Annotated in this window: 47 protein-coding genes, 9 tRNA genes, 1 other RNA gene and 1 pseudogene; 22 read left to right on the forward strand and 36 right to left on the reverse strand. The window is 73.4% G+C overall.

Annotated features, from left to right (window positions below; all coding sequences use genetic code 11):
- Positions 1–177 precede the first annotated feature (177 nt).
- From ACF09K_RS10790 to ACF09K_RS10805, 4 genes are all read right to left on the reverse strand, one after another.
- Positions 178–648, reverse strand: a complete 471-nt coding sequence (locus tag ACF09K_RS10790; RefSeq protein ID WP_392242311.1) for a PPOX class F420-dependent oxidoreductase — start codon at positions 646–648, stop codon at positions 178–180.
- A gap of 121 nt (positions 649–769) precedes the next feature.
- The gene (locus tag ACF09K_RS10795; protein ID WP_392242312.1) at positions 770–1,591 is read right to left on the reverse strand and encodes a YceI family protein; all 822 of its coding nucleotides are present in this window, start codon (positions 1,589–1,591) and stop codon (positions 770–772) included.
- Positions 1,592–1,661: 70 nt separating this feature from the next.
- Positions 1,662–4,199, reverse strand: a complete 2,538-nt coding sequence (locus tag ACF09K_RS10800) for an MFS transporter (protein ID WP_392242313.1) — start codon at positions 4,197–4,199, stop codon at positions 1,662–1,664.
- A 13-nt stretch (positions 4,200–4,212) separates the two neighbouring features.
- Positions 4,213–4,746 carry a MarR family winged helix-turn-helix transcriptional regulator gene (locus ACF09K_RS10805; RefSeq protein ID WP_392242314.1) on the reverse strand — a complete coding sequence of 178 codons (534 nt, stop codon included), beginning with the start codon at positions 4,744–4,746 and terminating at the stop codon, positions 4,213–4,215.
- 215 nt (positions 4,747–4,961) lie between these two features.
- Between ACF09K_RS10805 and ACF09K_RS10810 the strand changes: the two genes are divergently transcribed.
- Entirely contained in the window at positions 4,962–5,165 is a 204-nt protein-coding gene (locus tag ACF09K_RS10810) for a hypothetical protein (protein ID WP_392242316.1), read from the forward strand.
- 754 nt (positions 5,166–5,919) lie between these two features.
- Here ACF09K_RS10810 and ACF09K_RS10815 read toward each other — a convergent pair.
- The 8 genes from ACF09K_RS10815 to ACF09K_RS10850 all read right to left on the reverse strand — a co-directional run bounded on the left by ACF09K_RS10815 (position 5,920) and on the right by ACF09K_RS10850 (position 10,604).
- On the reverse strand, positions 5,920–6,831 hold the full coding sequence (locus ACF09K_RS10815) for an RNA polymerase sigma factor SigF (protein WP_363090864.1): 912 nt from the start codon (positions 6,829–6,831) through the stop codon (positions 5,920–5,922).
- Positions 6,832–7,217: 386 nt separating this feature from the next.
- Complete coding sequence (locus ACF09K_RS10820; protein ID WP_392242318.1) at positions 7,218–8,051, reverse strand: RNA polymerase sigma factor SigF; 834 nt, start codon at positions 8,049–8,051, stop codon at positions 7,218–7,220.
- A 182-nt stretch (positions 8,052–8,233) separates the two neighbouring features.
- Positions 8,234–8,527 carry a Dabb family protein gene (locus ACF09K_RS10825; RefSeq protein ID WP_392242320.1) on the reverse strand — a complete coding sequence of 98 codons (294 nt, stop codon included), beginning with the start codon at positions 8,525–8,527 and terminating at the stop codon, positions 8,234–8,236.
- Between the two features lie 31 nt (positions 8,528–8,558).
- Positions 8,559–8,735: a hypothetical protein gene (locus ACF09K_RS10830; RefSeq protein ID WP_392242321.1), complete on the reverse strand. Its 177-nt coding sequence runs from the start codon at positions 8,733–8,735 to the stop codon at positions 8,559–8,561.
- Positions 8,736–8,914: 179 nt separating this feature from the next.
- Positions 8,915–8,999: transfer RNA gene (locus ACF09K_RS10835), tRNA-Ser, on the reverse strand.
- Between the two features lie 44 nt (positions 9,000–9,043).
- Positions 9,044–9,475, reverse strand: a complete 432-nt coding sequence (gene tadA / locus ACF09K_RS10840) for a tRNA adenosine(34) deaminase TadA (protein ID WP_392242322.1) — start codon at positions 9,473–9,475, stop codon at positions 9,044–9,046.
- 59 nt (positions 9,476–9,534) lie between these two features.
- Positions 9,535–10,074: a hypothetical protein gene (locus tag ACF09K_RS10845; protein ID WP_392242324.1), complete on the reverse strand. Its 540-nt coding sequence runs from the start codon at positions 10,072–10,074 to the stop codon at positions 9,535–9,537.
- 311 nt (positions 10,075–10,385) lie between these two features.
- Positions 10,386–10,604, reverse strand: coding sequence for a hypothetical protein (locus ACF09K_RS10850; RefSeq protein ID WP_392242325.1), 219 nt, complete (start codon positions 10,602–10,604; stop codon positions 10,386–10,388).
- A 139-nt stretch (positions 10,605–10,743) separates the two neighbouring features.
- Here ACF09K_RS10850 and upp point away from each other — a divergent pair, with 139 nt between their 5' ends.
- On the forward strand, positions 10,744–11,379 hold the full coding sequence (gene upp / locus ACF09K_RS10855) for a uracil phosphoribosyltransferase (protein WP_392242326.1): 636 nt from the start codon (positions 10,744–10,746) through the stop codon (positions 11,377–11,379).
- A gap of 30 nt (positions 11,380–11,409) precedes the next feature.
- Here upp and ACF09K_RS10860 read toward each other — a convergent pair whose 3' ends face one another.
- From ACF09K_RS10860 to ACF09K_RS10870, 3 genes are all read right to left on the reverse strand, one after another.
- Entirely contained in the window at positions 11,410–12,027 is a 618-nt protein-coding gene (locus tag ACF09K_RS10860; RefSeq protein WP_392242461.1) for a LytR C-terminal domain-containing protein, read from the reverse strand.
- Positions 12,028–12,239: 212 nt separating this feature from the next.
- Positions 12,240–12,536 carry a type II toxin-antitoxin system VapB family antitoxin gene (locus tag ACF09K_RS10865; RefSeq protein WP_004943146.1) on the reverse strand — a complete coding sequence of 99 codons (297 nt, stop codon included), beginning with the start codon at positions 12,534–12,536 and terminating at the stop codon, positions 12,240–12,242.
- A 154-nt stretch (positions 12,537–12,690) separates the two neighbouring features.
- Positions 12,691–13,401 (reverse strand): siderophore-interacting protein, encoded by a 711-nt coding sequence (locus ACF09K_RS10870; RefSeq protein WP_392242328.1) that lies wholly within the window; start codon positions 13,399–13,401, stop codon positions 12,691–12,693.
- 142 nt (positions 13,402–13,543) lie between these two features.
- Here ACF09K_RS10870 and ACF09K_RS10875 point away from each other — a divergent pair, with 142 nt between their 5' ends.
- From ACF09K_RS10875 to ACF09K_RS10890, 4 genes are read left to right on the forward strand one after another with little or no spacing between them, the layout of a single operon-like run.
- Positions 13,544–15,715: a penicillin acylase family protein gene (locus tag ACF09K_RS10875; protein WP_392242330.1), complete on the forward strand. Its 2,172-nt coding sequence runs from the start codon at positions 13,544–13,546 to the stop codon at positions 15,713–15,715.
- Positions 15,708–16,310, forward strand: a complete 603-nt coding sequence (locus tag ACF09K_RS10880) for a GNAT family N-acetyltransferase (RefSeq protein ID WP_392242332.1) — start codon at positions 15,708–15,710, stop codon at positions 16,308–16,310. The genes ACF09K_RS10875 and ACF09K_RS10880 overlap by 8 nt, the downstream gene beginning before the upstream one ends.
- Entirely contained in the window at positions 16,307–16,780 is a 474-nt protein-coding gene (locus ACF09K_RS10885; protein WP_392242333.1) for a cupin domain-containing protein, read from the forward strand. The genes ACF09K_RS10880 and ACF09K_RS10885 overlap by 4 nt, the downstream gene beginning before the upstream one ends.
- Positions 16,777–17,562, forward strand: coding sequence for an SDR family NAD(P)-dependent oxidoreductase (locus tag ACF09K_RS10890; RefSeq protein WP_392242334.1), 786 nt, complete (start codon positions 16,777–16,779; stop codon positions 17,560–17,562). The genes ACF09K_RS10885 and ACF09K_RS10890 overlap by 4 nt, the downstream gene beginning before the upstream one ends.
- A gap of 24 nt (positions 17,563–17,586) precedes the next feature.
- Here ACF09K_RS10890 and ACF09K_RS10895 read toward each other — a convergent pair whose 3' ends face one another.
- Positions 17,587–17,868, reverse strand: a complete 282-nt coding sequence (locus ACF09K_RS10895) for a hypothetical protein (protein ID WP_392242336.1) — start codon at positions 17,866–17,868, stop codon at positions 17,587–17,589.
- Between ACF09K_RS10895 and ACF09K_RS10900 the strand changes: the two genes are divergently transcribed.
- Positions 17,806–19,827 (forward strand): copper resistance CopC/CopD family protein, encoded by a 2,022-nt coding sequence (locus ACF09K_RS10900; RefSeq protein WP_392242338.1) that lies wholly within the window; start codon positions 17,806–17,808, stop codon positions 19,825–19,827. The genes ACF09K_RS10895 and ACF09K_RS10900 overlap by 63 nt on opposite strands.
- Before the next feature lie 73 nt (positions 19,828–19,900).
- On the opposite strand, the pseudogene ACF09K_RS10905 reads toward ACF09K_RS10900, so the two are convergent.
- From ACF09K_RS10905 to ACF09K_RS10915, 3 genes and pseudogenes are all read right to left on the reverse strand, one after another.
- Positions 19,901–20,159, reverse strand: a pseudogene (locus ACF09K_RS10905) (heme-binding protein); the annotation flags it as partial.
- 39 nt (positions 20,160–20,198) lie between these two features.
- Complete coding sequence (locus ACF09K_RS10910; RefSeq protein WP_392242340.1) at positions 20,199–22,634, reverse strand: helicase-associated domain-containing protein; 2,436 nt, start codon at positions 22,632–22,634, stop codon at positions 20,199–20,201.
- Positions 22,635–22,934: 300 nt separating this feature from the next.
- Positions 22,935–23,022 (reverse strand) — tRNA-Ser (locus tag ACF09K_RS10915).
- Positions 23,023–23,094: 72 nt separating this feature from the next.
- On the opposite strand from ACF09K_RS10915, the gene ffs reads away from it, so the two are divergent.
- The 6 genes from ffs to ACF09K_RS10945 all read left to right on the forward strand — a co-directional run bounded on the left by ffs (position 23,095) and on the right by ACF09K_RS10945 (position 32,211).
- An RNA gene (gene ffs, locus ACF09K_RS10920) (signal recognition particle sRNA small type) lies at positions 23,095–23,193 on the forward strand.
- Between the two features lie 45 nt (positions 23,194–23,238).
- Entirely contained in the window at positions 23,239–25,563 is a 2,325-nt protein-coding gene (locus tag ACF09K_RS10925; RefSeq protein WP_392242342.1) for a DNA polymerase III subunit gamma and tau, read from the forward strand.
- Between the two features lie 263 nt (positions 25,564–25,826).
- Entirely contained in the window at positions 25,827–27,083 is a 1,257-nt protein-coding gene (gene purD, locus ACF09K_RS10930) for a phosphoribosylamine--glycine ligase (protein ID WP_392242343.1), read from the forward strand.
- Positions 27,084–27,387: 304 nt separating this feature from the next.
- Entirely contained in the window at positions 27,388–29,142 is a 1,755-nt protein-coding gene (locus ACF09K_RS10935) for a hypothetical protein (RefSeq protein ID WP_392242345.1), read from the forward strand.
- Between the two features lie 384 nt (positions 29,143–29,526).
- The gene (locus tag ACF09K_RS10940) at positions 29,527–31,020 is read left to right on the forward strand and encodes a N,N-dimethylformamidase beta subunit family domain-containing protein (RefSeq protein WP_392242347.1); all 1,494 of its coding nucleotides are present in this window, start codon (positions 29,527–29,529) and stop codon (positions 31,018–31,020) included.
- A gap of 291 nt (positions 31,021–31,311) precedes the next feature.
- Positions 31,312–32,211, forward strand: a complete 900-nt coding sequence (locus tag ACF09K_RS10945; RefSeq protein WP_392242349.1) for a phosphoribosylaminoimidazolesuccinocarboxamide synthase — start codon at positions 31,312–31,314, stop codon at positions 32,209–32,211.
- Between the two features lie 52 nt (positions 32,212–32,263).
- Here ACF09K_RS10945 and ACF09K_RS10950 read toward each other — a convergent pair.
- The 8 genes from ACF09K_RS10950 to ACF09K_RS10985 form a co-directional block, all read right to left on the reverse strand.
- Positions 32,264–32,336, reverse strand: a tRNA-Gly gene (locus ACF09K_RS10950).
- 23 nt (positions 32,337–32,359) lie between these two features.
- A complete protein-coding gene (locus ACF09K_RS10955; RefSeq protein WP_392242351.1) occupies positions 32,360–32,974 on the reverse strand; it encodes a response regulator in 615 nt (204 codons plus the stop codon).
- Positions 32,971–34,359 carry a sensor histidine kinase gene (locus tag ACF09K_RS10960; RefSeq protein ID WP_392242353.1) on the reverse strand — a complete coding sequence of 463 codons (1,389 nt, stop codon included), beginning with the start codon at positions 34,357–34,359 and terminating at the stop codon, positions 32,971–32,973. The genes ACF09K_RS10955 and ACF09K_RS10960 overlap by 4 nt, the downstream gene beginning before the upstream one ends.
- Positions 34,360–34,388: 29 nt before the next feature.
- Positions 34,389–35,132 carry an ABC transporter permease gene (locus ACF09K_RS10965; RefSeq protein ID WP_392242463.1) on the reverse strand — a complete coding sequence of 248 codons (744 nt, stop codon included), beginning with the start codon at positions 35,130–35,132 and terminating at the stop codon, positions 34,389–34,391.
- Positions 35,133–35,224: 92 nt separating this feature from the next.
- Positions 35,225–36,199, reverse strand: coding sequence for an ABC transporter ATP-binding protein (locus ACF09K_RS10970; RefSeq protein ID WP_392242355.1), 975 nt, complete (start codon positions 36,197–36,199; stop codon positions 35,225–35,227).
- Positions 36,200–36,387: 188 nt separating this feature from the next.
- Positions 36,388–36,463, reverse strand: a tRNA-Gly gene (locus tag ACF09K_RS10975).
- A gap of 80 nt (positions 36,464–36,543) precedes the next feature.
- Positions 36,544–36,615 (reverse strand) — tRNA-Gly (locus ACF09K_RS10980).
- A gap of 173 nt (positions 36,616–36,788) precedes the next feature.
- Positions 36,789–37,106, reverse strand: coding sequence for an Lsr2 family protein (locus ACF09K_RS10985; RefSeq protein WP_392242357.1), 318 nt, complete (start codon positions 37,104–37,106; stop codon positions 36,789–36,791).
- 362 nt (positions 37,107–37,468) lie between these two features.
- On the opposite strand from ACF09K_RS10985, the gene purS reads away from it, so the two are divergent.
- The 6 genes from purS to purM all read left to right on the forward strand — a co-directional run bounded on the left by purS (position 37,469) and on the right by purM (position 44,831).
- Positions 37,469–37,732, forward strand: a complete 264-nt coding sequence (gene purS, locus ACF09K_RS10990; RefSeq protein WP_015659417.1) for a phosphoribosylformylglycinamidine synthase subunit PurS — start codon at positions 37,469–37,471, stop codon at positions 37,730–37,732.
- Positions 37,729–38,409 carry a phosphoribosylformylglycinamidine synthase subunit PurQ gene (gene purQ / locus ACF09K_RS10995; RefSeq protein ID WP_392242359.1) on the forward strand — a complete coding sequence of 227 codons (681 nt, stop codon included), beginning with the start codon at positions 37,729–37,731 and terminating at the stop codon, positions 38,407–38,409. The genes purS and purQ overlap by 4 nt, the downstream gene beginning before the upstream one ends.
- Positions 38,406–40,664 (forward strand): phosphoribosylformylglycinamidine synthase subunit PurL, encoded by a 2,259-nt coding sequence (gene purL, locus ACF09K_RS11000; protein WP_392242360.1) that lies wholly within the window; start codon positions 38,406–38,408, stop codon positions 40,662–40,664. The genes purQ and purL overlap by 4 nt, the downstream gene beginning before the upstream one ends.
- A gap of 496 nt (positions 40,665–41,160) precedes the next feature.
- Positions 41,161–41,958 carry a sterol carrier family protein gene (locus ACF09K_RS11005; RefSeq protein ID WP_392242361.1) on the forward strand — a complete coding sequence of 266 codons (798 nt, stop codon included), beginning with the start codon at positions 41,161–41,163 and terminating at the stop codon, positions 41,956–41,958.
- A 233-nt stretch (positions 41,959–42,191) separates the two neighbouring features.
- Positions 42,192–43,718 (forward strand): amidophosphoribosyltransferase, encoded by a 1,527-nt coding sequence (purF, locus tag ACF09K_RS11010; protein ID WP_392242363.1) that lies wholly within the window; start codon positions 42,192–42,194, stop codon positions 43,716–43,718.
- A gap of 45 nt (positions 43,719–43,763) precedes the next feature.
- Positions 43,764–44,831 (forward strand): phosphoribosylformylglycinamidine cyclo-ligase, encoded by a 1,068-nt coding sequence (purM, locus tag ACF09K_RS11015; protein WP_392242365.1) that lies wholly within the window; start codon positions 43,764–43,766, stop codon positions 44,829–44,831.
- Positions 44,832–44,922: 91 nt separating this feature from the next.
- Here the strand turns inward: purM and ACF09K_RS11020 are convergent, their stop codons facing one another.
- Entirely contained in the window at positions 44,923–45,180 is a 258-nt protein-coding gene (locus tag ACF09K_RS11020; protein ID WP_392242366.1) for a DUF3073 domain-containing protein, read from the reverse strand.
- Positions 45,181–45,461: 281 nt separating this feature from the next.
- A complete protein-coding gene (locus tag ACF09K_RS11025; protein ID WP_392242367.1) occupies positions 45,462–46,565 on the reverse strand; it encodes a Leu/Phe/Val dehydrogenase in 1,104 nt (367 codons plus the stop codon).
- A gap of 221 nt (positions 46,566–46,786) precedes the next feature.
- Between ACF09K_RS11025 and ACF09K_RS11030 the strand changes: the two genes are divergently transcribed.
- Both ACF09K_RS11030 and bldC read left to right on the forward strand, forming a co-directional pair.
- Entirely contained in the window at positions 46,787–47,629 is an 843-nt protein-coding gene (locus tag ACF09K_RS11030) for a hypothetical protein (RefSeq protein WP_392242369.1), read from the forward strand.
- 547 nt (positions 47,630–48,176) lie between these two features.
- Complete coding sequence (bldC, locus tag ACF09K_RS11035) at positions 48,177–48,383, forward strand: developmental transcriptional regulator BldC (RefSeq protein ID WP_003949541.1); 207 nt, start codon at positions 48,177–48,179, stop codon at positions 48,381–48,383.
- Positions 48,384–48,821: 438 nt separating this feature from the next.
- Here the strand turns inward: bldC and ACF09K_RS11040 are convergent, their stop codons facing one another.
- The 7 genes from ACF09K_RS11040 to ACF09K_RS11070 all read right to left on the reverse strand — a co-directional run bounded on the left by ACF09K_RS11040 (position 48,822) and on the right by ACF09K_RS11070 (position 55,491).
- Entirely contained in the window at positions 48,822–49,049 is a 228-nt protein-coding gene (locus tag ACF09K_RS11040; protein WP_392242371.1) for a DUF6274 family protein, read from the reverse strand.
- A gap of 197 nt (positions 49,050–49,246) precedes the next feature.
- A tRNA-Asp gene (locus ACF09K_RS11045) sits at positions 49,247–49,321 on the reverse strand.
- Between the two features lie 95 nt (positions 49,322–49,416).
- Entirely contained in the window at positions 49,417–53,361 is a 3,945-nt protein-coding gene (hrpA, locus tag ACF09K_RS11050) for an ATP-dependent RNA helicase HrpA (protein WP_392242373.1), read from the reverse strand.
- A gap of 142 nt (positions 53,362–53,503) precedes the next feature.
- Positions 53,504–53,580: transfer RNA gene (locus ACF09K_RS11055), tRNA-Phe, on the reverse strand.
- A gap of 23 nt (positions 53,581–53,603) precedes the next feature.
- Positions 53,604–53,678: transfer RNA gene (locus tag ACF09K_RS11060), tRNA-Asp, on the reverse strand.
- 37 nt (positions 53,679–53,715) lie between these two features.
- A tRNA-Glu gene (locus tag ACF09K_RS11065) sits at positions 53,716–53,788 on the reverse strand.
- Between the two features lie 80 nt (positions 53,789–53,868).
- The gene (locus ACF09K_RS11070) at positions 53,869–55,491 is read right to left on the reverse strand and encodes a metallophosphoesterase (RefSeq protein WP_392242374.1); all 1,623 of its coding nucleotides are present in this window, start codon (positions 55,489–55,491) and stop codon (positions 53,869–53,871) included.
- A gap of 79 nt (positions 55,492–55,570) precedes the next feature.
- Between ACF09K_RS11070 and ACF09K_RS11075 the strand changes: the two genes are divergently transcribed.
- Positions 55,571–55,921 carry a metallopeptidase family protein gene (locus ACF09K_RS11075; protein ID WP_363090824.1) on the forward strand — a complete coding sequence of 117 codons (351 nt, stop codon included), beginning with the start codon at positions 55,571–55,573 and terminating at the stop codon, positions 55,919–55,921.
- The last annotated feature ends 617 nt before the right edge of the window (positions 55,922–56,538 follow it).

Genomic DNA, 56,538 nt, shown 5'->3' on the forward strand with positions numbered 1-56,538 from the left:
CGAGTCGTGCGGGGAAGCCGCCGGTGGCGACGGGGCCCCAGCGTTCGGGCGTGACCCGGATGATCGACTTGCCCTGCCTGACCATCGCCTCCCGGGCCGTTCCCTTCGGCGTCTCTCGCGCTGCTCCGCAGGCTTCGAAACGCCGCGCCGGACTCCGTCCGTCGGCCGGGGTGGTGGTCAGTCCCGGGGGGCGAGTCGTGCGGGGAAGCCGCCGGTGGCGACGGGGCCCCAGCGTTCGGGCGTGACCCGGATGATCGACTTGCCCTGCCTGACCATCGCCTCCCGGTATTCGTCCCAGTCGGGGTGCTCACCGGCGATGTTGCGGTAGTACTCGACGAGCGCCTCGACGGAGTCGGGCGAGTCGATGACCTCGGCGGTGCCGTCGACCTGGACCCAGGGCCCGTTCCAGTCGTCGCTCAGCACGAGCACGCTGACCCGCTGGTCCCGCTTGGCGTTGCGCGTCTTGGCCCGTTCCGGGTAGGTGGACACGACGATCCGGCCCGAGTCGTCGACCCCGCAGGTCAGGGGGGAGGCCTGGGGGCTGCCGTCGGCGCGCCGGGTGAGGAGGATCGCGCGGTGCCGGGGACGTACGAAGTCCAGCAGCTCGTCGAGGGAGACGGACGTGTTGGTCGCGATGTTCGGTGCCATGGGGCCAGCGTAGGCGCCGGGCCGGCGCGGAGGCGGGCGCCGAGGGTGGCCCTGCCGTACCTACGCCCACCCGCACGCCCCGCCCGCGTACCCCCGCGCCCCCGCACGCCCCCGCCCGCGGTCACGCCTGCGGCAGCGACTCCCCCTGCACGGCCTGGACGTCCAGTTCGACCTTGAGCGTCGTGCCGATGGCGGCGATGCCCGCCTGGACGACCTGGTTGTAGGTGAGGGCGAAGTCCTCGCGGTGCAGGTCGGCCGTCGCGCGGAAGGCCGCCCGGGTGCCGCCCCAGGGGTCGGCGCCGGTGCCGAGGTAGGCGAGGTCGAGGTCGACGGGGCGGACGACGCCGCGCAGGGACAGGTCGCCGTGGACCGTCCAGCGGTCGGGGCCCGCGGCCGTCAGGCCGGTCGAGCGGTAGGTGATCTCCGGGTGGGCGTCGGCGTCCAGGAAGTCCGCCGAACGCAGGTGGGTGTCGCGCACGGTGTTGCCGGTGTCGATGGAGGCGGCGCGGATCACCGCCTCCACCCGCGACTTCCCGACGTCGTCGGGGGCGATCTCGACGGACGCGGTGAAGTCGGTGAACCGGCCGCGCACGCTGGAGATGCCGAGGTGCCGGGCGACCGCGCCGACCGTGGAGTGCGCCGGGTCGACGGTCCACGGGCCGGGCGGCGGCAGTGCGGTGCCGCCCCGCCGGGCCAGCGTGACCGTGCCGATCTCGGCCCGGCCGCTCGCGGTGACCAGCGCGCTCGCGGCGGCCGGCGCGTAGCCGACGGCGGTGACGATCACGGTGTACGCCCCCGGCGCCAGCGCGGTCGTGTCGCGTACGGCGCCCTCCGGGTCGGCCTCGGCGCGCAGCACCTGCGTGCCCGTCGCGTCCGCCACCGTGACGACCGCGTGCGACACGGCCCATCCGTCCCGGGTGCGGATCCTCGCGGTCAGTCCCATCTCACGCAACTCCTCGAAGAGACCGGCCCGTGGCGGGACGCTCCCCGCCACGGGCCGGTGCCGTGTCCTGCTACTCGCCGGGGTGGGCGAGTTCGATGTCGTGGCCGTCCACCCCGGTGCCGGCGACGGTCAGGGCGGTGGCCACCGGCGGGTAGCCGGTCGCGATGACCGTGTAGTCGCCGCCGTCGAGGTCGGTGAAGGCGTACGCCCCGTCCACGCCGGTGGTGGCGGTGCCGACCACGTTGCCCGCCGCGTCGACGAGCGTCACGCGCGCGTCGGCCAGCGGACCGTGCGGCGCCCGGACGACGCCCTGGACCTGCGCCCCCGCGTCGAGGACCAGCTCCACGCGGGTCACCCCGGTCGCGCCGACCTCGACGGGCAGGGCGCGCGGCCGGAACCCGGCGGCGTTGACCGCGACGGTCACGGCACCCGGTACCAGCTCGGCGAAGGAGAACTCGCCCTGCTCACCGGTGGTCCCGGTGGCCAGCAGGTCGCCCCGCACGTCGGTGACGACGACCATGGCGTGCCCGACGGGCTCACCCGTCCCGGCGGCCCGCACGACACCGCCGAGCCCGCTGGTCCCGCTGAGCAGGATGTCGTACGCGACCGGCTCGCCGTCGACGACGACCGTGGACGCCTGCGGCTGGAACCCGTCGGCGGAGGCGATCAGGACGTACGAGCCCGCGCCCGGCGCGTCCAGCCCGTAGGAGCCGTCGGCCTGCGTGACCGAACGGCCCAGCTGTCGGCCCGTGAGGGAGATCAGCGTGACGGCGGCCTGCGGCACGGGCGCGCTCTCGGCGCCGCGGACCAGACCGCGGACCGGGATGCCGCCGGAGGAGGCCGCGGGGACGTCGGCGGCGTCGGTGGTGGTGGCGGCCGTGGCGGTGGTGACGGCCGTGGCGGCGAGCCGCTGCGTGGCCTCGGGAGCGGTCTCGGCGGCGGCACCGGCGAGGGGCCGCGCCCCGGCGGACGCCGGAGCCTCCGCGGACGGAGCCGGAGCCTCCGCGGGAGCGCCCTCGGAGGCCGCCTGCGCCTGCGCGCCCATGGTCCGCAGCGGGACCTCCTTGATGAACAGGGTGATGAGGAAGGCCACCAGGGCCAGCGCGGCGGCGATCAGGAAGACGTCCGCGATGCCGTGGCCGTACGCGCTCTCCATGACCGTGCGCAGCGGCAGCGGCAGCTTGTCCATGTCGGGGATGGCGCCCCCGGAGCCGGACCCGGCGAGGGAGGCGTAGTCGGGGCCGAGGTCCGTGATGCCGTCCCGGGCGTAGTCGCCGATGCGGTGGGCCATGACGGCGCCCAGCGCCGAGACGCCGATCGCACCGCCGAGGGAGCGGAAGAAGGTGACCGTGGAGCTGGCCGCGCCGAGGTCGCCCGGGGCGACCTGGTTCTGCGTGGACAGCACCAGGTTCTGCATCATCATGCCGATGCCGAGGCCGAGCAGGGCCATGAAGACGGCGGTCTTCCAGTACGGGGTGTCGTAGCGGATGGTGCCCAGCAGACCGAGGCCCGCCGTGACGAGCACACCGCCGCCGACCAGCCAGGCCTTCCACTTGCCGGTGCGGGTGATGAGCTGTCCCGACACGGTGGAGGAGACGAACAGTCCGCCGATCATCGGGATCGTCAGGACACCGGACATGGTCGGCGACTCGTCGCGGGCCAGCTGGAAGTACTGGGCGAAGAAGACCGTGCCGGAGAACATCGCGACGCCGACGAACAGCGAGGCAGCGGAGGACAGCGTGATGGTGCGGTTGCGGAAGAGGCGCAGCGGGATGATCGGTTCGGCGGCCCGCGACTCGACCAGCACGAAGGCCAGCCCGAGCAGGATCGAGCCCGCCACCATCGTGTACGTCTGCCAGGACAGCCAGTCGTACTTGTCACCGGCGAAGGTGACCCAGACCAGCAGCAGCGAGACCGCGGCCGAGATGAAGAGCGCGCCGGCCCAGTCGACCTTGACGTCCCGCTTCACGACGGGCAGGTGCAGGGTCTTCTGGAGCACGACCAGCGCGATCACGGCGAAGGGCACGCCGACGTAGAAGCACCAGCGCCAGCCCAGCCAGCTCGTGTCGGTGATGACACCGCCGAGCAGCGGACCGCCGACGGTGGCGACGGCGAAGGTCGCGCCGAGGTAGCCGGAGTACCGTCCGCGCTCCCGCGGGGAGATCATCGCCGCCATGACGATCTGGGCGAGGGCGGAGAGGCCGCCCACGCCGACGCCCTGCACCACGCGGCAGGCGATCAGCATGCCGGGGTTCTGCGACAGACCGGCGGCGGCCGATCCGAGCACGTAGACGACGAGGGCTATCTGGACGAGCGCCTTCTTGTCGTACAGGTCGGCGAGCTTGCCCCACAGGGGGGTGGTCGCGGTCATCGCCAGCAGGGTGGCGGTGACCACCCAGGTGTAGGCGGACTGGCCGCCGCCGAGGTCGCCGATGATCTCCGGGAGGGCGTTCGAGACGATCGTGGACGACAGGATCGCCACGAACATGCCGAGGAGCAGTCCGGAGAGGGCCTCCATGATCTGCCGGTGGGTCATCGGAGCGTCGCCGGCGGACCCTCCGCCGTGCTTCGCGTGAGCCCGCACACCGGCTGGTGTGGTCGTTGCCATGGACTTCCTTCTCTTACGTCGCTTGTGCGGGTGTACGGGTGGTCCGGTCACGTGACGGTCCACGGGGGTCTTCGCTCCCGGGAACGGGAGGGGGGCGGTGGGGTCGGTGCGAGGTGGACCGGCAGTCGCCGAAACTGGCGCGCAGCCGGGTCATCAGTCCGATGAGCTGGCCGACCTCGTCGTCGGTCCAGTCGCTCAGCCGCTCCGCCAGCAGGTCGGTGCTGCGCCGGGTCAGCTCGGCGAGCACCGCGTGGCCCTCCGGGGTGAGGCGCAGGATCCGCGAGCGCTTGTCCGTGGGGTCCGGGGACCGCTCGATCCAGCCCCGTTCGGCGAGGTGCGCGGCGTGCCGGCTGGTCACCGACATGTCGACGGAGAGCAGTTCGGATAGGGCGCTCATGCGGAGGTCGCCGTGCCGGTCGAGCAGCGTCAGCACTCCCGCCGAGCCGGGCGAGCAGTCGGCCGGCAGGATCCGTCCGAGGTCCCGCTTCACGGCTCCGACGGCGCTGAGCTGACGCGCCAGCTCCTCGAACTGTGCCTGCCCTGCCATCACACCTCCCGCTTTTGTTGCTTAGGGCAACCATAGGAGAGCTTGGTTGCTACAGGCAAACAAATGGGGGGCGGGTGCCGCAAAAAGTTGGCAAAGGCACGTATTACGGAAGTAAACGCCCAGGTGGGAGATCCGGCCGGGTGCGCCGGGCCGGCCCGGCCGGGGGACGCCCCCCGCTTGGGTCGCACCGGCCGCTTTCGCTAGTGTCTCGGGGCATGGCTAACACGCAGGGCCCCCAGGGCAATCACGACCCCGCCGGCAGCACCCAGATGTTCCGGGCGTTCGTCGACGAGGGCACTCCCCAGGCATCCCGCCGTACTCCGGCCCCGGCCCCGGCCGGCCCCCGCCTCGGCCTGATCCTGGGCGTCGTCGCGGCGGTGGCGATCGTCGCGGCGGTGGCCTGGCTGGCACTGAAGTAACCGCCGGACCGGCACGCCCCGGCGGCACGGCCCCTCCGGCCACGTCCGCTCGGGGCGCGACCGCCCGTCCCGGACGCGCCTGACCGTCCCGGACGGCTTGCTCGCCCCGGACGGTCTGCTCGGACCGGACCGGGCGCGCCACGCGCCCGCAACCGGTCCCCGGACCTTCCCTCCGGCCGGTCCCCTCACCCGTCCTCCGGCCGGCCGGTGCGGCCGATCCCCCCTCGCACCCTCGCACCGTCACACCCGTGTCCCCCCAGGCGTGCCCGGAGGATCCGCCGGGCGTCCGCGCAGGCCCGCCAGGTGCCGCGCTCGCGGGCTTTCGGGGCGGGTGGTGCCGGGGGAGTGCTCCGTCGAATCGATCGCCGCCCGGACGACGCCCGGGGCGCCGGTGAGGTGCGTCCCGGTGTGGCCCGTCCCGAACAGGCCTGTGCACCCGCCGAGTTGCGGAACGCGCGCGTCGCCTGCCCGCTCTGCCGGTGGTCCGCGCCGACGCGTCCGGGCTCGTCGCGCTCAGGACGGCCGGACCGCCGTCCCCGATGACCGGCAGGACTCCCGCACCTGCGGCTCCGCACCCACGGTCCCGCACCCCCGACGACGACGGCGGCCGCCGACGCGCCCGAGTGCGGCGCGGCGGCGGCCCGTGTCCACGCCGGTCGGACGCGTCGCGCCGGTGCCGTCGGCGGTCCGTCGGAGAAGGAGCCCGCGAACCGCGCACGGTGGTGCGGACCCGGCGACGGGCCCGCACCGCGGCTCAGTCCGAGATCAGACCCTCGCGGAGCTGGGACAGGGTGCGCGTGAGGAGTCGCGAGACGTGCATCTGGGAGATGCCGACCTCCTCGCCGATCTGCGACTGCGTCATGTTGGCGAAGAAGCGCAGCATGATGATCTGCCGCTCACGCGGCGGCAGCTTGGCCAGCAGGGGCTTCAGGGACTCGCGGTACTCCACGCCCTCCAGCGCCGTGTCCTCGTAGCCGAGGCGGTCGGCGAGGGAGCCCTCGCCGCCGTCGTCCTCGGGGGCCGGCGAGTCGAGGGAGGAGGCGGTGTACGCGTTGCCGACGGCCAGCCCGTCGACCACGTCCTCCTCGGAGACGCCGAGGACCAGGGCCAGTTCGGCCACCGTCGGCGAGCGGTCCAGCTTCTGGGAGAGTTCGTCGCTGGCCTTGGTGAGGGCCAGCCGCAGCTCCTGGAGGCGGCGCGGGACGCGCACCGACCACGAGGTGTCGCGGAAGAAGCGCTTGATCTCGCCCACGACCGTCGGCATCGCGAAGGTCGGGAACTCGACGCCCCGTTCGCAGTCGAAGCGGTCGATCGCCTTGATCAGGCCGATGGTGCCGACCTGGACGATGTCCTCCATCGGCTCGTTGCGCGAGCGGAAGCGTGCCGCCGCGTACCGCACGAGCGGGAGGTTCAGCTCGATGAGCGTGTCCCGGACGTACGCGCGCTCGGGGCTCTCCTCGTCGAGCGCGGCCAGCCGCAGGAACAGGGAGCGGGACAGGGTGCGGGTGTCGATGGCTCCCGTGGCCGGGAGCGCCGGGACGGGAGCGGCCTCGAGGGCCGTGACGTCGTCGAGCACGTCGGGCTCGACGGGCGTGACGGGCTCGGTGGGCGCGGACTCGCTCTTCGTGAGCATGAGCACCTTCGAGCTGCCCTGGTCTGCGGACATGCCACCCCCTTTGGGTCGCGGGACGGTCGTGGCGAACGCTCCGGATCGAGGAACGCCAGCCTTCACCTGAATACCGGAGCCGAAGCCCCGGCAAACGCGCTTCCGGCAGAATGTCACATGTCGGCAACACGCTGTAGTGACATGTCGACATGTGAGTGACGAATAGGCCCTGGAAAAAGGGGTTGTGACGGACTTTCAGCACGGTTCTGTCGGGAAGCGCCCTGGTGAGCGGTTCGCCCGTGCAGGTGAGGGATCGCTTCCGCGTTCGGTTGCGGATCTTCACCCCGACGGACCACGCGCCGCCGTCCGCCCGGGAGTCCCGCCGAGGAGCCGCCGTCCTCCGACGGGCCGCTGCCGCCGCTCGCGGCAGGGCCTGGCGAGGGCTGTCAGGCGTCGATGCGGTTCGCCGACCGCAGCCGCTGGAAGCTGCGCGCCAGGAGGCGTGAGACGTGCATCTGGGAGACCCCGAGTTCCGCACTGATCTGGGACTGGGTCAGGTTGCTGTAGTAGCGCAGCAGCAGGATCCGCTGCTCGCGTTCGGGGAGCTGGACCAGGAGGTGGCGGACCAGGTCGCGGTGCTCCACCCCGTCCAGCGCCGGATCCTCGTAACCGAGCCGGTCCAGCAGGCCGGGCAGTCCGTCGCCCTCCTGGGCGGCCTCCAGGGAGGTCGCGTGGTACGAGCGGCCGGCCTCGATGCAGGACAGCACCTCCTGCTCGGCGATGCGCAGCCGCTCGGCGATCTCGGCGGTGGTCGGCGTCCGGCCGAAGGCGGTCGTCAGGTCCTCGGTGGCGCTGTTGACCTGCACCCACAACTCGTGCAGCCGGCGCGGAACGTGGACGGTGCGCACGTTGTCGCGGAAGTACCGCTTGATCTCGCCCACGACCGTCGGCATCGCGAAGGTCGGGAACTGCACGCCCCGGTCGGGATCGAAGCGGTCGATGGCGTTGATCAGGCCGATGGTGCCGACCTGGACGACGTCCTCCATCGGCTCGTTGCGGGAGCGGAAGCGGCCGGCGGCGTAGCGTACGAGCGGGAGGTTGGCCTCGATGAGCGCCCCGCGCACGCGGTCGTGCTCCGGCGTGCCCGGTCGCAGGTTCTTCAGCTGGGTGAAGAGCACCTGGGTCAGCGCCCGGGTGTCCGCGCCGCGGCTCCGCTCGGGCGTCGGGACGGGTGCCTCCTCCTGAGGCGGCGCAGTACTGGCCGACACGGTCAACGCCACCTCTTCGTCAGATCACCATCGGTCAACTCATGCGTCAAAAGCGGTCATAGCATCACAACACATGTGCAGTGTGTGCAAGCACCCCATAACACCGTGTTGAGGGAGAAGTTGGGCGCAGGACGCGCGCAAGCCCCCCGCCGTTCCGGCGGAGGGCTCAGTGCGGCGCGGTCCGGGCCGCGGCGTCAGAACGGGTAGTCGGCGACCACCCAGGTGGCGAACTCGCGCCACAGGGCCACGCCCGCCTGGTGCGCCGGGTGCTCGAGGTACCGCTTCAGGGCTTCCGCGTCCTCGACCGCCGAGTTGATCGCGAAGTCGTAGGCGATGGGCCGGTCGCTGACGTTCCAGCCCAGCTCCCAGAAGCGCAGTTCCTCGATCTGTCCGCCCAGGGCGCGGAAGGCCGCTTCGCCCTCCACCACCCGGGGATCGTCGCGGGTGACGCCCTCGTTGAGCTTGAAGAGGACCAGATGGCGGATCAAGGGCACTCCCGGTGGGTACGGCTGCCGGCTGTCACTTCGCTCCGTCGGCGAGCCAGGTGAAGAAGTCGCCGATGGCGCCGGCCGCGTCCGATATGCCCTCGAAGGCTATCTGGACGTAGTCCGCCGCCTTCTCCGGGTCCGTGATGATCACGTAGAGCACGAAGACCACGATCACGTAGACGGCGATCCTCTTGGCGTTCACCGCCACCGCGGCCTCCCTCTGAGTGCTGCCCCTGGGGCCCCCTGCTGCCGGCCGCGAGTGTAACCCTCACGTCGTTTCTTCCGATCAACGCCACGGCGGGCAGGGTTTTTTGCGGGAACGCCGCCCCCCCCGCACAGCAGGACACCCCCTGGTCCGTGTCGCCACGGTCCAGGGGGTGTCATCAGCGGTAGCGGAGGGATTTGAACCCTCGGTGACTTGCGCCACACTCGCTTTCGAGGCGAGCTCCTTCGGCCGCTCGGACACGCTACCGAGAGAGACCTTACAACAAGGTGAGCCCCGCTTCGAAATCGGATTCACCGGGAGCGGAAGAACTCGGTGAGCAGCCGGGCGCAGTCCGTGGCGAGGACGCCCTCGATCACCTCGGGGCGGTGGTTGAGGCGGCGGTCGCGGACGACGTCCCAGAGGGATCCGGCCGCGCCCGCCTTGTCGTCGCGGGCGCCGTAGACGACCCGGTCCACGCGGGACTGGACGAGGGCGCCCGCGCACATCGTGCACGGTTCCAGCGTGACGACGAGCGTGCAGCCCGTCAGCCGCCACCGGCCGGTCCGCGCGGCGGCCCGCCGCAGGGCCAGCACCTCCGCGTGGGCCGTGGGGTCGCCGCCCGCCTCGCGTTCGTTGTGGCCGGCCCCGAGGACGGTGGTGCCGTCGGCGGCCAGGACGACGGCGCCCACGGGGACGTCGCCGCCGCGCACGGCCAGCGCGGCCTCGTCCAGGGCGAGCCGCATCGCGGCCCGCCAGCGGTCGCGTACGGGGTCGGCGGGCCGGCCCTCTTCGGTCGGTGCGGTCAGCGGACGGTCTCCAGGACCTCCGAGGCCCCGAGGGACTCGGCGATCTCGGTGAGCGCGTCCGAGGACAGCGACCTCAGTTCCTTCTCGCCGACGCCGAGGTCGTCGAGGATGCCGGCGTCGCCGACCGGGCCGTGCGGCACCGCTTCGGCCGGACCGGCGCTTTCCGCGCCGTCCCCGTCGTCGTCCTCGGCGTCGCCGTCCTCGGTGCCGTCGAGGTCGAGGTCGAGGGCGTCCAGGTCGTCGGCGTCACCCGGATCCCGTCCGAGCAGTTCGTCGGTGAGCAGGATCTCCCCGTACGAACTGCGGGCGGCGGCGCTCGCGTCGGAGACGAAGATGCGCGGGTCCTCCTCGCCGTCGATGCGGACGACCCCGAACCAGGAGTCCTCCTGTTCGATCAGCACGAGGACGGTGTCCTCGTCCGGAGAGGCTTCCCGGGCCAGGTCGGCGAGATCCGACAGGGTCTCCACATCGTCGAGCTCCGTGTCGCTCGCTTCCCACCCGTCTTCGGTGCGCGCGAGCAGTGCGGCGAAGTACACCGTGACTCTCCCACTGGTCTTAGGCGTGCCGGTTGGGGGTCCCCCCGGCGGAGGCTGCGGGCGGGGAGAGCTCGGGCTCCGAGCCCCACCCACTCGGAATCGTGGCAGAAACAAGACGTCCAGGGGACGTCTTCGGCTCCCTGTGTCCGGACGTTTTGACCGCGGGTCCACGAGGACGTCCGCGAGCAACTCACCAGCGCACTCGGTGCCACCACCGCGGATCGTACGCGGCTTTGCCGTACGGCCACGCACGCCCACCCCCGTGACGTGCGGGACGCCACCGGTCCTGCCCGCGCGCGCCGAGGGAACCGCTACCAGCGGAAGGTGCGCATGCGCATCGCGTGTCGGAGCCGGGCCGTCTTGGCGCGGCGCGGCTGCACGCGGTCGCGCAGCGCGCGGGCCTCGGCCAGCTCGCGCAGGAACTGCGCGCGTCGTCTGCGGCGCTGCGCCTCGGTCTCCGACGGGTCCTCCGACGGGTTCTCCGGCGGCTCCTCCGCTTGCGGCGCCGCACGCTCTGGCAGGTCACGCATTGGTCCACCACCCTGGTCCGTTTCCCCCACCTTCCCTCGGAAGGGCGGTTTGATGCCGACGAACGGTTCGGGTGAGGGGGGAGGGGCTCACTGTGCGCGGGGGACGCCGGGCCGGTCGGGCCCGGTTACTGTTGTGGACATGCGTCTCCACGTCGTCGACCACCCCCTGGTCGCCCACAAGCTCACCACGCTGCGCGACCGCCGCACGGACTCCGCGACCTTCCGTCGCCTCGCCGACGAGCTGGTCACCCTGCTCGCCTACGAGGCCACCCGGGACGTGCGCACCGAGCAGGTCGACATCATGACGCCGGTCGCCGGCACCACCGGCGTCAAGCTCGCCCGCCCGCGTCCGCTGGTGGTGCCGATCCTGCGGGCCGGCCTCGGCATGCTGGACGGCATGGTCCGGCTGCTGCCGACCGCCGAGGTGGGCTTCATGGGCATGATCCGTGACGAGCAGACCCTCCAGGCCTCCACGTACGCCACGCGCATGCCGGAGGACCTGTCCGGCCGTCAGGTGTACGTCCTGGACCCGATGCTGGCCACCGGTGGCACGCTGGTCGCCGCGATCCGCGAGCTGATCAGGCGGGGCGCCGACGACGTCACCGCGGTGGTGCTGCTGGCCGCGCCCGAGGGCGTGGAGATCGTGGAGCGCGAGCTGGCGGGCGCGCCGGTCACCGTCGTCACGGCGGCCGTCGACGACCACCTCAACGAGCACGGCTACATCGTCCCGGGCCTGGGCGACGCGGGCGACCGCCTGTACGGCGCGGCCGAGTAGAAACCCCCGCCCCGCCGGTGGGTACGGCGCTCAGCAGCCCTTCTTCGTGGTCGCCGTCGGCTTCGGTGCGGCCAGGGCCGTCAGTTCCCTGGTCGCTTCCGGCAGGCCGGTCAGCGCCGTGAAGCCGTTGCCGATGATCAGGTCGATCGCGGGTCCCTTGCGGGCGGCGTCGGTGCGGCGCTCGGCGGCGGTGAGCTGGGTGGCCAGTACCGGCAGCGAGGTGTTCAGCGAGGCCGCCGGGCCGAGCAGCACGCCGGTGCCGGTGACCTTCTTGTCGTACTGCGGGGCGGCGTTGCCCACCTCGCCGATGCGGAAGCCGCGCTTCTTGAGTTCGTCGGCGGTGGTCTTGGCGAGGCCGCTGCGCGTGGTGGCGTTGAAGACGTTCACGGTGATCTGCGCGGGCTTGGGCAGGAGCGCCGGGGACGCGGTGGCCGCGGGGCTCGCCTTGGTCGCGCAGCCGGCCTTCACTCCGGTCGCCGAGGCGGTGCCCCCGCCGCCGGTGAAGACGTCGATCAGCTGAAGGGTGCCCCAGCCGGCCACGCCGAGCACGGCTCCGCAGGCGACGACGACGCCGACCAGCCTGCCGCGTCGCCGGGACGGACGCATCCGGGGGTATTTGTCCCCCGTGATCCGGTATTGGCCGCCCATGCCGGGAGGAGTCAGCATGCTCATGAGCGCAGCGTAGTGCGCCGGGGCGGCCGTGCCTACCAGATGATCATTTGATAGGGCGCAGAGCACCCGAAAGGGCCAACCGGCCCGGGGCGGGAGGCGGCCGGCCAGCTGGTCGGTCGAGGCTGTCCGGGAGCGGGCGGCCCGGGGGTGGTCCGCCCGGAGCGGCTCGGTGCGGCCGGGGGAGCGGCTCAGTCCAGTTCGAGCACGCGCGCGTGGAGCACCTGGCGCTGCTGGAGGGCGGCTCGGACCGCGCGGTGGAGTCCGTCCTCGAGGTACAGGTCGCCCTGCCACTTCACGACGTGCGCGAAGAGGTCGCCGTAGAACGTGGAGTCCTCGGCGAGCAGGGTTTCCAGGTCGAGCTGCTGCTTGGTGGTCACCAGCTGATCGAGGCGGACCGGGCGCGGCGCGACGTCCGCCCACTGCCGGGTGCTTTCCCGGCCGTGGTCGGGGTACGGCCGGCCGTTTCCGATGCGCTTGAAGATCACACGGAAAGCCTACCGGTCCCGACGTTCCGGGCGCAGCCATGGCGGCGGAGTGTGGGGCCGGAAAAGAGGTGGCGAACCGGGGCACAAGGGAAGGGTCGGCCGTCGGAGAGGCCGCCGGCGGCGCCTTCACCGGCCCCGCGGTCCGGCCCGCGCGTCAGCCCGCCTGCCAGTACCCCAGGGCGTGGACCCTCTCCTTCGGGACCGCCAGGTCCTTGCGGACGTACGCCGACAGGGTCCGGGTCGTCCGGGTGTCGCAGGCGATCCAGACGTACGGGTCCGGGGTGGCCGTCAGCAGGGCGGGCAGCTCGGTCCTCACGCGGTCGACCAGTTCCGTGCGGGGGGTGCGGCGGAGGTCGTGCCGGGCGGGGTCGGTGCGGAAGGGGAGGCCGTCCCCGCCGCCCTCGAACCAGATCGTGGCCGGTGCGGGGGCGAGGGCGGCGAGGAGGGAGTTGATCGCGGGGAGGGAGGCCGGGTCGCCGATCACGAGGGCGCGGGAGGGGGGCGGGGTGGGCCGGGTGAAGCCCGTGCCCCGGACGGTGGCCTCGATGGTGTCGCCGGGCCCGGCGGCCCGCGCCCAGTCGCCGGCGGCGCCCTCGTGCAGGGCGAACTCCAGGGAGAAGGTGCCGGCCGCCGGGTCGGGGTCGACCAGGGTGTAGGCCCGCTGGTGCGGCCTGCCCGCGTTGGTGAACCACAGCCGTACCCACATCGTCGGGTGGACGCCGGCCGCGGCGAGCAGTCCGCCGTCGGTGACGTGGAGCCGCCGGTAGTGCGGGGTGACGTCCTGCGCCCCCGTGACGGTGAGGGTGAAGTCCTTCGCCCGCATCAACCTCAGGACCGCGCCCTCCCAGCCCCTCCCCTGCGTCATGTCCCCGCACCCCTCGCGTACGATTCCTGCACTGATTAATTAGGTGAGCCTAACCTAAATCTAAGGAGGATTCCGGGTGACGAGCGGGACGGACGGAGGCGCCCGGCAGACGGACGGCGGGACGGAGGGAGGAGCCCGGGCCGTGACCGATACCGGTGCCGATACCGGTACCGGTGCCGGTACTGGCGCCCGTGCCGGTGCCGCGACCGAGCCCGGAGCCGCGCCGGAGCCCGCGCCCGGTGAGGTCTACCGGGACGCCTGGGGCATCCCGCACCTGCGGGCCGGCAGCGCGCACGCCCTCGCCCGCCTCCAGGGCCGGGTCACCGCCCGCGACCGCGCCTGGCAGCTGGAGGTCGAGCGGCACCGCGCGCGGGGCACCTCGGCGTCCTTCCTCGGCCCGGAGGCCCTTTCCTGGGACCGCTTCGTCCGCCGCGCCCGCCTCGACGACACCGCCCGCCGCTGCTTCACGGCCCTCCAGGAGAGCGACCCGGAGACCGCCGCCTGGGTGCGGGCGTACGTCGACGGGGTCAACGAGGGCCTGCGCCCGGCCCCCGAGTTCGCCCGCGTCGGCCTCCCCCCCGGCCGCTGGGAGCCCTGGACGCCGCTCGCCGTCTGGCTCTCCACCCACATCCTGTTCGCCGGCTTCCCCGCCAAACTGTGGCGCGAGGAGGCCGCCCGCCACCTCGGCGAGGACGCCGTCGCCCTCTTCGCCACCGACGGGCCCGGCACCTCCGGCAGCAACGGCTGGCTGGTCGCCGGCGACCGCACGGTCACCGGCCGGGCCGTCCTCGCCGGCGACCCGCACCGCTTCGTCGAGGACCCCGGCGTCTACCAGCAGATCCGGCTGGCCTGCGACGAGTTCGACGTCGTCGGACTCGCCGTCCCCGGCGTCCCCGGCATCGCCCACTTCGGGCACACCGGCACGGTCGCCTGGGCCATCACCAACGCCATGGCCGACTACCAGGACCTCTACCGCGAACGCCTGCGCCGCACCGGCGCGGGCGTCGAGGCGCTCGGCCCGGACGGCACCTGGCAACGGGTCGCCCGGCACACCGAACTCGTCCGGGTGGCGGGGGAGGAGAGCGTCGAGGTCGAGGTGCTGGAGACCGGACGCGGCCCGGTGATCGCGGGCGGCCCCGAGGGCCTCGACGGCGGGAGTCCCGGCGGCACCGACGACGGCGCCCCCCTCGCGCTCGCCCTGCGCCACCCGCCCCGCGTCACCGGCGACCTCGGCTTCTCCGCCCTGCTCCCCCTGCTGCGGGCCCGCCGGGTCGCCGACGTCGACCGCGCCCTCGACCTGTGGGCCGAGCCGGTCAACGTCGTCCAGGCCGCCGACACCGAGGGCGGCCTGCTGCACCGGGTCGCGGGCCGCGTGCCCGTGCGCGCGCGGGCCAACCGCACCCGCACGGTGCCCGCCTGGGAGCCCGGCCACGAGTGGACCGGCTGGCACGAGATGCCCCGCGCCGGACTCACCGACGGCGTCGCCGTCATGGCCAACCAGCGCGGGCCGGCCGCCGTCCTGGGCGTCGAGTTCGCCCCGCCGCACCGCGCCGACCGCATCCGCGCCCTGCTCGGCCGGCGCCGCCGGTGGTCGTCGTCCGACATGCGGGCCATCCACACCGACACCCACCTCGCCTCCGCCGCGCCCCTGCTGGACCACCTGGCCGCCCTCGACGGCCTGACCCCCGCGGCGGCCGGCCTGCGGGCGCGGCTCCTGCGCTGGGACCGCCACATGGACGCGGACAGCCGGGAAGCGGCCGGGTTCGCCGCCGTGCGCGGCGCGCTCGTGCGCCGCCTCGCCGCCGAGCCCGCCTTCGCCGCGCTCACCACCCCGCCCGCCTACCCCGAGGTCCTCCTGCCCTGGCTGGCCCTCGTCCCCCGCGTCGGCTACGCCCTCGAACACCTCCTGCGCGCCGAGGAGCTGTACGGCATCGACCGGCCGAAGCTGGTGCGGGAGGCACTCGAGGAGGTCGCCGGGCAGCCGGACGCCCGCTGGGGCGACACCCACCGCCTCGCCCCGTGGCGGGCCCTGCCCGACCCCTCCCGGGAGGAGCCCGCCCTCTCCGGCGACCACGACTGCGTGCTGTGCACCTCCGCCGTGCCCGGCTGGACCGACCTCGCCGCCCGCGGCCCGGCCGCCCGCTACGTCTGGGACCTGGCCCGCCGCGAGGACAGCCGCTGGATCGTGCCCCACGGCGCCTCCGGCCGACCCGACAGCCCTCACCACGACGATCAGCTTCCCCTCTGGCTCACGGGCGAGCTGGCCCCGGTCGTCACCGACTGGGCGCACCTGACGAAGGAGAACGATGACTGACGCGAACGCCCCCTACGTCCACGTGCAGGAGGCCGAGGGCTTCGGCACCGTCCGCATCCGGCCCCTCGACGCCGAGGCCGACGCGGCGGTCGTGCACGGCTGGGTGAGCGAGGAACGGGCCGTGTTCTGGGGCATGAACGGCCTGACCGAGGACCAGGTCGCCGACGTCTACGCCCACATGGCCGGCCTCGACACCCACCACGCCTTCCTCGCCGAGCTGGACGGCGAGCCCGTCGCCGTGCTCCAGACGTACGAGCCGTCGCAGGACCGGGTCGGCGAGTGCTACGAGGTCGAGCCCGGGGACATCGGCGTGCACGTGCTGCTCGCGCCCGCCGGAGAGGGGGGCGCGCGGCCGGGCTGGTCGTCGGCGCTGATGGGCGTGTTCGCGTCGTACGTGCTGGTGGGGAGGGACCGGCGGCGGGTGGTGGTCGACCCGGACGTGCGCAACGAGAAGGCCCTCGCCCGCTTCCTCCGCCAGGGCTTCGAGGCCGGACCGGTGGTCACCCTCCCGGAGATCGACCTGCCGGACGTGTACCTGCCGGAGAAGACGGCCCGGCTCGCCTTCCTCCGGCGGGAGGTAGCCTTCCCCGGGTGACCCCGGAGGACCTCGTCGCCCACTACGGTCTGGAGCCGATCCCCCGCGAGGGCGGCCTGTTCCGCCGTACCTGGACCGGACCCGCGCTGCCGGACGGCACCCCCGCCGGAACCGCGATCGTCGCCCTGCTCACCGCGGACGACTTCTCCGCCCTGCACCGCCTCCCCGGCGACGAGGTCTGGCACTTCTACCTCGGCGACCCGCTGGACATGCTGCTCCTCGCCCCCGACGGCACCTCCCGCACGGCCGTGCTCGGCCCGGACGTCCTCGGCGGCCAGCACCCGCAGCTCACCGTCCCCGCGCGCACCTGGATGGGCGCGCGGGTGGCGCCCGGCGGCGCCTGGGCCCTCTTCGGCTGCACCATGGCCCCCGGCTTCACCCACGCGGCCTACGAGCACGGCGACGCCGCCGTCCTGACGGCGCGTCACCCGGACCGGGCCGGCCACATCGCGCGACTGTGCCGCCCATGACCTTGCTGGCGGGCCGGACGGCCCTGATCACGGGTGCGGGCGGCGTCCTCGGCCGCGGCATCGCGCTGCGCTTCGCCCAGGAGGGCGCGGCGGTGGCCCTGCACTGCCGTACGGCGGTGCGGGCGGCGCGGGCCGTCGCCGCCGAGATCACGGGGGCGGGGGGCCGGGCCGTCGTCCTCCGGGCCGATCTGCGGAACGAGGAGGAGTGCCGGCGGCTCGTCCGGGAGGCCGCCGAATGGGCCGGGGAACGGGTCGCGGGACGGACCGGGGGACGACTGACCAGTCTCGTCAACAACGCCGGCGTGCAGCCCGTGCACCCCCTGCCCGGCATGACGGCGGCCGACTGGCGCGAGGTCGTCGACACCAACCTGACCAGCGTCTTCGCCTGCACCCAGGCCGCCGCCGAGGTCATGCGGGCCCATGACGGCGGCACGGTCACCCACATCGCCTCGGTGGAGGCGGCGGCGCCCCCCGAGGGCCACGCCCACTACGCCGCCTCCAAGGCCGCGGTCGTCCTGCACGCCCGAGCAGCGGCGCGCGAGTACGGCCCCCACGGCATCCGCGTCAACTCCGTCTCGCCCGGCCTGATCGACCGGGAGGGCCTGGCCGACGCCTGGCCCGAGGGCGTACGCCGCTGGCGCGAGGCGGTCGCCGTCGGCCGGCTCGGCCGCCCCGAGGACGTGGGCGACGCCTGTGTCTTCCTCGCCTCCCCGCTCGCCTCCTGGATCACCGGACACGACCTGGTGGTGGACGGCGGGGTGTCGGCCCGCCCGGCGTGGTGAGCAGGACGGCCCCGCGGTCCGTACCTACCTCCGGGCACGGGAGCCCAGTCCGAGGTACGGAGCGGTGACGTGGACGAGGGGCGTGGTGGCGTGAGCCGGCGCGGTGACGCGGGCGGACCCGACGGCGGGCGAGGGCGCGGTGACGTGGCCGTCGGGCAGGACGGCGGGCGACGGCGCGGTGCACGCGACGGCCGGTACGGCGGCGTCCGGGGCGGAGGCGGCGTCCGGGGGTGGCGGGGGCTGGTGCTGCTCGGCACCGCCCTGGTCCTGCTCCTCCTCGGCGGCGCCGGCCAGGCGTCGGCCCACGCCGCCCTCCGCGACGCCGACCCCGCCGACGGGTCCGTCCTCGCGACCGCCCCCCGCGGCATCACCCTGACCTTCACCGAGTCCGTCGGCCTGATCGACGACGGCTTCCGCGTCTTCGACCCCCGCAACGGGCGCGTCCGGACGGGCGAGCCGCAGCACGCCGACGGCAGGTCCGACACCGTCCGCGTCACCCTCCCGGCCCGGCTCGGGACCGGCACCTTCACCGTGGCCTGGCGGGTCGTGTCGGCGGACAGCCACCCCATCGCCGGCGCCTTCACGTTCTCGATCGGCGCGCCCTCCCCGACCCCGGCCGCCCTCCCCGGCGGCCCCGGCGGCGCCATCGACGATGCGGCCACCGCGGGCCTGCACAAGCTCGGCCGCTGGCTGGCGTACGGCGCCGCCGCCCTGCTCATCGGCACGGCCGCCTTCGTCGCGCTGTGCCGCCCGCCGGACGTCCGCCCGCTGCGCGGACTCCTCGTGGCCGGCTGGTGGACGTTCACCGCGTCGACGGTCCTGCTGCTCCTGCTGCGCTCCCCCTACGAGACCGGCGCCGGCCCCGCCGAGGCCCTCGACCCCTCCGGCCTCGCCCGGACCCTCTCCGGCCGGCCCGGCATCGCCCTGGCCGCCCGGCTGCTCCTGCTGGCCGGGGCCGCCGTCCTGCTGCTGCGGCAACGCGGCCGCGAACGGCCCACCCGGGCGACCCGCGCCACCGGCCTCGTCCTGGCCGTGGGCCTCGGCCTGACCTGGGCCGCGGCCGAACACGCCTCGGCCGGCGTCCAGGTCCCGGCCGCGATGGCCTCCTCGGTACTGCACCTGCTGGCCATGGCGGTGTGGTTCGGCGGCCTCACCGCCCTGCTCACCCTGCTCCGCCACGGCACCCTCCCGGCCGCCACGGCCGCCCGCTTCTCCCGGCTCGCCGCCACCTCGGTCGCCGTCCTCGCGGTGACCGGCGCCTACCAGGCCTGGCGCGGCCTCGGCACCCTCGACGCCCTGACGGACACGGCGTACGGCCGGACCCTCCTGGCCAAGCTGGGGGCGGTGGGCCTGCTGCTCCTGGCGGGCGCCTGGTCGAGGCGGTGGACGGGACGGCTGGTGAGAGCGGAGGCACCGCGCACGGGCGTGTGGGGGGCGGAGACGCCGGATGCGGGGGAGAGCGGGGCGAGGGTCGAGCCGAAGGACGACGAGGACGACGAGAAGGGGACGGTGAAGGAGAGGGAGACACCGATGGAGAAGGAGAACGAGAAGGAGACGGGGACGGGGACAGAGACGATGGCGGAGGCGGAGACGAAGGCGGAGGCCGGGGTGAGGACCACGGCGGAGGTGAGGGTGGCGGCGACGGTCGGCGCTCCGGCGAAGGAGGAGGTGTCCGTGCGGACGCCCGCGCGGGCCCCGGCCCCGCCGGAAGGACCCCCGCCCCACGACGGCGCCCCTCTCCCCCCGCCCCCCACCCCAGCCGAGGACGCCCACCGCCGTGCCCTGCGCCGGTCCGTCCTCGCGGAGGTCGCCGTCTCCGTCGTCGTCCTCGGGCTCACGACCGTGCTGACGGGCACCCTCCCCGGCCGTGCGGAGGCGGAGGCGGCGGCCTCCGAGCAGTCGATCGGGCTGTCCGCCGCCTCCGTGACCACGGTCCCCTTCGACATGAGCGCCCCGGGTGCCCCCGGCGCGCGCGGCAGTGTGCAGATCACCCTCGATCCGGGCCGGGTCGGCGAGAACGCGGTGCAGGCCGTGGTCTACGGCCCCGACGGCGGCTTCGCCGGCGTCCCCGAACTGCGCATGTCCTTCAGCCTCCCCGGCCAGGACATCGGCCCGCTCGACGCGAAACTCACCGACCGGGGCGGCTACTGGGCCGCCGACGCCGTCAACCTGCCCCTCCCCGGCACCTGGGAGATGAGCGTGACCGTGCGCGCCTCGGAGATCGACCAGGTGACGGAGACGAAGCCGGTGCGCATCAGCCGCTGAGCGGGGCGCCGGGCACGGGGACGACGCCGGTGTCCGCGCGGACCGGTGCGGGGACGGGTACCGGTGCGGGGCAGCGGCCGAGCGCCGCGCTCCCGGTCCGCGCGAACCTCTCGTCCGGACCGCTCGCCGGAGGAGGCACCGGCGACACCGGTGCCCGCGACCGGGGCGCCCTGCGCGGTGACGGGGGCGCCGCCGCCGAGGGACGGCGTGCCCAGAACGTCCTTCAGGTTCGGCGCCTGCTCCGGCCGCCCGTACGGCTCGGGCGTGGGCGCGTCCCAGGAGACCGCGGTGAAGGCCATGCGGTCGTTCGCTCGTTCAGCCATCCCGTCACCCGTCACCCGTCACTCGTTATTCGTCATCCCGGTATCCCGTCATTCGGGCACGAGACCCATGACGCCGTGGACGCGGGAGAGGGTGAAGACGCGCCCGTCGTCCCGCAGATGGCACCAGGCTTCGAGGTAGGGCGGGTCGAGATCGAGGTGGCTGAGGGTGCGCACCGTCCGGTTCCCCGAGGCGGCGACGTACTCGACGGTGATGGGCCCGCCGGTGTCGATGGCGTGGGCGAGCTGGCGGACGTCGCTGTACGGCAGGTGCTTCGCCCATCCTGAGACGATCTCCTCGGTGTCCGTGGCGAAGGGCCTTCCGCCGGCGAGCGGCGCGGGATCGGGAAGCGTCGGCGGGGCCTTCAACAACTGGAGAGCCAAGGCGCCCGGGTCTACGGGGGCGGACGTGTTCACCCCGCCTGCGGCGGCGATCCGGCCACCGGACGGCGTGCCGGTGCCGCGCGGAGCCGGCACCGGAGCGGCGGCCTGCGGGGACCAGGCTCTCTCGATCCGTACCGTGCCCTCGGCCGTCTCGGCGACGGGCGCGTACCCCTCGGCGCGGAGCGCGGCGAGGGTCGCGTCGAGCGGGCTGCGGCTGACCAGCACCGTCGGCGCCAGCTGCCGCAGCCCGAGCTTGGCGAGCCTGCGGTGGGCGGCGAGTTCGGCCAGGAGGGCGGGCTCGGCGCCGTGGACGACGCAGGCGGCGGGCGAGACGCGCACGCGCCCGTGGCCGCGTGCGACGTCGGCGATCAGGTAGGACAGCGGCTGGGGCAGGGGCCCGGCGGCGACAGCGGCCAGGTCGGCCGTGATGTCGTCGCGGACGAGGCCGGCGTCCAGCGCCCGGCGGATGCTGCCGGCGCTGAACCGCCACACCGATGCCGTGCCGCTGGTCTCCCGGTCGGCGACGGAGTCCAGGAGCGAGGCCAGCCGCGCGGACGGTGTGCCGGTGACGACGGCGGTGAGGTCGGCGCCGATCCGCGCCGTCGTGGTGGCCGGGGGCAGCAGCCGCCGGCACTCGAAGTCCAGCGACTCCGTGTCACCGGTCCACAGGTGGACGCCGAGGGCGGACAGGGCGCCGCGCACGAGCACGCCGAGGAGCTCGGCCTCACGGATCACGGTGGCGAACGGTGTGCCGTCCGTGGGCGACGGATGGGCGAGCGGGCGGTGCCAGGTGACGAGGGAGCCCAGCTCCGAGGCGACCGTCGCGCCCTGCCCGGCCGGGAGCCGTTCGGCCGCGGCCAACAGCCCGTGGCGGGCCTGTACGCAGCCGTTGCACGGGGGTGCTCCCGCGAGAGCGGGAAGGGCCTTGCCGTCCTCGTCGCGCGCCTGGGCCGGGGTGAGCGGCAGGTCCCGCCATGCCCGGAGCAGGACGGCGAACTGCTCCGGGGGCTCCTGCTGCGTCCAGGCGTCGTACGCCTCGGTGGGCATCACGCGCTCGCCGTCCGGGCTCATCAGCCCGGCGGCGTGCGCGGTCTCGAGAACGAGGCGTACGACGGCGTCGTCGGCCTGCGCGGCCCTGCCGATCCGGGCCAGTTCACGCGCACCGATCCCACCGGACTTCAGCCGGACCGGAGCGGTCGCCGAGCAGACCGACAGGACCGAGACGGCACGGGACGCGAACGCCGTGGCCGCGGCGGACGCCTCGTGGTCCACCTCCCGCGAGGTGACGGGCGCGCAGCGCGTGGAAGGCGGAACGGGGTCGAACGGGGCGTGCCGGCCCGGCCCGCGCAGCGCGAGCGCCACCTCGGCCGGCATCCGCGACGGGCCGTAGTAGTAACGGTCCTGGACCAGGAACCCCCGCTCCAGCGCCCATCGTTCTCCCGGTTCGAGGCCGTCGCCGGCGGTGCCGAACACGGCGGACCGCGGCTGCCCCGGCGTACCCGCCGCCCGGCGTTCGAGCAGTTCGCGGGCCGCCTCGGGGGCGCCGGCGATCACGGAGACCACCTGTTCCGGGTCGCTGTGGTGGTCCACCAGCGCGGCCAGCCGCTGCTGCTTGACACCCGGCGGCCTGACGCCCAGTGCCGCCAGCATGCCGCGCAGCTCCTCGGAGGTCGTGTCCGCGAGCAGCTCCTCCAGCGGAGCGTCCAGTCCCAGGGGCGCGTCCCACACCTGGTGCAGCGATCCGGCCACGTGGAGATCACCCGCGCCGTCCGGCCAGGCCAGGGCGTGATCGGCCAGCGCCTCCAGCACGGCGTCCAGGTCCCGAGCGGCTTCCCCGTCCGCCGCCCCCAGCAGTTCTCCCAGGGCAGCGCGCGACGCGGGCGCGCCCAGCGCCACGAGCGCCTCGGCCACCTGGAAGTGCGGCAGCGCGAGCCGCCGCAGGGACAGGGCCACCGACCCCGGGCGCTGTAGGCGGTCCGCCAGTTCCCCCACCGTGCGCGGCTCCGGAGGGGCCATGGCGTCCCTCCGCGCTCCGAGCACGCGTGCCAGACGGGAACCGTCGAGGCCGCTCAGCCATGTCGTCAGCGTCGAACCGGACTTCACGCGGAATGCACCTCGTCGAACCAGGAACCGTCACAACGGCGCCACCGTCCCGGCGCCGGCCCCAAGAATGGCGCACCCCCGTGACCAACGGGTGCCACACGGGAGGAGGTTCCCCCCAGAGGGTGCCCACGGCTCACGGCCCACCCCTGCTCACGGCCCGTCCCTGCCCGAGCCCCACCCCTGCCCGCGGCCCGCTCCGACCGCGGCGCGAAAGTCCCGACCGCGGAAACCGGGACGGACAACGTCGAAGGGCCCCACCGCGAACGGTGGGGCCCTTCGACATCGTGCCCGGTGAGGCACTGGCGGAGGATACGAGATTCGAACTCGTGAGGGGTTGCCCCCAACACGCTTTCCAAGCGTGCGCCCTAGGCCTCTAGGCGAATCCTCCGCGGCAAACAATACAAGACGTTGAGGAGTGCTCGCGAACTCGTTCCCTCCCGTCGGCATCGGGTACTGTGGGCGCAGCCCCTCACGCGGCGCTATCTGACTGAACTCCCCCAGGGCCGGAAGGCAGCAAGGGTAGGTCGGCTCTGGCGGGTGCGTGGGGGGCGCTCGCGTTCCGGGGCGGGGCCGGTTGTCGGTGGGCGCCTATAACCTCGTATGCGTGTCGTCTCTCGCGCTGTACCGCCGCTATCGCCCGGAGTCGTTCGCCGAGGTCATCGGGCAGGAGCATGTCACCGACCCGTTGCAGCAGGCGCTGCGGAACAACCGGGTCAATCACGCGTACCTGTTCAGCGGACCGCGCGGATGCGGCAAGACGACCAGCGCGCGCATCCTGGCCCGCTGCCTGAACTGCGAGAAGGGCCCCACGCCCACGCCGTGCGGCGAGTGCCAGTCCTGCCGGGACCTGGCGCGCACCGGCCCCGGCTCCATCGACGTCATCGAGATCGACGCCGCGTCGCACGGTGGTGTGGACGACGCCCGTGACCTGCGGGAGAAGGCCTTCTTCGGGCCCGCGGGAAGCCGTTACAAGATCTACATCATCGACGAGGCCCACATGGTCACGTCGGCCGGTTTCAACGCGCTGCTCAAGGTCGTCGAGGAGCCGCCGGAGCATCTCAAGTTCATCTTCGCCACCACCGAGCCCGAGAAGGTCATCGGCACCATCCGGTCCCGGACGCACCACTACCCCTTCCGCCTCGTGCCGCCCGGCACGCTGCGGGAGTACCTCGGCGAGGTGTGCCGGAAGGAGGACATCCCCGTCGAGGAGGGCGTCCTGCCGCTCGTCGTGCGCTCCGGCGCCGGCTCCGTGCGTGACTCCATGTCCGTCATGGACCAGCTCCTCGCGGGCGCCGGCGAGGCCGGTGTGACGTACGCCATGGCCACCTCCCTCCTCGGGTACACGGACGGTTCGCTGCTCGACTCCGTCGTCGAGTCGTTCGCCACCGGGGACGGGGCCGCCGCCTTCGAGGTCGTGGACCGGATCATCGAGGGGGGCAACGACCCGCGGCGGTTCGTCGCCGACCTGCTCGAGCGGCTGCGGGACCTCGTCATCCTCGCCGCGGTCCCGGACGCCGCCGAGAAGGGGCTCATCGACGCCCCCTCCGACGTCATCGAGCGGATGCAGGCCCAGGCGGGAGTCTTCGGCGCCGCCGAGCTGAGCCGCGCCGCCGACCTCGTCAACCAGGGCCTCACCGAGATGCGCGGCGCCCACTCGCCCCGCCTCCAGCTCGAGCTGATCTGCGCCCGCGTCCTGCTCCCGGCCGCCTACGGCGACGAGCGGTCGGTGATGGCCCGCCTCGACCGGATCGAGCGCGGCGTGAACTTCTCCGCGGGCTCGGCCCCCGCCGGAATGCCCGCCATGGGGTACGCCCCCGGGGCGGAGGCCCACGCGGCGGCCGCACCGGCCCCGTACGGCGCCCCCGTCCCGCCGCCCGCCGCCCCCGTCCCGCCGGGCGGTGGCGCGGCGGCCGCCCGCGCCGCGGTACGCGGCTCGGCGGTGCCGGGTACGCCGGGTGCTCCGGCGGTGCCGAATGATCCGGCGGTGCCGAGTGCCCCCGCGGTTCCGAGTGGTCCGGCGGGTCCTCCCGCTCATGCGCCCCAGGTTCCTCGGACGCCCCCTTCGCCCCCGCAGGCCCCCGCGGCACCCGCTCCGGCCCCGGCCCCGGCCGCCCCTGCCCCGGCGAGCCCCGGCGCCTGGCCCACCGCCAGCGCCGCCGGCAGCGGTCGCAGGCCCGGCGGCTGGCCCACCGCGACGCCCGCGGGCGGCGGCCGCCCTCCGGCGCCCGCCCCGGCCGCCGCCTCCGCCCCGGCGCCGGCCGCATCCGCATCCGCTCCGACGGCCGCCGCCTACGCCCCGCCCGGTGGTGGCCCCGACCCCCGCACGCTCTGGCCCGACATCCTGGAGGCGGTCAAGAACCGCCGCCGCTTCACCTGGATCCTCCTCAGCCAGAACGCCCAGGTCGCGGGCTTCGACGGCACCACGCTCCAGATCGCCTTCGTCAACTCCGGCGCCCGCGACAACTTCGCCGGCAGCGGAAGCGAGGAGGTGCTGCGGCAGGCGCTGGCCGAGCAGTTCAACGTCCACTGGAAGATCGACGCGCTCGTCGACCCGTCCGGTGGCGGCTCCGCGCCCCCGGCGGCCGGCGGCTTCGGCGGTCCCCCGGCCCCGCCCGGCCCAGGCGGTCACGGTGGTGGCTACGGAGCCCCCGCCCCGGCACCCGGAGCCGGTGCGGGCGGCGGCATGTCGGCCCCCCGCACCCCGAACGCCTCCTCCCCCTCCGGCCCCCCGCAGGCCCGGTCGGCCCCGCCCCCGCCCTCCGCCCACGCGGCCGCGAGACCCCGGCCCGCCGCCCCCGAGCACGTCGCCATCGAGGACGACATCCCCGAGGACGACGACCCCGACCTCAACGAGTCGGCCCTCTCCGGGCACGACCTGATCGTGCGTGAGCTGGGGGCGACCGTCGTGGACGAGTTCACCAACGAGTAGCGGGCGCGCCCGCCGCCCGGGAGACGGCAACCGCCCCCAGGGCGGCCACCCGCGGCCCAGGCCACCCGCGGTCACGGCCACCCGACCCACGGGCGCACCGGCATGCAGGGCGTCCGGCATGCAGGGCATCCGGTCGGCAGGGCGCCGCGCCCCACGGTCGCCCCAGCTCACGGCCCCGCTTCGGAGAAACCTACGAACGTCCTGCCTCCCGTCCTTCGGAAGCCCGCACAAGCGGCCGGAGCCGGGCCGGTTAGGCTGATCCCGTGAACGTCCTCGTCATCGGCAGCGGCGCCCGCGAACACGCCCTGTGCCGCTCACTGTCCCTCGACCCCGCGGTCACCGCGCTGCACTGCGCCCCCGGCAACGCCGGCATCGGCGAGGTCGCCGAGCTGCACCCGGTCGACGCCCTGGACGGCCGGGCCGTGTCCGCGCTGGCCACCGAGCTGGGCGCGCAGCTCGTGATCGTGGGACCGGAGGCTCCCCTGGTCGCCGGGGTCGCCGACGCCGTGCGCGCGGCGGGCATCCCGGTGTTCGGCCCCTCCGAGGAGGCCGCCCGGCTGGAGGGGTCCAAGGCGTTCGCGAAGGACGTGATGGCCGCGGCCGGTGTGCCGACGGCCCGCTCCTACGTCTGCACCACGCCCGCCGAGGCCGCCGCCGCCCTCGACGCCTTCGGCGCGCCCTACGTCGTCAAGGACGACGGCCTGGCCGCCGGCAAGGGCGTCGTCGTGACCGCCGACCTGGAGGTCGCCAAGGCGCACGCCGCCGCCTGCGACCGCGTGGTCGTCGAGGAGTTCCTCGACGGCCCCGAGGTCTCCCTCTTCGCCGTCACCGACGGCGAGACGGTCGTCCCGCTGCGGCCCGCCCAGGACTTCAAGCGCGCCCTCGACGGCGACGAGGGCCCGAACACCGGCGGCATGGGCGCGTACTCCCCGCTGCCCTGGGCCGACCCCAAGCTGGTCGACGAGGTGATGGAGACCGTCCTCCAGCCCACCGTCGACGAGATGCGCCGCCGCGGCACCCCGTTCTCGGGCCTGCTCTACGCCGGACTCGCCATCACCGGTCGCGGCGTGCGGGTCATCGAGTTCAACGCCCGCTTCGGCGACCCCGAGACCCAGGTCGTCCTGGCCCGTCTGAAGACCCCGCTGGCCGGCGTGCTGATGGCCGCCGCCACCGGCGACCTCGCCGACCTGCCGCCCCTGCGCTGGAGCGACGAGGCGGCCGTCACCGTGGTCGTGGCCTCGCACAACTACCCCGGCACCCCGCGCACCGGCGACCCGGTCACCGGCCTCGACGAGGTGGCCGCGAAGGACGCCCCGCACGCGTACGTGCTGCACGCCGGCACCCGGCGCGAAGGCGACACGGTGGTCAGCGCGGGCGGCCGCGTCCTGTCCGTCACGGCGACCGGCGCGGACCTCGCCCAGGCCCGGGAACGGGCGTACCGGGCGGTCGCGCGCATCGGCCTGGACGGCTCCCTGCACCGTACGGACATCGCGGCGAAGGCGGCGGCCGGGGCGAGCTGATCCACGGCGGGCGCGCGGCTCCCGGCAGGCACCTCCAGGCCCCGGATCCAGGACGGGAACGTCCGTCGGATCCGGGGCCTGTTCCGTGCCCGCGGACGTGCACCTTTCCCCAAAGCCATTCCATCGGGTGAGCGCTCTGCCATCCGGCTGACGGCGGCCGACGCGCCAACTATGGTGCGGCGCAGGCGTTCCGGCACTTGGCCCACCGGCATTGCGATGTCGGTGACGACTGCCACAGTGGGGGAGTGAGCAAGACCAGGAGAGCCGGGACGGCCTGCACCGAGGGGAGGGGGTGGGGTCCGGCGTGACCGGTATCGGAGTGGAGGCGCGCGCCCAGGGGGCGCGGGCGAGGGCGCTGGCCGTGCTGCGGGTCCGCAGCCGGGCGCTGGCCGTCGCGCTGCTGCCCGCGGCGGCGGCGGTGATCCTGTTCGCGGGCGGTTCCAGCGGCCACTTCGTGGGCCGCGGCTGGGACACCGCCCGCTGGGCGACGTCCGTGTTCGCGGTCCTCGTGCTGCTGGTCGCCGCGGTGATCGCCCTGGTCGTCGCCCGGGCCCGGCCCGCCGTCACCCCCACGGTCGCGATCGCCGAGAGCGCGGCCCCCGATCTGTACCGGCTGGTGCGCGACCTCGCCGACCGTCTCGACGTCCCCGCGCCCTCCGCGATAGCGCTCACCCCGGACTGCGACAGCTGGCTGGAGGACCGCACCCACCCGGCCCACGGCCCGCCCGCGCCCCGCCCGCGCGACGAGACGGCCGGTCCCGGCGACCATCCCCACGGCCGTACGACGACGGCGCCGGTCCTCGTCATCGGCTCCCCGTTCCTGTGGTGGATGCGGGTGGGCGAGCTGCGCGCCGTCCTCGCACCGGTCGTCGCCGGTACGGGTCCTTCGGCGCACCCGGACATAGCGGCGGCCCGGCGCTTCGTGCGCGGGCTGGACGCCGCGGTGGCCGCCTCGGCCGACCGTGGCCGGGGCCCCGGCGCGCGGCTCCTCGGCGCGGGCATCGGCCGGGTCGCCCGCCTGCTGCTGCGGAGCTGCCAGGCGCACGCGGCGGAGATGGAGCGCGGGGTGGCCGCGGCGGCTGCCGACCGCGCCCAGACCGTCGACTACGGGCTGCGGATCGTCGCCCAGGAGCAGGTCGGGCTCGCGTACGCCGGCTGGGACCGGCTCCTCACCCGCGTGGCGCTGCCCGCCTGGCGGATGGGCCGCTGGCCCTCCCGGCTCGACGTCGGGGTGGTCGCCGCCCTCACCGAGCTGTCCCGGCGCGACCGCCTGGCCGAGGGCTTCACCTCCCGGCTGGGCGAGCGCCCCGCCTGCGATCTGCTGGAGGAGCCCGGCGTGGTCGACGAGGCCACCTCCCTCCTCGCCGCCCGCCTCTTCCACGGCGGTCCGGCCGAGACCGGCCCCGACTGGTCCCCGGTCACCTGGCAGGAGTATCCGGACGAGGTCGTGGACCGCAGGTGGCGTACCGACGCGGCTCGTCTCCACCGCGTGCTGGACGCCCTGGGCGTGCGCCGCACCGCCCCGGCCGCGAACGGCCCCACGCTGGAGCGCGTGCTGGACCACCTCACCGGCCCCGCCCGGGACGGCCGGCCGGCCCCCGCCTCCCGCACCCCCTTCGACGACGCGGACGAGGACGACGAGTTCCCCCGGAACCCCCGCAGCCTCACCCTGGCCACCCGCCTCGGGGCCGAGGTCGCCCGCGAGGAGGCCGAGGGCACGGCGTCGGCGGCGGGAGGGCGGCCGGCCGGCCAGGAGACCGGGGCCGCGCTCTGGGACGACCGGGCGCTCCCGCTCTTCCCCCTGCAGCCCCCGCGCACCGACCGCGAACTGCTCGCCGACCACGTCACGGCGATGGTCTGCTGCGCCGCGATGGACACCGTGGGCGCCACCCCCGGCCTGGACTGGCTCGACGGCCCGACCCTCCTGGTCGACGGCGAGCGCGTGAGCGACCTGACGCCCCGCGTGCTGAGCCTGGTCGAGGACGGTGACGCGGTCCCGCTGCGCACCTGGCTGGTGGACGCGGGCATACGCCCGGAGAAGCCCGTACGCCTCGGTTGAGAGGGGCGCCGTCCGCGGCGGCCGCCCGCCGTCCGTCGCGGAGCGTTTAGTTCCACTTTCAGCCAATTCGCGACGAACGGTGACCATCCGCGGGCGTCGTGTGATGTGCTGGGACCGATCCCGCTCAGGGCAAGCGCCGGCGGCACAGGACAACCGCACCACGCGCCCGACGCCGCACCGCGCCACGCCATGGGCAGGACACGAGCAACCAGGCACGCCCGTACACCCGGCTGCGCGCACGCCCGGGCGCCACCGCCTGCCGGCCACGGGCACCCGCCCGGCACCCGCACGGCCGTGTCCGCACCGCACGCGAACAGGCCGCACGCGCGCAGCCGCACGCACCGGCGACACCGGCGACACGGGGGGCAGAGGGAGGGAAGCACCATGGGACACGAGCACATCCGCCGGTGGGAATCGGGAGCGCCTGCGCACGCCGTGACGGATCCCTTCGGCCAGGGACCCCTCCCGTGGCTGCGCGGCAGCGAGACCTGCTTCGACGACACCGGCCAGGTCGTCCCCTGGTACGTCGACCCGGCCCCCGCCGCCACCCCGGACCGGGCCCCCCGGATCCCGTCCCCCCGTTCCGGCGGAGGCCCCCGCTCCGCCGACGACGTCCGCCGTCAGATCAAGGGCTTCGCCTCCACCGGCGCGGTCGCCCCGGGCGAGGCCGTCGACTTCCACGTCACGGTCGACCCGCCCCAGGAGTTCAGCGTCGACGTCTACCGCATCGGCCATTACGACGGTGACGGCGCGGCCAGGATCACCACCAGTCCCCGCCTCTCCGGCATCGTCCAGCCCCCGCCCCTGACGGCCGACCGCACGGTCTCCTGCCACCACTGGTGGCTGTCGTGGCGCCTCCAGGTCCCGTCGTACTGGAACGCCGGGGCGTACGTCGCCGTCCTCACCACCACCGACGGCTACCGCTCCCACATCCCGTTCACCGTCCGCGACGACCGCCCCGCCGACCTCCTCCTGCTGCTCCCCGACATCACCTGGCAGGCCTACAACCTCTACCCGGAGGACGGCCGCACCGGCGCCAGCCTCTACCACGCCTGGGACGAGGACGGCCGTCTCCTCGGCGAGGCCGACGCCGCGACGACCGTCTCCTTCGACCGGCCGTACGCGGGCGCCGGCCTCCCCCTGCACGTCGGCCACGCCTACGACTTCATCCGCTGGGCCGAGCGCTACGGCTACGACCTCGCCTACGCCGACGCCCGCGACCTGCACGCCGGTCACGTCCGGCCCACCCGCTACCGCGGCCTGGTCTTCCCCGGCCACGACGAGTACTGGTCGACGGCCATGCGCCGCACCGTGGAACTCGCCCGCGACAGCGGCACCTCGCTGGTGTTCCTCTCCGCCAACACCCTGTACTGGCAGGTGGAGCTGGGCCCCTCCCCGTCCGGCGCCCCCGACCGCCTGCTGACCTGCCGGAAGCGCAAGGGTCCCGGCAGGTCCGTGCTGTGGCGCGAGATCGACCGCGCCGAACAGCAGCTGGTGGGCATCCAGTACGCGGGCCGGGTCCCCGAACCCCACCCCCTGATCGTGCGCAACGCCGGCCACTGGCTGTGGGAGGCGACCGGCGCGCACGAGGGCGACGGCATCGACGGCCTGGTCGCGGGCGAGGCCGACCGCTACTTCCCGCGCGCCCCGCTGCCGCCCCACGAGGAGCGCACCCTCCTCGCGCACTCCCCCTACACCGACACCAGGGGCGTCCTGCGCCACCAGGAGACCTCCCTCTACCGGGCCCCCTCCGGCGCCCTGGTCTTCGCCTCCGGCACCTTCGCCTGGTCCCCGGCCCTGGACCGCCCCGGCCACGCGGACCCCCGTGTCCAGCGCGCCACGGCGAACCTCCTGGACCGCATCTGCAAGCGCGACTGAGGCCCTCATCCGGCCTCGGCCCCACCTCGCCCGGCCCTCATCCGGCCTCAGCCTCTCCCTTGCCCGGCCCTCACCAGGTTCCGGCCCTCACCCGACTCGGTCCCGGTCCGGTCCTGGCCAGGGCCGGTCCTGGCCCTCGCCCGGTCCTGGCCAGGGCCGGTTCGGCCTCGGCTCCGCCCGGTTCGGTCCCGGCCCCCCGCCCGGCCCCCGCCGCCACGCCCCCCGCTGTCCGCGGCCCGTCCCGGTGTACGGGACAATCAAGCCACTCAGACAGAACCACGGGGAGGAACCGTGTCCGGATTCGTAGAAAAGCCCGAGCCCGTGGAGGTGCCGGGCCTGGTGCATCTGCACACCGGCAAGGTGCGCGAGCTGTACCGGAACGAGGCCGGCGACCTCGTGATGGTCGCCAGCGACCGCATCTCCGCCTTCGACTGGGTCCTGCCCACCGAGATCCCCGACAAGGGCCGCGTCCTGACGCGGCTCTCCCTGTGGTGGTTCGACCAGCTCGCCGACCTCGTCCCGCACCACGTCCTGAGCACCGAGCTGCCCGCCGGCGCCCCCGCCGACTGGGCCGGCCGCACCCTCGTCTGCAAGTCGCTGAAGATGGTCCCGGTCGAGTGCGTCGCCCGCGGCTACCTCACCGGCTCGGGCCTGGCCGAGTACCGGGAGTCCCGCACGGTCTGCGGCCTCGCCCTCCCCGAAGGCCTGGTCGACGGCTCCGAGCTGCCCGCCCCGATCTTCACCCCGGCCACCAAGGCCGCGGTCGGCGACCACGACGAGAACGTCTCCTACGAGGAGGTCGCCCGCCAGGTCGGCGCCGAGACCGCCGCCCGGCTGCGCCGGACGACCCTCGCGGTCTACGGCCGGGCCCGGGACATCGCCCGCGACCGGGGCATCGTCCTCGCGGACACCAAGTTCGAGTTCGGCTTCGAGGGCGAGACGCTCGTCATCGCCGACGAGGTCCTCACCCCGGACTCCTCCCGCTTCTGGCCGGCCGACACCTGGCGGCCGGGCCGCGCGCAGCCGTCGTACGACAAGCAGTTCGTGCGGGACTGGCTGACCTCGGAGGCCTCCGGCTGGGACCGCGCGAGCGAGCAGCCGCCGCCGGCGCTGCCGCAGGAGGTCGTGGACGCGACCCGCGCCAAGTACACCGAGGCGTACGAGCGGTTGACGGGCACGAGCTGGTCGTAGCGCCCCGGGCACGAAGAAGCCCCCCGGTGGAGACCCGGGGGGCTTGATCCTGAGCGGACGACGAGGCTCGAACTCGCGACCTCAACCTTGGCAAGGTTGCGCTCTACCAACTGAGCTACGTCCGCAGTGCGCCGTGGCGCGAGAGCAACTATACCCAACCCCGCTCGCGCGCGAGACGTACCGCCGCGTGACGGTTCTCCGCCCCCAGCTTGGACACGGCCGACGACAGGTAGTTGCGCACCGTCCCCGGCGACAGCGCGGCCCGCTCGGCGATCTCCGCGACCGGCGCCCCGTCGGCGGCGAGTTCGAGCACCTCCGCCTCGCGCGAGGTCAGCGGGGAGTCCCCGGCGGCGATCGCGTCGGCGGCCAACTCGGGGTCGACGTAGCGGTTTCCGGCCCGCACGGTACGGATGATCTCCGCGAGCCGCTGCGCGCTCACCGTCTTCGGGACGAACCCGCGCACACCCGCCGCGAGCGCCCGCTTCAGGTGACCGGGGCGGCCGTGACTGGTCACGATCAACGCCTGGCAGTCGGGCAGTTCGGCCCGCAGCGATGTGGCGACCTTCACACCGTCGGCACCCGGCATCTGCAGGTCCAGGACGGCCACGTCCGGCCGGTGCGCCCGTGCCATCGCCAGGGCCTCGGGCCCGGTGGCCGCCTCGGCGACGACCACCAGATCGTCCTCCAGCGAGAGCAGCGCGGCCAGCGCGCCCCGGATCAGGTGCTCGTCGTCGGCGAGCAGCACCCGCACCACGCCGCTCACGGGGCGACCTCGCCCACCGCGGCGCCCTCCACGACCAGCGGCACCTCGGCCACCACCCGGAACACCCCGGCCCCGGCGCTCCCCGCTGCCAGCGTCCCGCCCACCTTCCGCAACCGCTCCGCCAGCCCGGCCAGCCCCGACCCCCCGCCGGACGGCCCGACGCCCTGTGCCGCGTCCGCCCCGACGCCCTCCACCCGGTCCGCCCCGTCGTTCTCCACCGTCAGCACCACCTTCCCGCCGCTCATCCGGACCTCCACCGCGCACCGCCCCGCATCCCCGTGCCGCAGCACGTTCGTGGTCGCCTCCCGCACCACCCAGCCGAGCGCGGACTGCACCTCGGCGGGCAGCCCGCCGGCCTCCCCGCGCACCTCGCAGTCGATCCCGGCCGCCGTCAGCACTCCCCGTGCGCCGATGAGTTCGACCCCGAGGTCGGCCTCCCGGTACCCGCGTACGACGTCCCGCACCTCCCGCTGGGACTCCCGCGCGATCCGCTGGACCTCGATCATCTGGTCCACGGCCCCGGGGTGCCCCCGGCGGGCCAACTGCACGGCCAGCTCGCTCTTGAGGGCGATCACCGCCAGGTTCCGGCCCATCACGTCGTGCAGGTCGCGGCCGAACCGCAGCCGTTCCTCGGCGACGGCGAGCCGGGCGCGGGTCTCGCGGGCCTCGTCGAGCCGGTACACGGTGTCGAGGAGCCAGACCGAGAAGACCGAGGTGGTCGCCATGAAGCCGCCGCCCAGGAGCACCGCCGCCATCGAGACCAGGACGGCCGGGCCGGGCGCGCCGAGCAGCAGCGCCAGGACTCCGGCGCCCGCGGAGTGGGCGGCGACGACCGCGAGGGCGTGCCGCCAGCCGCGGACGCCGAGGGCGGTGACGCCCGTGGCGAAGACCAGGGCGACGCCGAAGACCCCGCCCGCGGCGGTGTCCGCCGCCTCGCCGTCCGGACCCCCCGGACCGTGATCGGCGGTCCACAGCGCGACCGCCGCGACCGCGGCGGTGACGACGGCGAACGCCGCCATCAGCCGCACGGGCCGGGGCCGCCGGCCCCGCGTCCAGTCCAGCGCCCGCGAGGCCGTCACCGCGGACAGCGCGCAGTGCGCGGCCAGGACCAACGGCAGCCACAGCGCGGACCCCCGCCACACCCCGCTGCCGAGGGGCACGCCCGCCGCCGTGAACTCGGCCAGCGCGAAGAAGTGGAACGACCAGCGCGTGTAGGTCTCGACCTTCGCCGGCGAACTCTTCCGCCGCCACCAGCCGCCCGCCCCGAGACCGCCCGCCCCGAGCCCATCCGCCCCGGGACCGCCCGTCCCGAGCCCATCCGCCCCGGGACTGTCCGTCCCGATTCCGTCCGTCCCGAGAAAGCCGGTCCCTCCCGCCCCGCGCATCCGTGTCCCTCCCCCGTGTCCCCGGTCCGTCAGCGCCGCGGTTCCCACCGGAACCACCGCCGTACAGCAAACACCGCCAGTACGGTCCAGGCCAGCGCCGTAGCCAGCGCCCCCAGGGCCTCGTACGCCGACAGGTCGCCGCTCCACCCGCCGCGGACCAGGGTGATCACCGGGCTCAGCGGCAGCAGTTCGAAGCCGGAGGCGACCCGGGAGGGCAGCAGTTCCAGCGGGACGGTCACCCCGGAGGCGACCATCGACACCAGCACGAAGGGCAGGGTGGTCACCTGGGCGCTCTCCACGGTCCGCGTCACGCTCGCGGTGACCGCGCCCAGTGCCGAGCACATCAGCAGGCCCAGCAGCACACCGAGGACGGCGAGGTGGGGCGCCTCGGGGGCGGGCACGTCGAGGAAGGCCGTACAGCCCGCCGCCAGCACCAGGCACTGCACCAGCCCCATGGCGAACACCGGCAGCGCGGAGCCGGCGACGATCTCGGCGTCCCGCAGCTCGCCGGTGCGCAGCCGCTTCAGCACGAGTTCCTCGCGCCGGGCGGTGTAGATGCCGGTGAGCGCCGCGTACACCCCGAACAGCAGCGAGAACCCGATCGCGGCGGGCAACAGCACCAGCCCGACGTCCAGCCCCGAGTCCTCCACCTTCATGTCGTCCACCACCGGCCGCAGGCTGAACGGCAGCCCGAGCGGCACCAGGACGGCGGCGACGAGGGTCGCCCTGCTCCGGCCCAGCAGCGTGAGTTCGGCCCGGGCGAGGGCGGCCATCCGGCTCACGGGGGTGGTCACCGCACCCCCGACCGGGTTCCCCGCGGGCCCTCCGACCGCGTTCCGCACCGGGCTCCCGGCCGTACCGCCGCTCATGCCACGACCCCCTCGTTCTTCTCCGGCTTCCGGGGCTCCTGCGACGCCTCGCGGGCGATGCCCAGGAACGCCTCCTCCAGCGAGGCCGACCGCAGGTCGAGCCCCCGCAGTTCCACCCCGGCCCGCTCGGCCCACACCAGCAGTCCGGTGGCCGCCCGCTGCAGCTCCCGGGTCCGCAGCCGCACCAGCCGTCCGTCGACCTCGTGGCCGCTCACGCCCAGCGCGTCCAGCGGGGGCAGGTCGCCCACGAAGTACCCCTCCGGCAGCCGGAAGGAGATCCGGGACGGCTGCTCGGCGGTCACCTCGGCGGGCGTCCCGGAGGCCGCGATGCGCCCGCGGTGCAGGATGGCCAGCCGGTCGGCGAGATCCTCCGCCTCCTCCAGGTAGTGCGTGGTGAGCAGTACCGTCGTCCCGGCGTCCCGCAGGGCGCGCACCAGGTCCCAGGTGTCCCGCCGGCCCTCGGCGTCCAGCCCGGTGGTCGGCTCGTCGAGGAACAGCACCTCCGGCTCGCCGAGCAGCGCGAGCGCCAGGTCGAGCCGTCGCCGCTCGCCCCCGGACAGCTGCTTGACCCGTACGCCGGCCTTCCCGGCGAGCCCGACCAGCGCCAGCGCCTCCGCGACCGGCCGGGCCCCGCTCACGCAGCCCGCCCACATCCGCGCGGTCTCGGCGACGCTCAGCTCGGACGGGAAGCCGCCCTCCTGGAGCATCACCCCGGTCCGCGGCCGTACGGCGGCCCGCTCGGTGAAGGGATCGTGGCCGAGGATCCGGACCCGCCCCCCGGCGGGCCGCGCGAGTCCTTCGAGCAGTTCGACCGTGGAGGTCTTGCCGGCCCCGTTGGTGCCGAGCAGCGCGAACACCTCACCGCGTCCGACGTGGAAGGAGATCCCGCGGACCGCCTCGAACCCGCCCCCGTACACACGCCGGAGGTCGGTGACCTCTATCACGTGTTCTTCCGTGTTCCTGGCTTCCATGTCCCCAGCGTCCCGTCGGTGGACCACCGGCGGCAGTGCGCCTTGTCATCGCTCCGCATGACAAATGTCAGGAGCGGCGGCGCGAAGCCCGAAGAGGACCCGAAGAGGACCCGAAGAGGGAACGTGAAGCCCGAAGAGGGAAAGGGAGATACGCCGAAGGCCCCGGTCGGTGACCGGGGCCTTCGGTATGGAGCGGACGACGAGGCTCGAACTCGCGACCTCAACCTTGGCAAGGTTGCGCTCTACCAACTGAGCTACGTCCGCATTGCATCCGACTGGCTTTCACCGGTCGGCGCGAGCACCAGCCTACCTGATCCACAAGGGGGACCGGGACGGCGATGCAGAGCGGGTGACAGGAATTGCACACTGCGCCTTCCCCCTGGAAGGGGGATGTTCTACTACTGAACTACACCCGCACGACCTTGCTGAGCTGGGCTTTTCGGCCCCGCCCCGCTGGCGTGCTCCAGACATTAGCCGACCATGTGGGGGGTAGCGCAAGTCGGTTGCCCCCGGGCTCCGTCGGCGGGCCCCGAAGGGCCGCGCCGAGCCCGGCCCCGGACCCGTCCGGCGCCGGCCCGGACCCACCGGCTCACTGCGCCTCGGCGAACGCCTCGTAGACCTTCTTGGGAATGCGGCCGCGCGCGGGCACGTCCAGCTTGTTCGCCTGGGCCCAGGCGCGGACCGCCGCCGGGTCGGGGGCGACCTCCGTCTGCTTGTACGCCTTGCCGGACCTGGACCGCTTGCGGCCGGCCTCCACGTAGGGCGCGAGGGCCTTGCGCAGTTTTCCGGCATTGGCTTCATTCAGGTCGATCTCGTACGACCTGCCGTCGAGTCCGAAGGCGATCGTCTCCGCCGCTTCCGAGCCGTCGATGTCGTCAAAGAGAGTGACCACGACCTTCTGCGCCACGAATATCGGTCCCTTCGTGCGACAGCTCTGCGATGACGTGCCAAGACGTCACGGAGATGTCGACTGTCCGCCTGTTACGGGGCAAAGTATCGGCTATTGCCATTTCATTTGTACAGTGCCCGGCAATCGAATGTGAAGCTCGACTAAATCTGTCAGCGTGTCCCAGCGCAATAGGCAGCCGGGACGCATCGCGGATCTTTCCCGGAATTTTCCGTGAGGGACCCCCTCCGCCACCTGATCCGGTACCCGATCGTGATCGCGCTCACGTAGTTTCCTCCAACTCTACTCGCGTAGAAATTTTGTACGGGTAGTCTGAAGACACACGCAGGAACCTGCTCAGCACCACAACACCGGGAGTGCCAGTGGCACGCGTCGTAGTCGACGTCATGCTCAAGCCGGAGATCCTCGACCCCCAGGGCCAGGCGGTGCAGCGCGCACTGCCGCGGCTGGGTTTCGAAGGCATCTCCGACGTACGTCAGGGAAAGCGATTCGAACTGGAAGTTGACGGACCGGTCGACGAGGCCGCGCTCGCCCGCATCCACGATCTTGCGGAATCCTTCCTCGCCAACACCGTGATCGAGGACTTCACCGTCAAGGTGGAGGAAGTCGCGGAGGCCGCGAAGTGACCGCTCGTATTGGCGTCGTCACTTTCCCGGGCAGTCTCGACGACCGGGACACGCAGCGCGCGATCCGCCTCGCGGGCGCCGAACCGGTGGCGCTGTGGCACAAGGACAAGGACCTCCACCAGGTCGACGCCGTGGTGCTGTGCGGCGGTTTCTCCTACGGCGACTACCTGCGCGCCGGTGCCATCGCCCGTTTCTCGCCGGTCATGGAGCCCCTCATCGAGCAGGCGAAGGCCGGACTCCCGGTCCTCGGCATCTGCAACGGCTTCCAGATCCTCACCGAGGCCCACCTCCTCCCGGGCGCGATGCTCGGCAACGACCACCTCCACTTCATCTGCCGCGACCAGAGGCTGCGGGTGGAGAACGCGGACACCGCCTGGACGACCGACTACACGGCCGGCCAGGAGATCCACATCCCGCTGAAGAACATGGACGGCCGGTACGTCGCCGACGAGTACACCCTCGACAAGCTCGAGGCCGAGGGCCGGGTCGCCTTCCGCTACCTGGACCTGAACCCCAACGGTTCGCTCCGTGACATCGCCGGCGTCACCAACGAGGCCGGGAACGTCGTCGGCCTCATGCCGCACCCGGAGCACGCCGTCGAGCCGCTCATCGGCTCCGGCCGCACCGACGGCCTCCCCTTCTTCACCTCGATCCTCAAGAAGCTGGTCAACGCATGAGCCGGACGCCTCTGGACACGGTCGAGCACGCGGCCGCGACCCCCGACGTCGAGCTGCCCTGGGCCGAACTCGGCCTGAAGAAGGACGAGTACGAGCGGGTCGTGGAGATCCTCGGCCGCCGGCCCACCGGCGCCGAGCTCGCCATGTACTCGGTCATGTGGTCCGAGCACTGCTCGTACAAGTCCTCCAAGGTCCACCTGCGCCAGTTCGGCGAGAAGGCCCCGCAGTCCGACGCCCTGCTCGTGGGCATCGGCGAGAACGCGGGCGTCGTCGACGTCGGCCAGGGCTACGCGGTGACCTTCAAGGTCGAGTCGCACAACCACCCGTCGTACGTCGAGCCCTACCAGGGCGCCGCGACCGGTGTCGGCGGCATCGTCCGCGACATCATCGCGATGGGCGCGCGGCCGGTGGCCGTGGTCGACCCGCTGCGCTTCGGCGCGGCCGACCACCCCGACACCAAGCGCGTCCTGCCGGGCGTCGTCGCCGGCATCGGCGGCTACGGCAACTGCCTGGGCCTGCCCAACATCGGCGGCGAGGTCGTCTTCGACGCCTGCTACCAGGGCAACCCGCTGGTCAACGCCGGTGCCATCGGCGTGATGCGGCACGAGGACATCCACCTCGCGAAGGCGTCCGGCGCGGGCAACAAGGTCATCCTGTACGGCGCCCGGACCGGCGGCGACGGCATCGGCGGCGCCTCGATCCTGGCCTCGGAGACCTTCGACGACGCCAAGCCGTCGAAGCGCCCGGCGGTCCAGGTCGGCGACCCCTTCCAGGAGAAGCTCCTCATCGAGTGCACCCTGGAGGCCTTCGCCGAGAAGCTCGTCGTCGGCATCCAGGACCTCGGCGCGGCGGGCCTGTCCTGCGCGACGAGCGAGCTGGCGTCGAACGGCTCCGGCGGTATGCGCGTGACGCTGGACGACGTACCGCTGCGCGACTCCACGCTCTCGCCCGAGGAGATCCTCATGAGCGAGTCGCAGGAGCGCATGTGCGCGGTCGTCGAGCCGGAGAAGGTCGACCGCTTCCTGGAGATCTGCGACAAGTGGGACGTCATCGCCACCGTCATCGGCGAGGTGACCGACGGCGACCGCCTGGAGATCTACTGGCACGGCGGCAAGATCGTCGACGTCGACCCGCGCACGGTCGCCCACGACGGCCCGGTCTACGAGCGCCCCTACGCCCGCCCGGACTGGCAAGACGCCCTCCAGGCCGACGACGCGAACAAGCTGCCGAGGCCCACCACGGGCGAGGAGCTGAAGGACCAGGTCCTGAGGCTGGTGTCCTCCCCGAACCAGGCCTCCAAGAAGTGGATCACGTCCCAGTACGACCACTTCGTGCAGGGCAACACGGTCCTCGCCCAGCCCGAGGACTCGGGCATGATCCGCATCGACGAGGAGAGCGGCCTCGGCGTCGCCATCGCCACCGACGGCAACGGCCGTTACGCGAAGCTGGACCCGTACCACGGTGCCCAGCTCGCGCTCGCGGAGGCGTACCGCAACGTGGCGACGACCGGCGCCAAGCCTCTCGCCGTCTCCGACTGCCTGAACTTCGGATCGCCCGAGGACCCGGCCGTCATGTGGCAGTTCGCCGAGGCCGTCCGCGGACTCGCCGACGCCTGCCTGCAGCTCGGCACCCCGGTGACCGGCGGCAACGTCTCGCTCTACAACCAGACGGGCGAGGCGGCCATCCACCCGACCCCGGTCGTCGCGGTCCTGGGCGTCATCGACGACGTGGCCCGCCGCACCCCGGTCGCCTTCCAGGAGGAGGGCCAGCTGCTGTACCTCCTCGGCGACACCCGTGAGGAGTTCGGCGGTTCGGCCTGGTCCCAGGTGATCCACGACCACCTCGGCGGCCTGCCCCCGAAGGTCGACCTGGAGCGCGAGCGCCTGCTGGCCGAGATCCTGATCTCCGCCTCCCGCGACGGCATGATCGACGCCGCGCACGACCTGTCCGACGGCGGTCTGATCCAGGCCGTGGTCGAGTCGGCGCTGCTCGGGGAGAAGGGCGCCCGCCTGGTCGTCCCGGACGGTCTGGACGCGTTCACGTTCCTCTTCTCGGAGTCGGCGGGCCGTGCGGTCGTCGCCGTCCCGCGCTCGGAGGAACTGCGCTTCACCGACATGTGCGGCGCCCGCGGCCTGCCGGCCACCCGCGTCGGTGTCGTCGACGGCGACGCGGTCGACGTCCAGGGCGAGTTCACGCTCCCCCTGGCGGACCTGCGCAGGGCGCACGAGGACACCATCCCGGCGCTGCTCGCGTAGCGCGCGCCGCCCGGCCGTACCGGTACCCGAAGGCCGCCGCCCAGGCTTCTCCGAACGCCCGGGCGGCGGCCTTCGGCGTGCGCGCCGCACGGCGGCCGCCTGCCGCCGACCCCCCCGGCGCCGGCTGCTTCTGCGCGGGTCGCCCCGCCGACACCGGGCGTCCGCTGCCGCGTGTCCGCCGACGGCCGACGGCCGACGGCCGACGGCGGACCGGGGAACCGGGGGACCGGCGGACCGGGGGACCGCCCTTCCCGGCCCGCCACCGGGATTCCGTCCGGACTCCGCCCGGGCACCGCTCGGTGACCGCCCGGCGGCCTCCCCGCGAACGCCCACGACACCGGCCCGCACCGGCCCGCACCGGCCCGCACCGGCCCGCACCGGCCCGCACCGGCCCGCACCGGCCCGCACCGGCCCGGTCCGGCCGCCGGGCGTGTCCCCCGTGGGTGCCGGGCCCGCGGGACGACGGTCCCGGCCGGCACGCCCTAGGCTTCCCGCCATGCCTCCGGCCAAGAAGCGCACCAGGACCTATGACCCCGCCAGGACCCGCGCCGCGGTGCTGGCCCAGCTCGGCCACGTGCGGCGGGCCGTCGCCACGCTCACCCCGGAGCAGCTCGCGCTGCCGACCCGGCTGGGGGAGTGGACCGTACGGGAGCTGGTCGCGCACATCGGGACGGCCGTCACGGCGGTGGAGCGGTCGCTCGACCTGCCGGAGCCGGCGAAGCCGGACGCCACCCTGCTCGACTGGCCGTTCGCGACGGCCGCGGAGGCCCCGGCCGTCGACGCCTCCGCGCGGCGGCTGTCCGCGGACCACCCGGACCCGGCCGCCCACCTCACGGCCGTGGAGCGGGGCCTCGTCGATCGGCTCGACGCGCACCCCGGCTCCCGGCTGCTGGAGACGGAGGCGGGCGCGCTGTCCCTGGCCGACTACCTGGTCACCCGCACCGTCGGACTCGTCGTCCACACCGACGACCTGAACGCGGCCGTACCCGGCCTGGACGTCCCGTACGACCGTCAGGCCCTCGCCGCCGCCACCCGGCTGCTGGCCGACGCCCTGGCCGTCCGGGCCCCCGGCGGGGCGACCGAGGTGCGGATCCCGCCGTACGCCGTCGTGCAGTGCGTCGAGGGCCCCCGGCACACCCGCGGCACCCCGCCCAACGTGGTCGAGACCGACCCGCTGACCTGGGTGCGGCTGGCCTGCGGGCGGCTGACCTGGAAGACGGCCGTGGAGGAGGCGAAGGTCGCCGCGAGCGGGGAGCGGGCGGACCTCGCGGAGCTGCTCCCGCTCATGTCCTGACCCGGCGGGCGTCCGCCGGACGCCCCGGGGTGTGCGACACCTCACTCGTGCCCGCCGGGCGGGCCGCCGGACGGTGGCCGGTGCGGCGCGCCCGGTCGGCGGATCGATCACCGAAAACCGCCTCTGACCTGCGCGGATGGGACGACCGAGATGACCGCCCGAGGTCCGAGATCGAGTTACCGGCGAGTATCCCCAATTCGGACCAGCGGTCGGCCTCGCCTACACTCGATGACGTGCCACGTGGTGACGGTCGACTCAGTCATGATCTGCTCCCCGGCGAGAAGGGCCCCCAGGACGCTTGCGGCGTCTTCGGGGTCTGGGCTCCCGGTGAAGAGGTCGCCAAGCTCACTTACTTCGGGCTCTACGCCCTCCAGCATCGAGGCCAGGAATCCGCGGGAATCGCGGTCAGCAACGGCTCCCAGATCCTCGTCTTCAAGGACATGGGTCTGGTCTCCCAGGTCTTCGACGAAACCTCGCTCGGATCGCTCCAGGGTCACATCGCGGTCGGACACGCCCGCTACTCGACCACAGGCGCCTCCGTGTGGGAGAACGCCCAGCCGACGTTCCGCGCCACCGCGCACGGTTCCATCGCGCTCGGCCACAACGGGAACCTCGTCAACACCGCCCGGCTCGCCGAGATGGTCGCCGACCTGCCCAAGCAGGAGGGCCGCAGCACGCGCGTCGCGGCGACCAACGACACCGACCTGCTCACCGCGCTCCTGGCGGCCCAGGTCGACGAGGACGGCAAGCCCCTGACCATCGAGGAGGCGGCCCACGCCATCCTCCCGCAGGTCCGCGGAGCCTTCTCCCTCGTCTTCATGGACGAGGGCACGCTCTACGCCGCCCGCGACCCGCAGGGCATCCGCCCGCTGGTCCTCGGCCGGCTGGAGCGCGGCTGGGTCGTGGCCTCCGAGTCCGCCGCCCTCGACATCTGCGGCGCCGCGTACGTCCGCGAGATCGAGCCGGGCGAGTTCGTCGCCATCGACGAGAACGGCCTGCGCACCTCCCGGTTCGCGGAAGCGAAGCCCAAGGGCTGCGTCTTCGAGTACGTTTACCTGGCCCGCCCGGACACCGACATCGCCGGCCGGAACGTCTACCTCTCCCGTGTGGAGATGGGCCGGAAACTCGCCGAGGAAGCCCCGGCCGACGCCGACCTGGTCATAGCGACCCCGGAGTCCGGCACCCCGGCGGCCATCGGCTACGCGGAAGCCTCCGGCATCCCCTTCGGCGCCGGCCTGGTCAAGAACGCCTACGTGGGCCGGACCTTCATCCAGCCCTCGCAGACCATCCGCCAGCTCGGCATCCGCCTGAAGCTGAACCCGCTCAAGGAAGTCATCAAGGGCAAGCGCCTGGTCGTCGTCGACGACTCGATCGTGCGCGGCAACACCCAGCGGGCCCTGGTCCGCATGCTGCGCGAGGCCGGCGCCGCCGAGGTCCACATCCGGATCTCCTCGCCGCCCGTGAAGTGGCCCTGCTTCTTCGGCATCGACTTCGCCACCCGTGCCGAACTGATCGCCAACGGCATGACGATCGACGAGATCGGCACCTCGCTGGGCGCCGACTCCCTGGCCTACATCTCCATCGACGGCATGATCGAGGCGACCACCATCGCCAAGCCGAACCTCTGCCGCGCCTGCTTCGACGGCGAGTACCCGATGGACCTGCCCGACCCCGAGCTGCTCGGCAAGCAGCTCCTGGAGACGGAGCTGGCCGCCGGCCCGGCCGCGACGGCCGCCGCCGACGCGATCCGCCGCCCGTAGTCGGTCCCGTCATCCCTGCCGTACGACACGAAAGTTCTCACCTCCATGTCTGAGACAACTGGTGCCAGCTACGCAGCTGCGGGCGTCGACATCGAAGCGGGCGACCGCGCCGTGGAACTCATGAAGGAGTGGGTGAAGAAGACCCGGCGCCCCGAGGTCCTCGGCGGCCTCGGCGGTTTCGCCGGCCTCTTCGACGCCTCCGCCCTCAAGAACTACGAGCGCCCCCTGCTGGCCTCCGCCACCGACGGCGTCGGCACCAAGGTCGACGTCGCCCGCCGGATGGGCGTCTACGACACCATCGGCCACGACCTGGTCGCCATGGTCATGGACGACATCGTGGTGTGCGGCGCCGAGCCGCTGTTCATGACCGACTACATCTGCGTCGGCAAGGTCCACCCCGAGCGGGTCGCCGCCATCGTCAAGGGCATCGCCGAGGGCTGCGTCCTGGCCGGCTGCGCCCTGGTCGGCGGCGAGACGGCCGAACACCCGGGTCTGCTCGGCCCGGACGACTTCGACGTCGCCGGCGCCGGCACGGGCGTCGTGGAGGCCGACCGGCTGCTGGGCCCCGACCGCATCCGCACGGGCGACGCGGTGATCGCCATGGCGGCCTCCGGCCTCCACTCCAACGGGTACTCGCTGGTCCGCCACGTCCTGCTGGACCAGGCCGGACTCTCCCTGGACACGCGCGTCGAGGAACTGGGCCGCACCCTCGGCGAGGAGCTGCTGGAGCCGACCAAGATCTACTCGCTGGACTGCCTGGCCCTCACCCGCACGACGGACGTCCACGCCTTCTCGCACGTCACCGGCGGCGGACTCGCGGCCAACCTGGCCCGGGTCGTCCCCGACGGACTGCACGCGATCGTGGACCGCTCCACGTGGACCCCGGCCCCGGTCTTCGACCTCGTCGGCCGGACCGGCCGGGTCGAGCGGCTGGAGCTGGAGAAGACCCTGAACATGGGCGTCGGCATGATCGCCGTCGTCCCCCAGGAGTCGGCGGACGTGGCGCTCACCACCCTGGCCGACCGCGGCGTCGAGGCATGGGTCGCCGGCGAGATCACCGACCGCGGGGAGCACCCGAGCGGTGCGGCCCTGGTCGGGGACTACGCGGGCTGACCCACCGCTGCGGGCGGAGCCCCCGCGCGCAGCACAAGACCCGGTCGGTGACCGAAGTCACCGACCGGGTGAGTGCTCAAAGAAAGCAGGGTCAAGCGCCGCGACGGTGTTGGTGCGAGGACTCCTCGTCCTCGTCATCGTCGTCGTCCCCGTACAGCTCGGCGTACCGTGCGTACGGGTCGTCGTCCTGCTCATCGTCATCGTCCTCGAACGGCTGACCGTTCGGCGGAATGTTCGATGGCGATGCGCCCAGCTCTTCGGCCAGGCGCGAGAGATCCGTCCCGCCGCTGTTGTACTTCAGCTGGCGGGCGACCTTCGCTTGCTTGGCCTTGGCCCGGCCGCGCCCCATGGCTCGACCCCCTCAACGACGGGGCTCGACGGCCCCAGAGTCTTGACACGCGTTCATGGTCCGAAACGGACTCTCCGCGGAGAGGCCGGTCCGTAGGGCTTCCACGGTACCTGAGCCCGCACCCATACGGTACGTCGCCCGTGGCACGCGCGTGTGCACAGAACCTTCGAGGCGCCCTGTCCTCGCTGGTCAATGGCGATTTTAACCACTTCCCGGCGGGCGACCCGCCGGGAAGAGTGAGAGTTCTCTCGAACTTTTCCCCGGCGGGTACCGGAGCATGCTCACCAACCGCGCGCCTGAGCCGCCTCGTGCATGCGCTGTTCGGCGATCCGGTCGGCCGCCGCGGCCGGCGGAATCCCGTCCGTCTTCGCGCGTGCGAAGATGGCGAGCGTGGTGTCGAAGATCTTCGCGGCCTTCGCCCTGCACCGCTCGAAGTCGAACCCGTGCAGCTCGTCGGCGACCTGGATGACCCCGCCGGCGTTCACCACGTAGTCCGGCGCGTAGAGGATCCCGCGGTCGGCGAGGTCCTTCTCCACGCCCGGGTGGGCGAGCTGGTTGTTGGCCGCCCCGCACACGATCCGCGCGGTCAGCACCGGAACCGACTCGTCGTTCAGCGCCCCGCCCAGCGCGCAGGGGGCGTAGACGTCGAGGCCCTCGACCCGGATCAGCGCCTCGGTGTCCGCGACCGCCGTCACGCCCTCGGGGTGCCGGTCGAGGATCCGGCGCACGGCGTCCTCGCGCACGTCCGTGATCACGACCTCGGCGCCCTCGTCCCGCAGGTGCTCCACCAGGTGGTGGCCGACCTTGCCGACGCCCGCGATCCCGACCTTGCGGTCGCGCAGCGAGGGGTCGCCCCACAGGTGCTGGGCGCTGGCCCGCATGCCCTGGTAGACGCCGAAGGCGGTGAGCACCGACGAGTCTCCCGCGCCGCCGTTCTCCGGGGAGCGCCCGGTCGTCCAGCGGCACTCGCGCGCCACGACGTCCATGTCGGCGACGTAGGTGCCGACGTCGCAGGCGGTCACGTACCGCCCGCCGAGAGAGGCCACGAAGCGGCCGTACGCGAGCAGCAGCTGTTCGGACTTGATCGTGTCGGGGTCACCGATGATCACGGCCTTGCCGCCGCCGTGGTCCAGCCCGGCCATGGCGTTCTTGTACGACATCCCGCGCGCGAGGTTCAGCGCGTCGGCGACGGCCTCCTGCTCGGACGCGTACGGGTAGAAGCGCGTACCGCCGAGGGCGGGGCCCAGGGCGGTGGAGTGGAGGGCGATGACGGCCTTCAGGCCGCTGGCACGGTCCTGGCAGAGCACGACTTGCTCATGGCCGCCCTGGTCCGAGTGGAACAGGGTGCGCAGCACGTGATCAGGGGCGCCGGATACGTCGGTCACGGTGGTGACTCCTGGGTAACTAGCGGCGGGCGGGACGGGGGCTCCCGTACGGGTGGCGGGGCCTGTGGGACGAGCGTAGAGCCTGCGCCGCCCGCCGTACGCTCCGTGGCGCGGATCACCCTCTCCCGGAGTACGGCCGTGCGACGATTTGCATGTTTTCCGGCCCCTTCGCCAGGGGTCCCGGAAGGTTTCCCGGCCGGTCCACAGGGGAGGGAGCAGGCGTGCCCCAGGTGTCCTCGGTGATCGTCCCGTACGCCGCCTATCTGCGCGTGTACGAGCCCCTGGCCGCCTTCCCGGAGCCGGAGCGCGGCCACTGGGCGCGCTACGCCCGCCGCCCCGACCTGCCCACCTGCCAGGACGAGCTGCGCCGCTCGCTGGCGGACCTGCTGCCCACCCCGCCGGTCGCGGTCCCGGTGCAGGAGAGCGGCGACGCGTTCGTGGCCGACGTGGACGGGGTCGTGTGCGTGTGCCCCTGGCGGACCCGGCTGCGCGGCTGGCAGGCGCTGGGGGCGCTGGGCGACGAACTGCCCGGCCCGGTCCTGGACGCGGTCCTGCCGCCCCTGGTCCGCCGCCAGGCCGCCCAGGACTACGAGCGCTGGCTGGTGCGCAACCCCGACGCCCGCCCCTGGATCCGCACGGCGACCTGGCAGATCCCGCTGCACTGGTTCGTGCTCCTGGCCGACGAGGAGCGCGAGTACGACAAGGGGACCGCCGAGCAGGCCCCGGTGCTGCGCTACCGCACGCCGATGGTGCAGGCCCGCCGCCGGGTGGCGCGGGGCCTGCGCGCGCTCAGGGACGCCATGGACGAGGGGCCGCTCATCGACGGCCTGGTGGACGTGGGCCGCTGGCTGGAGGAGTTCCACCCGCGGTCGCTGGTGGAACTGGACTACGGCGGGCTCGTCCACGCCCTGCCGGCCGGTGACCTGGAGGACGACCACTCGGCGGCCGACGTGGCCGCCGGCATCGAGGCCCTGCGCCGCGGGGACGGCTCCGCGGCGGGCGAGGCGTACGCCCGGCTCGCGGAGCGCTGGCGGTCGGTGCGGGACCGGCGCTCGGCGAACTGACGGCGCGACAGGGGCGACGGCCGTCCCGCCGTGACCTGCGTCACGGTCATATGCCCTCGAACAGCGTACGGTCAGCCGCACTTCACGGAACTGACGGGGCGTAGGTCCCGATCCGGGCTTTTGCCGCAAGGGTGACGGACCGCACGTACACGGCCCTTGCGCCGGTTGCCCCTCCTCGTGCCAAAATAGGACAAGGAGTCCGGGGAGGACTCCTCCGTCCACTTGTGCTCCACCGTGGGGGGAATCTCAGCATTGCGCGCTTTGGGGGGTCTGGTGACTCCTGATCGCCGGTGTGACTGATCGTCACACCGGCGTGACTGTCCGCTATGGCATGGTCCATCGGCTTCCGTCGCCGATGAACACCTGGGGGGCAATTCCATCGGTTTGGCCGACGCGGCTGGACGGATGGTGTAGTTGTAGTGCCGAGGACAAGCCGTTCGTCCTATAACCGACTCGACTCGCGTCCGCCATTTCGGGCAACGCGGGTCAAGGTGCAGAATTTAGAGGAAAGAACCGAGAAGGTTCGGTTCTCCCGAGGAGGCCGCTCATGACCGCTCGCACCCCTGATGCTGAGCCGCTGCTGACCCCGGCTGAGGTCGCCACCATGTTCCGTGTGGACCCTAAGACGGTCACGCGGTGGGCGAAGGCCGGCAAGCTCACGTCGATCCGCACGCTCGGCGGACATCGCCGTTACCGCGAGGCTGAGGTTCGCGCACTGCTCGCGGGTATTCCGCAGCAGCGCAGCGAAGCCTGAGCCACTGAAGAACCGGGCAACAACACCGCAGGTCCCCCCATCTGCCGAGTTGTCCGCACCCTTGCTCCAAGCGACGCGGGTCCTGCCCCAACAGGCCCGTAGCCCACACGGTGCGTCGTCGATCGCGCCGGACTCCGCCGAGTCCGGCGCGATCTTTTTTGTGCCCCGGACCTGCCTGCCGGGCCGTTCCGTGAGCGGGCTTGTCGAAGTCTGGGGCGCCCTGTGGAGGGCTGTCGGATCCGCTGTGGGAACCCTCGGGGGGATCCGTGGGGAGAAGCGCGGAGGTGTCCTCCGGAGTGGTGCAATTGCACATATTAAATTGAAGAGTTGTAGGAAGCGGGTAAGAACCCACCTTCCCGAAACTCATGCGGTGACACCCGTCACATGCCGCTGGCCTTGTTGCCGCCGCTGCGGTTGCGCTAGTGGAAGCGTCAAGGTTCAGGCGGTGTACGGCTGTTCGCCCTCACCGGCCTCCCGTGGCGTCCCGGAGGGCGCCTCCGGGGGCTCCTCTGGCGGCTCCTCCGCGGCGGTCGGTGCGCCGTCCGCCACCAGCCGCTGGAGGCGGCGGCAGACGGGGCAGCGGTGGGTCAGGTGCCGGTAGGACGACGCGGCCGACAGGTGCGCGCGGAGCAGCGCCCGCGTCTCGTGCCCGGTCGATGCCGCCATACGCCCCCTCCAGTGGAGCCGCGGGAAGAGCGGCCCTGAACTTCTGGGGTACCGGCCGAATGTGACGCCGTCAAGGCCACGCGGGGGCACCCGGGCCGGGACGCGGCCTTCGGGCCGGCCGGGGGGTGGTGAGGACGGGCGGGCAGGGGACGCGAAGAAGGCCCGCACCTGGGGGTGCGGGCCTTCTTCGATCTGTGCGGTCCTGACGGGATTTGAACCCGCGGCCTCCACCTTGACAGGGTGGCGAGCACTCCAAACTGCTCCACAGGACCAGGTTTTGCGGCACTTGGTGTTGCGCTGTGCTGCGAAACGAGACTCTACAGGAGCGGGGCCCGCCTGGTCGAACTCACTCCGTGTGCGCGTTCCGTCACGGTGCGGCCGCGTCGATCGCCTTCACGATCCGCTTGTCGGAGACGGGGTACGCCGTGCCCAGCGCATGGGCGAAGTAGCTGACCCGCAGCTCCTCGATCATCCAGCGGATGTCCAGCACCGGGGCCGGAACGGGGCGGCCCGCGGGCAGCTGCTCCAGCAGCCAGGCGTACTCGTCCTGCATCTCGTGGACCTTCTCCATGCGGGTGGTGTCCCGCTGGACGTTGGTCGGCATCTGCTGGAGGCGCCGGTCCGCGGCCACGAGGTAGCGCATCAGGTCCGGCATCCGCCGCAGCCCCGCCTGCGTCACGAAGCCGGGCCGCACCAGCGCGTCCAACTGCTTGCGCACGTCGGTCAGGTTGGCCAGCAGGGAGGGGCTGCGCACGCCCTTCAGGCGGCGCTCACAGGCCTGCCAGGCCGCCAGGACCTGCTGCACCTGCCCGACCGTCCGCACCGTCGTGTCGACGATCTCGGCGCGCACCCTCTCGTACAGCTTGCGGTACGACTCCTCGTCCCAGGCCGGCCCGCCGAAGTCACCGATCAGCTTGTCCGCCGCGGCCATCGCGCAGTCGTCGAACAGGGCCTGGACGGAGCCGTGCGGATTCGCGGACAGCGCGAGCTTCTGCGCGTTCGTCAGCTTCTCGGAGGCGAACTTCGCCGGGTTGACCGGGATGGTGCGCAGGATCAGCCGGCGGGTGCCCTTCCACATCGCCTCCGCCTGCTCCTCCTCCGTGTCGAAGAGGCGCACGGAGACGGTGTCGCCGTCGTCGACCAGCGCCGGGTACGCCTTCACCGGCTGGCCGGCCCGACGGGTCTCGAAGACGCGGGTCAGCGTGCCGATGCTCCAGTCGGTCAGGCCGGAGCGCTCCAGGGACTCGCCGCCCTGCCGCTCCGCGGTGGCCGCGGCGGCCTGCGAGATGGCCTGCCGGGCCCTGGGCCGCAGCCGCAGCTTCAGCGCCTCCAGGTCCTTGTCCTCGGCCAGCTTGCGGCGCCGCTCGTCGACGATCCGGAAGGTGATCCTCAGGTGGTCGGGGAGGCGCGACCGGTCGAAGTCCTCCGCCTCGAAGGGGACGCCGACCATCCGCTTGAGGTCGCGGGCCATCGCCACGGTCAGCGGCTCCCGGAGCGGCACGGCCTGGTCCAGGAAACGCCGCGCGAAGTTCGGCGCCGGCACGTAGTTGCGCCGGATCGGCTTCGGCAGGGAGCGGATCAGCTCGGTGACGACCTCCTCGCGCAGGCCCGGGATCTGCCAGTCGAAGCCCTCGTCCGTGACCTGGTTGAGGACCTGGAGCGGGATGTGGACGGTCACGCCGTCCGCGTCCGCGCCCGGCTCGAACTGGTAGGTGACCCGGAACTTGAGCGGACCCTGCCGCCAGGAGTCCGGATAGTCGGCCTTGGTGACCGCCTCCGCCGACTCCCGGATGAGCATCTCCCGCTCGAAGTCCAGGAAGTCCGGCTGCTCGTGCCGCTTGTGCTTCCACCAGGAGTCGAAGTGGGCGCCGGACACCACGTGCTCGGGCACCCGCCGGTCGTAGAAGTCGTACAGCGTCTCGTCGTCGACGACGATGTCCCGGCGCCGGGCCCGGTGCTCCAGCTCCTCGACCTCGCTGAGGAGCCTGCGGTTGTCGGCGAAGAACTTGTGGTGCGTGCGCCAGTCGCCCTCGACGAGCGCGTTGCGGATGAACAGCTCGCGGGAGACCTCCGGGTCGATCCGCCCGTAGTTCACCTTCCGCTGGGCGACGATCGGCACGCCGTACAGCGTGACCTTCTCCAGCGCCATCACCGCGGCCTGGTCCTTCTCCCAGTGCGGCTCGCTGTACGTCCGCTTCAGGAGGTGTCCGGCGAGCGGCTCGACCCACTCGGGCTCGATCTTCGCGTTGACGCGCGCCCAGAGGCGGCTCGTCTCCACCAGCTCCGCCGACATGACGAACCGGGGCTGCTTCTTGAACAGGGCCGAGCCGGGGAAGATCGCGAACTTGGCGCTCCGGGCGCCCAGGTACTCGTTCTTGTTGCCGTCCTTGACGTCCTTCATCCCGATGTGGGACAGCAGGCCGGCGAGGAGCGAGACGTGGATGCTGTCGCCGGAGGCGTCCCGCTCGTCGAGGTGGATGCCCATCTGCTTGGCGACGGTCCGCAGCTGCGTGTAGATGTCCTGCCACTCGCGGATGCGCAGGAAGTTCAGGTACTCCTGCTTGCACATCCGGCGGAAGGACGACGAGCCGCGCTCCTTCTGCTGCTCGCGGACGTACCGCCACAGGTTCAGATACGCGAGGAAGTCGCTGGTCTCGTCCTTGAAACGGGCGTGCTGCTGGTCGGCCTGGGTCTGCTTGTCGGCCGGGCGCTCGCGCGGGTCCTGGATGGACAGCGCGGCGGCTATCACCATGACCTCGCGGGCGCAGCCGTTCTTGTCGGCCTCCAGGACCATCCGGGCCAGCCGCGGGTCGACGGGCAGCTGGGCCAGCTTGCGGCCGGTCTCGGTGAGCCGCTTGCGCGGGTCCTTCTGCACCGGGTCGAGCGCGCCCAGCTCCTGCAGGAGCTGTACGCCGTCGCGGATGTTGCGGTGGTCCGGCGGGTCGATGAACGGGAACTTCTCGATCTCGCCGAGCCCGGCCGCGGTCATCTGGAGGATGACGCTGGCCAGGTTGGTGCGCAGGATCTCCGCGTCGGTGAACTCCGGGCGGGCGAGGAAGTCGTCCTCGCTGTACAGCCGGATGCAGATGCCGTCGGACGTACGGCCGCACCGGCCCTTGCGCTGGTTGGCGCTGGCCTGCGAGATCGCCTCGATGGGCAGCCGCTGCACCTTGGTGCGGTGGCTGTAGCGGCTGATGCGGGCGAAGCCGGGGTCGATGACGTACTTGATGCCCGGGACCGTCAGGGAGGTCTCGGCGACGTTGGTCGCGAGAACGATCCTGCGCCCGGTGTGCTGCTGGAAAACCCGGTGCTGTTCGGCGTGCGAGAGCCGGGCGTACAGCGGCAGCACCTCCGTGAACCTGTACTTCTTCTTCTCCAGCGCGTCCGCGGTGTCGCGGATCTCCCGCTCGCCGGAGAGGAAGACCAGGATGTCGCCCTTGCCCTCCGCCATCAGCTCCTCGACGGCGTCGGTGATCGCGGTGATCTGGTCGCGGTCGGCGTCCTCGGAGTCCTCCTCCAGGAGCGGCCGGTAGCGCACCTCGACCGGATACGTCCGCCCGCTGACCTCGATGATCGGCGCGTCGCCGAAGTGCCGGGAGAACCGCTCGGGGTCGATGGTGGCCGAGGTGATGACGACCTTCAGGTCCGGGCGCCGCGGCAGCAGCTGGGCGAGGTAGCCCAGCAGGAAGTCGATGTTGAGGGACCGCTCGTGCGCCTCGTCGATGATGATCGTGTCGTAGGCGCGCAGCTCGCGGTCGGTCTGGATCTCGGCGAGCAGGATGCCGTCCGTCATCAGCTTGACGAAGGTCGCGTCCGGATTCACCTGGTCGGTGAACCGCACCTTCCAGCCGACGGCCTCCCCGAGCGGCGACCGCAGCTCCTCGGCGACCCGCTCGGCCACCGTCCGCGCGGCGATGCGGCGGGGCTGGGTGTGCCCGATCATGCCGCGGACGCCGCGCCCCAGCTCCAGACAGATCTTCGGGATCTGCGTGGTCTTCCCGGACCCGGTCTCGCCGGCGACGATCACGACCTGGTGATCGCGGATCGCCTCCGCGATCACGTCCTTCTTCTGGCTGACCGGCAGCTGCTCGGGATAGGTGACGGCGGGCACGCGGGTGCGCCGCGCGCCCATCCGTTCCTCGGCGGAGGCGACCTCCGCCTCGATCTCGGCGAGGACGGCGGCCCGGGCCTCCGGTTTGCGGATCTTGCGCGCGCCCTCGAGCCTGCGCCCGAGCCGGTGCGCGTCGCGCAGGGACAGCTCGGCCAGACGGGGGGCGAGAACGCCGAGGGCGGGGGCGGGGTGCGTAGACATACGGGATCCAGGATCTCATCCCGGAGAAAAACGTGGCGAGTGCTTTTGCGGCGAGTGCTTCTGCCCCGGGGCGGTGCCGCCTGCCCGGGCGCCCGCGACAGACGAACAGGGCCCCGATCCGAAGATCGGGGCCCTGTTCCTGTGGTGGCTGGGGCCGGGGTCGAACCGGCGACCTATCGCTTTTCAGGCGATCGCTCGTACCAACTGAGCTACCCAGCCACGGAGTCCACGAGGAACTCCAGCGGTCCTGACGGGATTTGAACCCGCGGCCTCCACCTTGACAGGGTGGCGAGCACTCCAAACTGCTCCACAGGACCAAGCTGTGTGTACGACAGTGTCGCACACGGTGTTGCGTGCCCCCAACGGGATTCGAACCCGTGCTACCGCCTTGAAAGGGCGGCGTCCTAGGCCGCTAGACGATGAGGGCTATCGGCCCGCCTGGGCGCTTCGCAGCGCGTCGGGGACGTGAGAAGCATATGGGATGGCAGGAGGTATCGCCAAAACGGTTTAGGAGCGGGGGCGGGAACCCGGGGACGCGGGGGCCGGAGGAGCCGTGGCCGGGGTGGGGGACGACGGTGCGGGGGACGACGGCGAGGGCGCCGTGGGCGTCGGGGTGGACGTCGGGGCGGCGCCCGGCCGGTTCTCCTTCGGGAGGTGGCGGCTGACCTCGGCCGTCGTCAGGCCCAGACCGCCCAGCTTGATCTCGTCCCAGGCCTGGAGGCGGCGGGAGTCGCGGTCGAAGTACAGGATCGACGCCTCGATGGGGTCGGGGTACTCGCCCTCGACGGCCCGCAGTCCGCTGCCGCCCGTGGAGCCCTCGACGCGCAGCCGGGTGCCCTTGTCGAGGGTCTCCGTCCCGGCCCGGTGGAGGTGGCCGGCCAGGACCATCGGGACCTCGCCGTCGGTCCGGCGGGCGGCGGAGGGCTCGTGGGCGACGGCCACGTCCACGGGGGTGCCGGCGGCCCGCTGGGCGCGGAGCGCCTGCGCGAGGCGGTCGCCCGCCGCCTCCTGGGTCCCCTCGGCGCCCGGGACGGTGGAGCGGTCCGGGGTGAACTGGGGGTCGCCGATGCCGGCGAAGCGCAGCCCCGCGAGGGTCACGGCCCGGCCGCCGTCCAGGACGTGGACGTTCTTCATGTTCCGCAGGTAGGCCTGGGTGGTCATGGAGTCGTGGTTGCCGCGGACCCAGACGTAGGGGGCGCCGAGGCCGGCGACGGGGTCGAGGAAGCCGTTCTCCGCGGCGGTGCCGTGGTCCATGGTGTCGCCGGAGTCGACGATCACGTCGACCCTGTACTGCGCCACCAGCGAGGCGATGATCTTCCAGCTCGCGGGGTTGAGGTGGATGTCGGAGACGTGCAGGACGCGCACGGTGGTGGGGTCGGGCTGGTAGGCGGGGAGGGTGGAGGTGACGTCGTAGAGCTTGGTCACGTTGGTGACCAGGCGGGCCAGTTCCTGCTGGTAGACGTCGAACTCGGTGACGATGCTGCGGGCGTTGCCGACGACCGAGGGGGCGGAGGACAGCAGGCCCGAGAAGCGGGGTTCGAGGACCGACTTGGGGTTCCAGGTGGCGTAGGCGGTGGCGCCGCAGGCGGCGAGCAGGGCCAGCGCCAGGCCGCCGGCGGCGAGGGCGCGGCGGGGCCGGCGGTAGACGGCGAGGCCGAGCGCGGTGGCGCCGGCGACGACGGCGGCGCAGGAGCGCACGGCGAGGTCGAGGGTGCCGTGTTCGATGTCCCCGGTGACCTCGTCCTGGAGCCCGGAGAGGCGTTCGGGATGGTCGACGAGGGCCTGGGAGCGGTCGGGGTCGAGCTGGTCGACGTTGACGTCCAGGCGCACGGGGGCGACGTGGCTGTCGAGGTGGAGGGCGCCCAGCGGGGAGATGTTGATCTTCGTGCCGCCGTCGAGGGCGGGGCGCAGCGTCATCGTGGTGTCCATGGGGCCGACGGGCACCCGGACGTTCCCGACGACCAGCAGTCCGAGCCAGGCGCCCAGCAGGACGACCGCGGTGAGGCCGAGGGCGCGCGCCCAGGGGCGGGGCCGGGCGGCGAGTTCGGGGACGGGGCCGCCGGGGCGGCGGGCGGTGCGGGGACGGTTCACGGTGTGCGGGGCTGCGGCGGGGACACGGGCGCGGGCCATTGGTCGCGTATGCCCGCGTCCGGGCCCGGACATGCGGACCCACCCGCCGTACGGCGCTGTCGTACCGGAGAATGGGCCCGTGCTGGAGATGACGCGCGAGGAGTTCGAGGAACTGGTCGCCGAGGCGCTGGACCGGATCCCGCCGGAGCTGACGCGGCTGATGGACAACGTCGCGGTGTTCGTCGAGGACGAGCCGCCGGCGGACGATCCCGAGCTGCTCGGGCTGTACGAGGGGACCCCGCTGACGGAACGCGGCGAGTGGTACGCGGGCGTGCTGCCCGACCGGATCACGATCTACCGGGGGCCCACCCTGCGGATGTGCGGGACGCGGGAGGAGGTCGTCGAGGAGACCGAGGTGACGGTGGTGCACGAGATCGCCCACCACTTCGGGATCGACGACGCCCGGTTGCACGCGCTCGGGTACGGCTGAGCCGCCGGTGCGGCGGGGCGCGTGTCCTCCGGCGGGCGGCGGGAGTTGGGGGTGTGACTCCTGCGTCTGCCCCCGGAGGTGGCCCCGTGCGCCCTTTGTCCGTACCCGTTCGCCTGGTCGTCACGGTTCTGTCCGTCGCCGCGGCCGCCGGCTGCATGAGCGTGGGTGACGAGGAGGGGGACCGGGCCCGGCCCTCCCACTCGGCGGGGGAGCACGGCGGTGACGCGCCGGAGGGCGGGGCCGGCGGCCGCAGTGGCGGGCGCTGGTCCGGCGCGGGCGCCGGCGGCGGGCACGGCGCGGGGGAGGGCGGGGAGAAGGGTGGTCCGGACGGGTCCGGTTCCCCCGCGGCCTCGTCGTCGGCCGGGCGGAGCGCGGCGGCCTCGAAGGGGCCCGGGCCCGGCGGGAGCGAACGGCCGGGGGTGCCGCGGCCGCCGCGGGGCGAGCCGACGCCGACCCGTTCCGCGGACCCGGAGCCGCCGTCCTCGCCGGAGCCTCCCCCGTCCCCGTCGCCGGAGCCGACGCCGGCCGAGCCGTCCGCGTCGGCGGACGCGGAGCCGGTGCCGCAGCTCGTCGAGCGGGAACCGGCGCCGGAGGCCGGGGCACCGGCGTAGATGCCG

This window comes from Streptomyces sp. NPDC014882 (assembly GCF_043081325.1).
Lineage (GTDB): Bacteria > Actinomycetota > Actinomycetes > Streptomycetales > Streptomycetaceae > Streptomyces.

What these genes read in the sequence shown, in the direction of transcription:
- ACF09K_RS10790 (WP_392242311.1), bottom strand. Translation starts at nt 648, where the DNA reads ATGGCACCGAACATCGCGACCAACACGTCCGTCTCCCTCGACGAGCTG.
- ACF09K_RS10795 (WP_392242312.1), bottom strand. Translation starts at nt 1,591, where the DNA reads ATGGGACTGACCGCGAGGATCCGCACCCGGGACGGATGGGCCGTGTCG.
- ACF09K_RS10800 (WP_392242313.1), bottom strand. Translation starts at nt 4,199, where the DNA reads ATGGCAACGACCACACCAGCCGGTGTGCGGGCTCACGCGAAGCACGGC.
- ACF09K_RS10805 (WP_392242314.1), bottom strand. Translation starts at nt 4,746, where the DNA reads ATGGCAGGGCAGGCACAGTTCGAGGAGCTGGCGCGTCAGCTCAGCGCC.
- ACF09K_RS10810 (WP_392242316.1), top strand. Translation starts at nt 4,962, where the DNA reads ATGGCTAACACGCAGGGCCCCCAGGGCAATCACGACCCCGCCGGCAGC.
- ACF09K_RS10815 (WP_363090864.1), bottom strand. Translation starts at nt 6,831, where the DNA reads ATGTCCGCAGACCAGGGCAGCTCGAAGGTGCTCATGCTCACGAAGAGC.
- tadA (WP_392242322.1), bottom strand. Translation starts at nt 9,475, where the DNA reads ATGCGGCTCGCCCTGGACGAGGCCGCGCTGGCCGTGCGCGGCGGCGAC.
- ACF09K_RS10850 (WP_392242325.1), bottom strand. Translation starts at nt 10,604, where the DNA reads ATGCGTGACCTGCCAGAGCGTGCGGCGCCGCAAGCGGAGGAGCCGCCG.
- upp (WP_392242326.1), top strand. Translation starts at nt 10,744, where the DNA reads ATGCGTCTCCACGTCGTCGACCACCCCCTGGTCGCCCACAAGCTCACC.
- ACF09K_RS10860 (WP_392242461.1), bottom strand. Translation starts at nt 12,027, where the DNA reads ATGGGCGGCCAATACCGGATCACGGGGGACAAATACCCCCGGATGCGT.
- ACF09K_RS10870 (WP_392242328.1), bottom strand. Translation starts at nt 13,401, where the DNA reads ATGACGCAGGGGAGGGGCTGGGAGGGCGCGGTCCTGAGGTTGATGCGG.
- ACF09K_RS10880 (WP_392242332.1), top strand. Translation starts at nt 15,708, where the DNA reads ATGACTGACGCGAACGCCCCCTACGTCCACGTGCAGGAGGCCGAGGGC.
- ACF09K_RS10890 (WP_392242334.1), top strand. Translation starts at nt 16,777, where the DNA reads ATGACCTTGCTGGCGGGCCGGACGGCCCTGATCACGGGTGCGGGCGGC.
- ACF09K_RS10940 (WP_392242347.1), top strand. Translation starts at nt 29,527, where the DNA reads ATGGGACACGAGCACATCCGCCGGTGGGAATCGGGAGCGCCTGCGCAC.
- ACF09K_RS10960 (WP_392242353.1), bottom strand. Translation starts at nt 34,359, where the DNA reads ATGCGCGGGGCGGGAGGGACCGGCTTTCTCGGGACGGACGGAATCGGG.
- ACF09K_RS10965 (WP_392242463.1), bottom strand. Translation starts at nt 35,132, where the DNA reads ATGGCCGCCCTCGCCCGGGCCGAACTCACGCTGCTGGGCCGGAGCAGG.
- ACF09K_RS10970 (WP_392242355.1), bottom strand. Translation starts at nt 36,199, where the DNA reads ATGGAAGCCAGGAACACGGAAGAACACGTGATAGAGGTCACCGACCTC.
- purL (WP_392242360.1), top strand. Translation starts at nt 38,406, where the DNA reads ATGAGCCGGACGCCTCTGGACACGGTCGAGCACGCGGCCGCGACCCCC.
- ACF09K_RS11005 (WP_392242361.1), top strand. Translation starts at nt 41,161, where the DNA reads ATGCCTCCGGCCAAGAAGCGCACCAGGACCTATGACCCCGCCAGGACC.
- purM (WP_392242365.1), top strand. Translation starts at nt 43,764, where the DNA reads ATGTCTGAGACAACTGGTGCCAGCTACGCAGCTGCGGGCGTCGACATC.
- ACF09K_RS11020 (WP_392242366.1), bottom strand. Translation starts at nt 45,180, where the DNA reads ATGGGGCGCGGCCGGGCCAAGGCCAAGCAAGCGAAGGTCGCCCGCCAG.
- bldC (WP_003949541.1), top strand. Translation starts at nt 48,177, where the DNA reads ATGACCGCTCGCACCCCTGATGCTGAGCCGCTGCTGACCCCGGCTGAG.
- ACF09K_RS11040 (WP_392242371.1), bottom strand. Translation starts at nt 49,049, where the DNA reads ATGGCGGCATCGACCGGGCACGAGACGCGGGCGCTGCTCCGCGCGCAC.
- hrpA (WP_392242373.1), bottom strand. Translation starts at nt 53,361, where the DNA reads ATGTCTACGCACCCCGCCCCCGCCCTCGGCGTTCTCGCCCCCCGTCTG.
- ACF09K_RS11070 (WP_392242374.1), bottom strand. Translation starts at nt 55,491, where the DNA reads ATGGCCCGCGCCCGTGTCCCCGCCGCAGCCCCGCACACCGTGAACCGT.